Annotated in this window: 50 protein-coding genes and 1 tRNA gene (2 of these 51 running past the window's edge); 30 read left to right on the forward strand and 21 right to left on the reverse strand. The window is 72.1% G+C overall.

Going from position 1 to position 56758, the window contains the following annotated elements; genetic code table 11:
* From OHV05_RS20020 to OHV05_RS20115, 20 genes are all read left to right on the forward strand, one after another.
* On the forward strand, window positions 1–1002 hold the 3' portion of the coding sequence (locus OHV05_RS20020; protein ID WP_405018896.1) for a sensor histidine kinase. It extends 45 nt beyond the left edge of the window; 1002 of the gene's 1047 nt are visible here — the last part of the coding sequence; the start codon falls outside the window, past its left edge; the stop codon is at window positions 1000–1002.
* On the forward strand, window positions 999–1655 hold the full coding sequence (locus OHV05_RS20025) for a response regulator (RefSeq protein WP_405018897.1): 657 nt from the start codon (window positions 999–1001) through the stop codon (window positions 1653–1655). The genes OHV05_RS20020 and OHV05_RS20025 overlap by 4 nt, the downstream gene beginning before the upstream one ends.
* A 442-nt stretch (window positions 1656–2097) precedes the next feature.
* The gene (locus OHV05_RS20030) at window positions 2098–2457 is read left to right on the forward strand and encodes an NADH-quinone oxidoreductase subunit A (RefSeq protein ID WP_184915315.1); all 360 of its coding nucleotides are present in this window, start codon (window positions 2098–2100) and stop codon (window positions 2455–2457) included.
* A 60-nt stretch (window positions 2458–2517) separates the two neighbouring features.
* Window positions 2518–3072 carry a NuoB/complex I 20 kDa subunit family protein gene (locus tag OHV05_RS20035; RefSeq protein ID WP_403037329.1) on the forward strand — a complete coding sequence of 185 codons (555 nt, stop codon included), beginning with the start codon at window positions 2518–2520 and terminating at the stop codon, window positions 3070–3072.
* Complete coding sequence (locus tag OHV05_RS20040) at window positions 3069–3773, forward strand: NADH-quinone oxidoreductase subunit C (protein ID WP_405018898.1); 705 nt, start codon at window positions 3069–3071, stop codon at window positions 3771–3773. The genes OHV05_RS20035 and OHV05_RS20040 overlap by 4 nt, the downstream gene beginning before the upstream one ends.
* Window positions 3773–5101 (forward strand): NADH-quinone oxidoreductase subunit D, encoded by a 1329-nt coding sequence (locus OHV05_RS20045; RefSeq protein ID WP_405018899.1) that lies wholly within the window; start codon window positions 3773–3775, stop codon window positions 5099–5101. Before OHV05_RS20040 ends, OHV05_RS20045 begins: the two co-directional genes overlap by 1 nt.
* Complete coding sequence (gene nuoE / locus OHV05_RS20050) at window positions 5098–5838, forward strand: NADH-quinone oxidoreductase subunit NuoE (RefSeq protein WP_405018900.1); 741 nt, start codon at window positions 5098–5100, stop codon at window positions 5836–5838. The genes OHV05_RS20045 and nuoE overlap by 4 nt, the downstream gene beginning before the upstream one ends.
* Complete coding sequence (gene nuoF, locus OHV05_RS20055) at window positions 5838–7193, forward strand: NADH-quinone oxidoreductase subunit NuoF (protein ID WP_405018901.1); 1356 nt, start codon at window positions 5838–5840, stop codon at window positions 7191–7193. The genes nuoE and nuoF overlap by 1 nt, the downstream gene beginning before the upstream one ends.
* Window positions 7190–9628: an NADH-quinone oxidoreductase subunit G gene (locus OHV05_RS20060; protein ID WP_405018902.1), complete on the forward strand. Its 2439-nt coding sequence runs from the start codon at window positions 7190–7192 to the stop codon at window positions 9626–9628. Before nuoF ends, OHV05_RS20060 begins: the two co-directional genes overlap by 4 nt.
* The gene (nuoH, locus tag OHV05_RS20065) at window positions 9625–10953 is read left to right on the forward strand and encodes an NADH-quinone oxidoreductase subunit NuoH (RefSeq protein ID WP_403037344.1); all 1329 of its coding nucleotides are present in this window, start codon (window positions 9625–9627) and stop codon (window positions 10951–10953) included. Before OHV05_RS20060 ends, nuoH begins: the two co-directional genes overlap by 4 nt.
* A gap of 2 nt (window positions 10954–10955) precedes the next feature.
* Window positions 10956–11537 carry an NADH-quinone oxidoreductase subunit NuoI gene (gene nuoI, locus OHV05_RS20070; protein WP_405018903.1) on the forward strand — a complete coding sequence of 194 codons (582 nt, stop codon included), beginning with the start codon at window positions 10956–10958 and terminating at the stop codon, window positions 11535–11537.
* Complete coding sequence (locus tag OHV05_RS20075; protein WP_405018904.1) at window positions 11534–12391, forward strand: NADH-quinone oxidoreductase subunit J; 858 nt, start codon at window positions 11534–11536, stop codon at window positions 12389–12391. The genes nuoI and OHV05_RS20075 overlap by 4 nt, the downstream gene beginning before the upstream one ends.
* A complete protein-coding gene (nuoK, locus tag OHV05_RS20080) occupies window positions 12388–12687 on the forward strand; it encodes an NADH-quinone oxidoreductase subunit NuoK (RefSeq protein ID WP_403037353.1) in 300 nt (99 codons plus the stop codon). The genes OHV05_RS20075 and nuoK overlap by 4 nt, the downstream gene beginning before the upstream one ends.
* A 14-nt stretch (window positions 12688–12701) precedes the next feature.
* On the forward strand, window positions 12702–14597 hold the full coding sequence (nuoL, locus tag OHV05_RS20085) for an NADH-quinone oxidoreductase subunit L (protein WP_405018905.1): 1896 nt from the start codon (window positions 12702–12704) through the stop codon (window positions 14595–14597).
* Window positions 14598–14628: 31 nt separating this feature from the next.
* Entirely contained in the window at window positions 14629–16245 is a 1617-nt protein-coding gene (locus OHV05_RS20090) for an NADH-quinone oxidoreductase subunit M (protein ID WP_405018906.1), read from the forward strand.
* Window positions 16242–17873: an NADH-quinone oxidoreductase subunit NuoN gene (gene nuoN, locus OHV05_RS20095; RefSeq protein ID WP_405018907.1), complete on the forward strand. Its 1632-nt coding sequence runs from the start codon at window positions 16242–16244 to the stop codon at window positions 17871–17873. Before OHV05_RS20090 ends, nuoN begins: the two co-directional genes overlap by 4 nt.
* A gap of 172 nt (window positions 17874–18045) precedes the next feature.
* The gene (locus OHV05_RS20100; RefSeq protein ID WP_405018908.1) at window positions 18046–19059 is read left to right on the forward strand and encodes a polyprenyl synthetase family protein; all 1014 of its coding nucleotides are present in this window, start codon (window positions 18046–18048) and stop codon (window positions 19057–19059) included.
* Window positions 19060–19138: 79 nt separating this feature from the next.
* Window positions 19139–19801 carry a LuxR C-terminal-related transcriptional regulator gene (locus tag OHV05_RS20105; RefSeq protein ID WP_403037368.1) on the forward strand — a complete coding sequence of 221 codons (663 nt, stop codon included), beginning with the start codon at window positions 19139–19141 and terminating at the stop codon, window positions 19799–19801.
* Between the two features lie 188 nt (window positions 19802–19989).
* Window positions 19990–21936 (forward strand): 2-oxoacid:acceptor oxidoreductase subunit alpha, encoded by a 1947-nt coding sequence (locus OHV05_RS20110; RefSeq protein WP_405018909.1) that lies wholly within the window; start codon window positions 19990–19992, stop codon window positions 21934–21936.
* Entirely contained in the window at window positions 21936–22967 is a 1032-nt protein-coding gene (locus tag OHV05_RS20115; protein ID WP_405018910.1) for a 2-oxoacid:ferredoxin oxidoreductase subunit beta, read from the forward strand. Before OHV05_RS20110 ends, OHV05_RS20115 begins: the two co-directional genes overlap by 1 nt.
* A 35-nt stretch (window positions 22968–23002) precedes the next feature.
* Here the strand turns inward: OHV05_RS20115 and OHV05_RS20120 are convergent, their stop codons facing one another.
* Window positions 23003–23386, reverse strand: coding sequence for a winged helix-turn-helix transcriptional regulator (locus OHV05_RS20120; protein WP_403037377.1), 384 nt, complete (start codon window positions 23384–23386; stop codon window positions 23003–23005).
* Between the two features lie 96 nt (window positions 23387–23482).
* Here OHV05_RS20120 and OHV05_RS20125 point away from each other — a divergent pair, with 96 nt between their 5' ends.
* The 3 genes from OHV05_RS20125 to OHV05_RS20135 all read left to right on the forward strand — a co-directional run bounded on the left by OHV05_RS20125 (window position 23483) and on the right by OHV05_RS20135 (window position 25880).
* On the forward strand, window positions 23483–24331 hold the full coding sequence (locus tag OHV05_RS20125) for an SDR family oxidoreductase (RefSeq protein ID WP_405018911.1): 849 nt from the start codon (window positions 23483–23485) through the stop codon (window positions 24329–24331).
* A 96-nt stretch (window positions 24332–24427) separates the two neighbouring features.
* Window positions 24428–25387 (forward strand): EamA family transporter RarD, encoded by a 960-nt coding sequence (rarD, locus tag OHV05_RS20130; protein WP_403037383.1) that lies wholly within the window; start codon window positions 24428–24430, stop codon window positions 25385–25387.
* A gap of 103 nt (window positions 25388–25490) precedes the next feature.
* Window positions 25491–25880: a hypothetical protein gene (locus tag OHV05_RS20135; protein WP_405018912.1), complete on the forward strand. Its 390-nt coding sequence runs from the start codon at window positions 25491–25493 to the stop codon at window positions 25878–25880.
* A gap of 280 nt (window positions 25881–26160) precedes the next feature.
* Here the strand turns inward: OHV05_RS20135 and OHV05_RS20140 are convergent, their stop codons facing one another.
* The 3 genes from OHV05_RS20140 to OHV05_RS20150 all read right to left on the reverse strand — a co-directional run bounded on the left by OHV05_RS20140 (window position 26161) and on the right by OHV05_RS20150 (window position 29143).
* Entirely contained in the window at window positions 26161–27024 is an 864-nt protein-coding gene (locus OHV05_RS20140; RefSeq protein WP_405018913.1) for an ABC transporter permease, read from the reverse strand.
* Complete coding sequence (locus OHV05_RS20145) at window positions 27011–27937, reverse strand: ABC transporter ATP-binding protein (protein ID WP_403037423.1); 927 nt, start codon at window positions 27935–27937, stop codon at window positions 27011–27013. The genes OHV05_RS20140 and OHV05_RS20145 overlap by 14 nt, the downstream gene beginning before the upstream one ends.
* A 63-nt stretch (window positions 27938–28000) precedes the next feature.
* Window positions 28001–29143, reverse strand: a complete 1143-nt coding sequence (locus OHV05_RS20150) for a LolA family protein (RefSeq protein ID WP_405018914.1) — start codon at window positions 29141–29143, stop codon at window positions 28001–28003.
* 179 nt (window positions 29144–29322) lie between these two features.
* Between OHV05_RS20150 and OHV05_RS20155 the strand changes: the two genes are divergently transcribed.
* The gene (locus OHV05_RS20155; protein WP_405018915.1) at window positions 29323–31905 is read left to right on the forward strand and encodes a bifunctional FO biosynthesis protein CofGH; all 2583 of its coding nucleotides are present in this window, start codon (window positions 29323–29325) and stop codon (window positions 31903–31905) included.
* A gap of 154 nt (window positions 31906–32059) precedes the next feature.
* Here the strand turns inward: OHV05_RS20155 and OHV05_RS20160 are convergent, their stop codons facing one another.
* Entirely contained in the window at window positions 32060–33157 is a 1098-nt protein-coding gene (locus tag OHV05_RS20160) for a tyrosine-protein phosphatase (protein WP_405018916.1), read from the reverse strand.
* Between the two features lie 196 nt (window positions 33158–33353).
* Here OHV05_RS20160 and OHV05_RS20165 point away from each other — a divergent pair, with 196 nt between their 5' ends.
* Entirely contained in the window at window positions 33354–34448 is a 1095-nt protein-coding gene (locus OHV05_RS20165; protein ID WP_405018917.1) for an ADP-ribosylglycohydrolase family protein, read from the forward strand.
* 65 nt (window positions 34449–34513) lie between these two features.
* Here the strand turns inward: OHV05_RS20165 and OHV05_RS20170 are convergent, their stop codons facing one another.
* The 3 genes from OHV05_RS20170 to OHV05_RS20180 form a co-directional block, all read right to left on the reverse strand.
* Complete coding sequence (locus OHV05_RS20170) at window positions 34514–34723, reverse strand: DUF397 domain-containing protein (protein ID WP_405018918.1); 210 nt, start codon at window positions 34721–34723, stop codon at window positions 34514–34516.
* Complete coding sequence (locus tag OHV05_RS20175; protein WP_403037405.1) at window positions 34720–35577, reverse strand: helix-turn-helix domain-containing protein; 858 nt, start codon at window positions 35575–35577, stop codon at window positions 34720–34722. Before OHV05_RS20175 ends, OHV05_RS20170 begins: the two co-directional genes overlap by 4 nt.
* Window positions 35578–35905: 328 nt before the next feature.
* A complete protein-coding gene (locus tag OHV05_RS20180; RefSeq protein WP_405018919.1) occupies window positions 35906–36658 on the reverse strand; it encodes a GPP34 family phosphoprotein in 753 nt (250 codons plus the stop codon).
* Between the two features lie 278 nt (window positions 36659–36936).
* Here OHV05_RS20180 and OHV05_RS20185 point away from each other — a divergent pair, with 278 nt between their 5' ends.
* On the forward strand, window positions 36937–38712 hold the full coding sequence (locus tag OHV05_RS20185; protein WP_405018920.1) for a D-alanyl-D-alanine carboxypeptidase: 1776 nt from the start codon (window positions 36937–36939) through the stop codon (window positions 38710–38712).
* An 82-nt stretch (window positions 38713–38794) separates the two neighbouring features.
* Here the strand turns inward: OHV05_RS20185 and OHV05_RS20190 are convergent, their stop codons facing one another.
* The 4 genes from OHV05_RS20190 to OHV05_RS20205 form a co-directional block, all read right to left on the reverse strand.
* On the reverse strand, window positions 38795–39703 hold the full coding sequence (locus OHV05_RS20190; RefSeq protein ID WP_405018921.1) for a YhjD/YihY/BrkB family envelope integrity protein: 909 nt from the start codon (window positions 39701–39703) through the stop codon (window positions 38795–38797).
* Window positions 39704–39780: 77 nt separating this feature from the next.
* Window positions 39781–40542, reverse strand: a complete 762-nt coding sequence (locus tag OHV05_RS20195) for a polyprenol monophosphomannose synthase (protein ID WP_405018922.1) — start codon at window positions 40540–40542, stop codon at window positions 39781–39783.
* A 2-nt stretch (window positions 40543–40544) separates the two neighbouring features.
* Window positions 40545–42041: a glycosyltransferase family 39 protein gene (locus OHV05_RS20200; protein ID WP_405018923.1), complete on the reverse strand. Its 1497-nt coding sequence runs from the start codon at window positions 42039–42041 to the stop codon at window positions 40545–40547.
* Between the two features lie 103 nt (window positions 42042–42144).
* The gene (locus OHV05_RS20205) at window positions 42145–43623 is read right to left on the reverse strand and encodes a carboxyl transferase domain-containing protein (protein WP_405018924.1); all 1479 of its coding nucleotides are present in this window, start codon (window positions 43621–43623) and stop codon (window positions 42145–42147) included.
* Between the two features lie 31 nt (window positions 43624–43654).
* On the opposite strand from OHV05_RS20205, the gene OHV05_RS20210 reads away from it, so the two are divergent.
* Window positions 43655–44614, forward strand: a complete 960-nt coding sequence (locus tag OHV05_RS20210; RefSeq protein WP_405018925.1) for a phosphotransferase family protein — start codon at window positions 43655–43657, stop codon at window positions 44612–44614.
* On the opposite strand, the gene OHV05_RS20215 is transcribed toward OHV05_RS20210, so the two are convergent.
* From OHV05_RS20215 to OHV05_RS20240, 6 genes are all read right to left on the reverse strand, one after another.
* Complete coding sequence (locus tag OHV05_RS20215) at window positions 44601–45566, reverse strand: glycine betaine ABC transporter substrate-binding protein (RefSeq protein ID WP_405018926.1); 966 nt, start codon at window positions 45564–45566, stop codon at window positions 44601–44603. The two genes, OHV05_RS20210 and OHV05_RS20215, sit on opposite strands and share 14 nt — an antisense overlap.
* Window positions 45563–46297, reverse strand: a complete 735-nt coding sequence (locus tag OHV05_RS20220) for an ABC transporter permease (protein ID WP_405018927.1) — start codon at window positions 46295–46297, stop codon at window positions 45563–45565. Before OHV05_RS20220 ends, OHV05_RS20215 begins: the two co-directional genes overlap by 4 nt.
* Window positions 46294–47508: a betaine/proline/choline family ABC transporter ATP-binding protein gene (locus OHV05_RS20225; RefSeq protein ID WP_405018928.1), complete on the reverse strand. Its 1215-nt coding sequence runs from the start codon at window positions 47506–47508 to the stop codon at window positions 46294–46296. Before OHV05_RS20225 ends, OHV05_RS20220 begins: the two co-directional genes overlap by 4 nt.
* Window positions 47501–48148: an ABC transporter permease gene (locus OHV05_RS20230; RefSeq protein ID WP_405021501.1), complete on the reverse strand. Its 648-nt coding sequence runs from the start codon at window positions 48146–48148 to the stop codon at window positions 47501–47503. The genes OHV05_RS20225 and OHV05_RS20230 overlap by 8 nt, the downstream gene beginning before the upstream one ends.
* 243 nt (window positions 48149–48391) lie before the next feature.
* Window positions 48392–48940: a phosphatase PAP2 family protein gene (locus OHV05_RS20235; protein WP_405018929.1), complete on the reverse strand. Its 549-nt coding sequence runs from the start codon at window positions 48938–48940 to the stop codon at window positions 48392–48394.
* Window positions 48941–48997: 57 nt separating this feature from the next.
* Window positions 48998–50299, reverse strand: coding sequence for a diacylglycerol/lipid kinase family protein (locus tag OHV05_RS20240; RefSeq protein WP_405018930.1), 1302 nt, complete (start codon window positions 50297–50299; stop codon window positions 48998–49000).
* A gap of 220 nt (window positions 50300–50519) precedes the next feature.
* On the opposite strand from OHV05_RS20240, the gene OHV05_RS20245 reads away from it, so the two are divergent.
* The 3 genes from OHV05_RS20245 (at window position 50520) to OHV05_RS20255 (ending at window position 51691) form a co-directional block, all read left to right on the forward strand.
* Window positions 50520–51008, forward strand: coding sequence for a hypothetical protein (locus OHV05_RS20245; protein WP_405018931.1), 489 nt, complete (start codon window positions 50520–50522; stop codon window positions 51006–51008).
* Window positions 51009–51093: 85 nt separating this feature from the next.
* Window positions 51094–51166, forward strand: a tRNA-Arg gene (locus tag OHV05_RS20250).
* A gap of 123 nt (window positions 51167–51289) precedes the next feature.
* Complete coding sequence (locus OHV05_RS20255) at window positions 51290–51691, forward strand: YrdB family protein (protein ID WP_405018932.1); 402 nt, start codon at window positions 51290–51292, stop codon at window positions 51689–51691.
* Here OHV05_RS20255 and OHV05_RS20260 read toward each other — a convergent pair.
* From OHV05_RS20260 to OHV05_RS20270, 3 genes are all read right to left on the reverse strand, one after another.
* The gene (locus tag OHV05_RS20260) at window positions 51676–53571 is read right to left on the reverse strand and encodes an N-acetylmuramoyl-L-alanine amidase (RefSeq protein WP_405018933.1); all 1896 of its coding nucleotides are present in this window, start codon (window positions 53569–53571) and stop codon (window positions 51676–51678) included. The two genes, OHV05_RS20255 and OHV05_RS20260, sit on opposite strands and share 16 nt — an antisense overlap.
* Window positions 53572–53794: 223 nt before the next feature.
* A complete protein-coding gene (gene murJ, locus OHV05_RS20265; RefSeq protein WP_405018934.1) occupies window positions 53795–55747 on the reverse strand; it encodes a murein biosynthesis integral membrane protein MurJ in 1953 nt (650 codons plus the stop codon).
* A 304-nt stretch (window positions 55748–56051) separates the two neighbouring features.
* Window positions 56052–56758, reverse strand: the 3' portion of a protein-coding gene (locus OHV05_RS20270) for a phosphatase PAP2 family protein (protein ID WP_405018935.1). It continues 151 nt past the right edge of the window; only the last 707 of its 858 coding nucleotides appear in the window; its start codon lies off the right edge, out of view; it ends in the stop codon at window positions 56052–56054.

The following is a 56758-nucleotide window of genomic DNA, read 5'->3' on the forward strand; positions in this document are numbered from 1 at the left end:
GCCGCGCTGTGGAGCAGGCGGCCGGGGGCGACGGCGGTGGCCGGGGCGGGCTCGCTCGGGCTGACGGCCGCCGGGGCGGCGGTGGGCGGATTCGCCGAGGGCGGTCCGGCCGGGCTGCTCGGGGTGGTCGAACTGGGCGGGCTGCTGGCCCTGCTGACGGTGACCGTGCGGTCCGGCCGGGGATGGCCGGCCGCCGGCGTCCTGGCGGTGGCGCTGCTCGGCTGGCCGTTCCGGTACGCCGCCCCGGTCGAGGGCTGGCAGCGGGTCGGGTTGCTCGGGTTCGGTGCGGCCGGAACGCTGGGGGCGGTCCTGGTCGGCGGGTACCTCTGGTCGCTGGACGGGCTCCGGCGGCGCGAGGTGGCGGCCGCACGGCGGGCCGAGCAGCTCGAACTCGCCCACGACCTGCACGACTTCGTGGCCCACGACGTGAGCGGGATGCTGGCGCTGGCCCAGGCGGGCGGCTTCCTGGCGGCCGGGCACCCGGAGCAGGCCGAGGTGTTCCGCCGGATCGAGCAGTCCGGACAGCAGGCGCTCGCCTCGCTGGACCGGACGGTCGCCCTGCTGCGCACCGCGGACGCGGCCACCGGGGCGCGGCGGAGCCCGCAGCCCGGCATCGCCGAACTCCCGCTACTGGCCGACCGGTTCACCGCCTCCGGGGCGGCCGAGGTCCGGCTCGACCTGCCGGAGCGGCCGGTCGGCCGGGAGACCGGGGCCACCGCGTACCGGATCGTGGTCGAGGCGCTGACCAACGTCCGGCGGCACGCCCCCGAAGCGCGGACCGTCGCGGTGACGCTCCGTCACGGTCGCGCTGGTCGGCTGGAGTTGACGATCGCCGACGACGGGGGCGCGGCCGAGAGCCCGGCGCGTCGGCGGGGCGGTCACGGGCTGAGCGGGCTGGCGGCCAGGGTCGAGGCACTCGGCGGTACGCTCGACGCGGGGCGCGCCGGGCGGGGTTGGCTGGTCACCGCGACGTTTCCGCCATCGGCCGAGGGGGCCTCGTGACCATTCGCATCCTGCTGGCCGACGATCACGAGGCCATCCGCACCGCGTACCGGATCATCCTGGACGCCCAGCCCGATCTGACCGTGGTGGCGGAGGCGGCCGACGGGGCGTCGGCACTGGAGCAGGCCCGGCTGCTCCGGCCCGACGTGGTGCTGGCGGACATCCGGATGCCGAAGCTGGACGGCCTGGAGCTGACCCGGCGGCTGGCCGGTCCGGAGGTGGCCGACCCGGTGAAGGTGGTCGTGGTGACCACCTTCGACCTGGACGAGTACGTGCACGCGGCGCTCCGGAACGGGGCCACCGGCTTCCTGCTCAAGCGCTCCAGCCCGGCCCTGCTGGTGGAGGCGGTCCGGGCGGCGATGGCGGGGGACACCCTGATCAGCCCGCAGTTGACGGTCCGTCTGCTCCGGGCGCTGCCCGCCCCCGAGGCGGTGCCCGTCGACCAACCCGTCGACCCGCCCGCCGACCCGCTCACCGCGCGGGAGCGCGAGCTGGCCGGCCTGGTGGCGGACGGGTCGACCAACGCGGAGATCGCCGAGCAGCTCTTCATCTCGGCCGGCACGGTCAAGAACCACCTGGCCAACATCCAGCGCAAGCTCGGGGTGCGGAACCGGGTCGGCATCGCGTCCCGGGTCTGGGGCGAACGCCGGTAGTCGGACCGGGTGTTCGTGCGCTTGTGAACGAAAGGTCAAGCGCGCGTTCGGAGCCCGCCACCCGGTCGGGTGAGATCCACTATCACGTCGACCCGGGTCTTTGAAATTTGCCCGGCACGCGTTCCCATTGATATGGGCGAAGCGCTCTGACCAGTCACTTCACAGGCGAATGCGACGGTTTGTGAGCAGTTGCCTGCACTGTGTTGATTGAAGACGACTTCCGCGCCTTGGTGGCGCTTTGCGAGGTGGCGCAGATCACAAAGATCATCCAGAACTGCGTGTCGCAGATCACAAGCCGACGGGCATAGGATGCGCTCGTTCCAGCCCTTGTGAACTGCCTCACATGAGGTGATCTCACGGGTTGGATCACGGGTCAACCACAGCGTGACCCGTCAGTTCCGATCTGCAGTCAAGGACGACTGGACGGAGGGAGCGGGGGCTTATGAATGCCTACGCGCCGATCCTCGTACTCGGTGCCATCGCGGCGGCGTTCGCGGTCGGCTCCGTCGTGATGGCCTCGCTGACCGGCCCGAAGCGTTACAACCGGGCCAAGTTGGAGGCGTACGAGTGCGGCATCGAACCGACCCCGCAGCCCGTGGGCGGCGGCCGGTTCCCGATCAAGTACTACCTCACGGCGATGCTCTTCATCGTCTTCGACATCGAGATCGTCTTCCTCTACCCCTGGGCGGTCAGCTTCGACTCCCTGGGGATCTTCGGGTTGGTCGAGATGCTCCTGTTCATCGCCACCGTCTTCGTCGCGTACGCCTACGTCTGGCGTCGCGGCGGTCTGGAGTGGGACTGAGCAGCCCCTTGTGAACCCAAGGGCAAACCACCGGACTTGGAGAAGGCTGAGAGGGATCTGATGGGAATCGAGGAGAAGCTGCCGAGCGGCTTTCTGCTCACCAGCGTCGAGACGGCGGCGGGGTGGGTGCGCAAGGCGTCGCTCTTCCCCGCCACCTTCGGGCTGGCCTGCTGCGCGATCGAGATGATGACCACCGGGGCGGGCCGCTACGACCTGGCCCGGTTCGGCATGGAGGTCTTCCGGGGCTCGCCCCGGCAGGCCGACCTGATGATCGTGGCCGGCCGGGTGAGCCAGAAGATGGCGCCGGTGCTGCGCCAGGTGTACGACCAGATGGCGAACCCGAAGTGGGTCATCTCGATGGGCGTCTGCGCCTCCTCGGGCGGGATGTTCAACAACTACGCGATCGTGCAGGGCGTGGACCACATCGTCCCGGTCGACATCTACCTGCCCGGCTGTCCGCCGCGGCCGGAGATGCTGATGGACGCGATCCTCAAGCTGCACGAGAAGATCCAGCACGAGCCGCTGGGCGCGAACCGGCTCCGGGCCGAGGAGCTGGCCGAGGAGCTGGCGCTGGGGGCCACCCCGACCAGCGAGATGCGGGGGCTGCTGCGATGACCGAGCAGACACCCGTCCCCGGCACCCGCCGGGAGCTGGCGGTCGAGGTGGTCGGCAAGCGCCAGGGCATGTTCGGTGCCCAGGGCAGCGGCGACACCTCCGGCTTCGGCGGCCTGTCCGCCCCGATCGCGCTGCCGCCCGCCAGCAACCGCCCGTACGGCCACGGCTTCGACGAGGTCGCGGACGAGTTCGAGGGCGCGCTGGAGGAGCAGGGGCTCGACCCGGCCGAGGTGATCGAGAAGACCGTGGTGGACCGCGGCGAGCTCACCTTCCACATCGCCCGCGAGCACCTGCTCGGGGCGGCCCGGATCCTGCGGGACGACCCGGCGCTGCGCTACGAACTCTGCCTGGGGGTCAACGGGGTGCACTACCCGAGCGACACCGGGCGCGAGCTGCACGCGGTCTACCCGCTGCGCTCGATCACCCACACCCGGCTGCTCCGGGTGGAGGTCACCGCGCCGGACGCCGACCCGCGGATCCCGTCGCTGGTCAGCGTCTACCCGACCAACGACTGGCACGAGCGCGAGGCGTACGACTTCTTCGGCCTGGTCTTCGAGGGCCACCCGGCGCTCACCCGGATCATGATGCCGGACGACTGGACCGGCCACCCGCAGCGCAAGGACTACCCGCTCGGCGGCATCCCCGTCGAGTACAAGGGCGCCCAGATCCCGGCGCCCGACCAGCGGAGGTCGTACAGCTGATGACCACTGACTACGAGAAGAGCGAAGCCCGGGAGACCACCGAGGGACGGGTCTTCACCGTCACCGGCGGCGACTGGGGCGAGGTGGTGGAGGCCGTCGGCCGGGCCGACGACGAGCGGATCATCGTCAACATGGGTCCGCAACACCCGTCCACCCACGGTGTGTTGCGCCTGATCCTGGAGATCGACGGTGAGACCGTGACCGAGGCCAGGTGCGGGATCGGCTACCTGCACACCGGCATCGAGAAGAACATGGAGTTCCGCAACTGGGTCCAGGGCACCACCTTCGTGACCCGGATGGACTACCTGACCCCGATGTTCAACGAGACCGCGTACTGCCTCGCGGTCGAGAAGCTGCTCGGGATCACCGACCAGGTCCCGGACCGGGCCAGCGTGATCCGGGTGCTGATGATGGAGCTCAACCGGATCTCCTCGCACCTGGTCTGCCTGGCCACCGGCGGGATGGAGATCGGCTCCACGACGCTGATGATCTACGGCTTCCGGGACCGCGAACTGATCCTGGACGTCTTCGAGTTGGTCACCGGCCTGCGGATGAACCACGCCTACGTCCGCCCCGGCGGGCTGGCCCAGGACCTGCCGCCCGGCGCGGTCGACCAGATCCGCGAGGCGGTCAAGCTGCTCCGCTCCCGGATGCACGAGTACGACAAGCTGGCCACCGGCAACCCGATCTTCAAGGCCCGGCTGGTCGACGTCGGCTTCCTGGACCTGGCCGGCTGCCTGGCGCTCGGCGCCACCGGCCCGATCCTGCGGGCCACCGGCCTGCCGCACGACCTGCGCAAGACCGACCCGTACTGCGGCTACGAGAACTACGAGTTCGAGGTGGCGACCGCCGACAGCGCGGACTCCTACGGGCGGTTCCTGATCCGCCTGGAGGAGATGCACCAGTCGCTGCGGATCGTCGAGCAGTGCCTGGACCGGCTGAAGCCGGGACCGGTGATGGTCGCGGACAAGAAGATCGCCTGGCCCGCGCAGCTCTCCGTCGGTCCCGACGGGATGGGCAACTCGCTGGACCACATCCGGAAGATCATGGGCACCTCGATGGAGGCCCTGATCCACCACTTCAAGCTGGTCACCGAGGGCTTCCGGGTCCCGGTCGGCCAGGCGTACACGGCAGTCGAGTCGCCCAAGGGCGAGCTCGGGGTGCACGTGGTGAGCGACGGCGGTACCCGGCCCTACCGGGTGCACTTCCGCGATCCCTCGTTCACCAACCTGCAGTCGATGGCGGCGATGTGCGAGGGCGGCCAGATCGCCGACGTGATCGTCGCGGTGGCCGGGATCGACCCGGTGATGGGAGGGGTGGACCGGTGAGTGACGTCCAACTGGGGATGCCGGCACTGCCGGCCAAGCCGTACCCGGCCGAGGTGCACGCCCGACTGGCGGCGGACGCCAAGGAGTTGATCGACCGCTACCCGGTGGCCCGGTCCGCCCTGCTGCCGCTGCTGCACCTGGTGCAGGCCGAGGAGGGCTGTGTCACGCCGACCGGCATCCGGTTCTGCGCCGAGCAGTTGGAGCTCACCACGGCCGAGGTGACCGCGGTGGCGACCTTCTACACGATGTACCGCAGGAAGCCCGCCGGGAAGTACCACGTGGGCGTCTGCACCAACACGCTCTGCGCGGTGCTCGGCGGCGACCAGATCCTCGACGAGCTGAAGCAGCACCTGGGCATCGAGAACAACGAGACCACCGCCGACGGCGAGATCTCGATCGAGCACATCGAGTGCAACGCGGCCTGCGACTACGCCCCCGTGGTGATGGTCAACTGGGAGTTCTTCGACAACCAGACCCCGGACAGCGCGCGGCAGTTGGTGGACGACCTGCGGGCCGGGCACGACCCGCGGCCGACCCGGGGCGCCAAGCTCTGCTCGTTCAAGGAGACCTCCCGGATCCTGGCCGGCTTCCCGGACGAGCGCCCCGGCGCGGTGGACGCCTCCGGCGCCGGCGGCGCGCCCTCGCTGGCCGGGCTCCGGCTGGCCAAGGGCGAGGCACTGCCCGGCACCCCGGGCGCCAAGGTCGTGGCCCCCCGGCACGAAGGGACGGAAGCGTGATGACCTCCGTAGAGCCGGCCGAGAAGCTGCTCTCGCCCGTGCTGTCCGCCTCCTGGGACGACACCCGCCCCTGGACGCTCGACACCTACCTCCGCCACGACGGCTACCGGGGCCTGCGCAACGCGCTGGCGATGGCGCCGGACGACCTGATCGCGCTGGTCAAGGACTCCGGCCTGCGCGGCCGCGGCGGGGCCGGCTTCCCGACCGGCCTGAAGTGGCAGTTCATCCCGCAGAACGACGGCAAGCCGCACTACCTGGTGGTGAACGCCGACGAGTCCGAGCCGGGCACCTGCAAGGACATCCCGCTGCTGTTCGCCAACCCGCACTCGCTGATCGAGGGCATGATCATCGCCTCGTACGCGATCCGCTGCGACCACGCCTTCATCTACCTGCGCGGCGAGGTCGTGCCGGTGCTGCGGCGGTTGCACGCGGCGGTGGCCGAGGCGTACGAGGCCGGGTACCTCGGCAAGAACATCCTCGGCTCCGGGATCGACCTGGACATCACCGTGCACGCGGGCGCCGGGGCGTACATCTGCGGCGAGGAGACCGCGCTGCTGGATTCGCTGGAGGGCCGCCGCGGCCAGCCGCGACTGCGGCCGCCGTTCCCCGCCATCGCCGGTCTGTACGCCTGCCCGACGGTGGTCAACAACGTCGAGTCGATCGCCTCGGTGCCGCCGATCCTGGCCCGGGGCAACGAGTGGTTCAAGTCGCTGGGCACCGAGAAGTCGCCCGGCTTCACGCTCTACTCGCTCTCCGGCCACGTCACCAATCCCGGCCAGTACGAGGCCCCGCTCGGCATCACGCTCCGTCAGCTGCTGGACGTCAGCGGTGGCGTCCGGGCCGGGCACCGGATCAAGTTCTGGACCCCGGGCGGCAGTTCGACCCCGATGTTCACCGACCAGCACCTCGACGTCCCGCTGGACTACGAGGGCGTCGGCGCGGCCGGCTCGATGCTCGGCACCAAGGCGCTGCAGATCTTCGACGAGACCACCTGCGTGGTCCGCGCGGTCACCCGGTGGACCGAGTTCTACGCCCACGAGTCCTGCGGCAAGTGCACCCCGTGCCGTGAAGGCACCTACTGGCTGGTGCAGTTGCTCAAGCGGATCGAGGCCGGCCAGGGCGTGCCGGGCGATCTGGAGAAGCTGCTCGACATCGCCGACAACATCAACGGCAAGTCGTTCTGCGCGCTCGGCGACGGTGCGGCCAGCCCGATCGTCTCCTCGCTCCAGTACTTCCGGGCCGAGTACGAGCAGCACCTGAGCGAGCGGCGCTGCCCGTTCGACCCGGCGGCCTCCACCGTCTGGGCCGACCGCAGCGCCCACGAGTCCACCACCGAGAGGGAGGTGCACGCATGACCGTGACCGAGCCGCAGACCAGCACCGACCTGGTCACGCTCACCATCGACGGGGTCGAGGTCAGTGTGCCCAAGGGCACCCTGGTGATCCGCGCCGCCGAGCAGATCGGCACCCAGATCCCCCGGTTCTGCGACCACCCGCTGCTCGCCCCGGCCGGGGCCTGCCGGCAGTGCATCGTGGAGGTGGAGGGCCAGCGCAAGCCGGTCGCCTCCTGCACCATCCCGGTCACCGAGGGCATGGTGGTCCGCACCCAGGTCAGCTCGCCGGTGGCCGAGAAGGCCCAGCGCGGCGTGATGGAGCTGCTGCTGATCAACCACCCGCTGGACTGCCCGGTCTGCGACAAGGGCGGCGAGTGCCCGCTGCAGAACCAGGCGATGTCCACCGGCGAGACCGACTCCCGCTTCGAGGGCATGAAGCGGACCTACGCCAAGCCCGTCCCGGTCAGCAGTCAGGTACTGCTGGACCGGGAGCGCTGCGTGCTCTGCGCCCGCTGCACCCGCTTCTCCCAGGAGATCGCCGGCGACCCGTTCATCGAGCTGCTGGAGCGCGGGGCGCTGCAGCAGGTCGGCACCGGCGAGGGCGACGACTTCGCGTCGTACTTCTCCGGCAACACCATCCAGATCTGCCCGGTCGGCGCGCTCACCTCGGCCGCCTACCGGTTCCGCTCCCGCCCGTTCGACCTGGTCTCCTCGCCGAGCGTGTGCGAGCACTGCTCGGCGGGCTGCGCCCAGCGCACCGACCACCGCCGGGGCAAGGTGCTCCGTCGGCTGGCCGGCGAGGACCCGGCGGTGAACGAGGAGTGGAACTGCGACAAGGGCCGGTTCGCCTTCCGCTACGGCCAGCAGCGCGACCGGCTGTCGACCCCCTTGGTCCGCAAGGACGGTGAGCTGGTCGCCGCCTCCTGGCCGGAGGCGCTGGCCGCCGCCGCCGCGGGCCTGCGCGGCGCCCGCGCGGCCGTCCTGGCCGGTGGCCGGGTCACGGTCGAGGACGCGTACGGCTACGGCAAGTTCGCCCGGGTCGCGCTCGGCACCAACGACGTGGACTTCCGGGCCCGCCCGCTGAGCGGCGAGGAGGCCGACTTCCTGGCCGCCGCGGTCGCCGGCCGCGGGGTCGACCTGGACGGCACGGGCGTCTCCTACCAGTCGCTCGAGGCCGCGCCCGCCGCGCTGCTGGTCGGCTTCGAGCCCGAGGAGGAGTCGCCGGTCGTCTTCCTGCGGCTGCGCAAGGCCAACCGGGCCACCGGGCTCCAGGTCTTCGCGGTGGCGAGCCACCGCAGCCGGGGCCTGACCAAGCTGCACGGTGCGCTGCTGCCCGCCGCGCCCGGCACCGAGGCCGAGTGGCTGACCGCGCTGGCCGACGACACCGCGCTCGGTGACGAGGCCGGCCGGGCCGGTCAACTGCTGCGGCAGGACGGCGCGGTGATCCTGGTCGGCGAGCGGCTGGCCACCGTGCCCGGCGGGCTGACCGCCGCGCTGAAGTTGGCCGCCGCGACCGGGGCCGAGCTGGCCTGGGTGCCGCGCCGGGCCGGTGAGCGCGGCGCCGTCGAGGCGGGGGCGCTGCCCGGCCTGCTGCCCGGCGGCCGCCCGGTCTCCGCCGCCGAGGCGCGGACCGAGGCTGCGGCGATCTGGGGCGGGGCCGAACTCCCGTCCAGGAGCGGCCGGGACACCGACCAGATCCTGGCCGCCGCCGCCCACGGCGACCTGGACGCGCTGGTGATCGGCGGCCTGGGCCTGGACGACCTGGCCGACCCGGCGCTGGCCGACGAGGCGCTGGCCCGGGTCCGGTTCGTGGTCTCGCTGGAGATCCGGCCGTCCGCGGTGACCGAACGCGCCGACGTGGTGCTGCCGGTGGCCGCCGTGGCGGAGAAGACCGGCACCTTCCTGGACTGGGAGGGCCGGGTCCGGATGTTCGAGACCGCGATCAAGCCCGACCAGCTGATGGGCCGTCACCTGCACTCGGACGTCAGGGTGTTGAGCATGTTGAGCGACGCGTTGGACCGGCCGATCGGCTTGCCCGACGTCCGGGCCGCCCGGCTGGAGCTGGACCGGTTCGCCCCCTGGGCGGGTGACCGTCCGGCCGCGCCGAGCACGGCCACCGTCCCGCTGCCCCGCCCGGCCGTCGGCCAGGCGGTGCTCGGCGGGCACCGGCTGCTGCTCGACCAGGGCACGCTGCAGATCGGCGACGAGCACCTGGCCGGCACCCGGCACCCGGCGGTGGCCCGGATCTCGCCCGCCACCGCCGCCGAGATCGGGGCCGGCAACGCGCTCCGGGTCACCGGCCCGGCCGGCTCGCTCACCCTGCCGCTGGAGCTGAACCCCGAGCAGCCCGACCGCACGGTCTGGCTGCCGCTCAACTCCACGCCGGGCGGCGCGTACCGCACCCTCGGCACCACCACCGGCCACCTGGTGACCATCGCCCCGGCGGAGGAGTCATGACACTCGCTGCTTCCGACACCCTGCGCTTCTTCGGGCACGACCCGTGGTGGCTGGTGCTGATCAAGGCGGTCTTCGTCTTCGCCTTCCTGGTCGGCACGGTGCTGATCGCGATCGTCTGGGAGCGCAAGGTCGTCGCCTGGATGCAGCTGCGGATCGGCCCGAACCGGCACGGTCCCTGGGGCATGCTGCAGTCGCTGGCCGACGGCATCAAGCTGGCGTTGAAGGAAGACCTGGTGGTCACCAACGCCGACAAGGTGGTCTACGTCCTGGCCCCGATCGTCGCCGCGATCCCGGCCTTCATGGCCTTCGCGGTGATCCCGCTCGGCCCGGCCGGGAACGAGATCTCGATCTTCGGCACCCGTACCCCGATGCAGCTCACCGACCTGCCGATCGCCCTGCTCTACATCCTGGCGGTGGCCTCGGTCGGCATCTACGGGATCGTGCTGGCCGGCTGGTCCTCCGGCTCGACCTACCCGCTGCTCGGCGGGCTGCGGTCCTCGGCGCAGATGATCAGCTACGAGATCGCGATGGGCCTGTCGTTCGCGGCGGTCTTCATCTACTCGGGCTCGATGTCCACCTCGGAGATCGTCGCCTCCCAGCAGCCGACCTGGTTCGCGGTGCTGCTGCCGGTCTCCTTCATCATCTACGTCATCGCGATGGTGGGTGAGACCAACCGGGCGCCGTTCGACCTCCCGGAGGCCGAGGGCGAGCTGGTCGGCGGCTTCAACACCGAGTACTCCTCGCTGAAGTTCGCGATGTTCATGCTGGCCGAGTACGTCAACATGGTCACCGTCTCGGCGGTGGCGGCCACCCTGTTCCTGGGCGGCTGGCGGGCCCCGTACCCGATCTCCACCTTCTGGGAGGGCGCCAACCACGGCTGGTGGCCGCTGCTCTGGATCACCATCAAGATCCAGCTGCTGCTGTTCTTCTTCATCTGGCTGCGCGGCACGCTGCCCCGGCTCAGGTACGACCAGTTCATGAAGCTGGGCTGGAAGGTGCTGCTGCCGGTCTCGCTGGTCTGGCTGGTGATGGTGGCCAGCGTCCGCGCGCTGCGGAACGAGGGTTACCAGTTCGGCCAGGTGGTGCTGTACGTCGGGGCACCGATCGTGGTGATCCTGCTGGCCTTCCTGATCCGGGACCTGGTCAAGCCGAAGGAGAGCGAAGCCGCCGCCGAGCAGGCCGAGTTCGACCCGATGGCGGATGGCTACCCGGTGCCGCCGCTGCCCGGCCAGACCCTGCCGCCGGTACCGCGTCGGCCCAGCCGGGCCCCGAAACTCCAGGACGCCCTCAACGGCGCCAACCACTCCTCGCCGGAAGGGAGCTGACCATGTCCGACGAGACCGACAAGGGGTCGATCCTCGGCCCGGCCGCAGGCTTCGGCGTGACCTTCAAGGCCATGTTCAAGAAGCGGCTGACCGAGCAGTACCCGGAGCAGAAGAAGCCCACCGCTCCGCGCTTCCACGGCCGCCACCAGCTGAACCGGCACCCGGACGGCCTGGAGAAGTGCGTCGGCTGCGAGCTCTGCGCCTGGGCCTGTCCGGCCGACGCGATCTACGTCGAGGGCGCGGACAACACCGACGAGGAGCGCTACTCGCCCGGTGAGCGGTACGGCGCGGTGTACCAGATCAACTACGCCCGCTGCATCCTGTGCGGGCTGTGCATCGAGGCCTGCCCGACCAGGGCGCTCACCATGACCAACGAGTACGAGCTGGCCGACTCCTCCCGGGCCGACCTGATCTTCACCAAGGAGCAGCTGCTGGTGGGGCTCACCGAGGGCATGGTGGACGCCCCGCACGCCTACTACCCGGGGGCCGGCGAGAGCGCCTACTACCTGGGGGAGATCACCCAGGCGGCGCCCGGCACCGTCCAGCAGGAGAAGACCGACCGGGAGCGGGAGGTGCAGGGATGACCTCCACCGGAGAAGCGGTCCAGTTCTGGATCCTCGCCGTGCTCGCGGTCGGCGGCGCGCTCGGCATGCTGCTGATGAAGAAGGCGGTGCACAGCGCGCTCTGCCTGGCCGCCACCATGATGGCGCTGGCGGTCTGTTACTTCGCCCAGGGCGCGGTCTTCCTGGGCGTGGTGCAGATCGTGGTCTACACCGGCGCGATCATGATGCTGTTCCTGTTCGTGCTGATGCTGGTCGGCGTCACCTCGGACGACTCGCTCAAGGAGCAGCTGAAGGGTCAGCGGGTCGCGGCCGTGCTCTGCGGCCTCGGCTTCGGCGTGCTGCTGATCGCCGGGATCTCCAACGCCAAGCTCTCCACCTTCGCCGGCCTGACCGAGGCGAACGCCGAGGGCAACGTGCAGGGCCTGGCCCGGCTGCTGTTCACCGACTACGTCTGGGCCTTCGAGCTGACCGGCGCGCTGCTGATCACCGCGGCGATCGGCGCGATGGTGCTGACCCACCGCGAGCACGTCAGGGCCCCGCTGACCCAGCGTCAGCTGGCCGCCCAGCGGGTCAAGGACAACATCCAGCTGCCGCCGCTGCCCGCCCCCGGCGTGTACGCCCGGCACAACGCGGTGGACATCCCGGCGCTGCTGCCGGACGGCACCATCAGCGAGGACTCGGTGATGAACACGCTGCGCGAGCGCGGCCAGATCCGCGACGTCAGCCGGGACATGCTGGACCGGATGGCCGAGCTGGAGGCGACCACCGCCGACTGGCTGGGCCGCGGGCCGTCGGCCCGGCCGCCGGTGGCGGGCCCGCGCAAGGCGCTGGAGACCACGCCGAAGTCCCGGCCGGAGCAGGAGGAGCAGGCGTGAACCCCGTCAACTACCTCTACCTGGCCGCCCTGTTGTTCACCATCGGGGCCTCCGGCGTGCTGATCCGGCGGAACGCGATCGTGCTCTTCATGTGCGTCGAGCTGATGCTCAACGCCTCGAACCTGGCACTGGTCACCTTCTCCCGGCTGCACGGCAACCTGGACGGCCAGATCATCGCGTTCTTCACCATGGTGGTCGCCGCGGCCGAGGTCGTGGTCGGCCTCGCCATCATCGTGTCCATCTTCCGGTCCAGGCACTCGGCTTCGGTCGATGACAGCAACCTGATGAAGCTGTAGGCGGAGGGCCCACGGTGAACTCACTCATTCCGCTGCTCGTGGCGGCCCCGTTGCTCGGTGCTGCCCTGCTGCTGCTGGGCGGTCGGCTGTTCGACCGCTACGGGCACTGGCTCGGCACCGCGCTGGCCGCCACCTCGTTCGGGCTCGGCCTGGCACTGTTCTCGGACATGCTGGGCCGGGAGGCCGAGCACCGCTCGATCTCCCAGCGCCTCTTCAGCTGGATCGAGGTCGGCGGCTTCAAGGCCGACATCGCCTTCCAGCTGGACCAACTCTCGGTCACCTTCGTGCTGTTGATCACGGGTGTCGGGACACTGATCCACATCTACTCGATGGGCTACATGGCGCACGACCCGCGCCGCCGTCGCTTCTTCGCCTACCTGAACCTCTTCCTGGCCGCCATGCTGCTGCTCGTGCTGGCGGACAACTACCTTCTGCTGTACGCAGGTTGGGAGGGCGTCGGGCTCGCCTCGTACCTGCTGATCGGGTTCTGGCAGCACAAGCCCAGCGCCGCGGTGGCCGCGAAGAAGGCGTTCCTGGTCAATCGGGTCGGCGACCTCGGGCTGTCGATCGGCATCATGCTGATGTTCACCGAGTTCGGCGACGTCACGTTCGCCGGGGTGTTCGGCACCGCCGAGCAGGCGAGCGAGGGCAAGCTCACCGCGATCGCGCTGATGCTGCTGCTGGCCGCCTGCGGCAAGTCCGCCCAGGTGCCGCTGCAGTCCTGGCTCGGGGACGCGATGGAGGGCCCGACCCCGGTCTCGGCCCTGATCCACGCGGCCACCATGGTGACCGCCGGCGTCTACCTGATCACCCGGTCCAGCGTGATCTTCAACCTGGCCCCCGACGCCCAGACCGTGGTCGTGGTGGTCGGTGCGGTGACGCTGCTGTTCGGTGCGATCGTCGGTTGTGCCAAGGACGACATCAAGAAGGCGCTGGCCGGCTCGACCATGTCGCAGATCGGCTACATGGTGCTGGCGGCGGGTCTCGGCCCGATCGGCTACGCGTTCGCCATCATGCACCTGGTGACGCACGGCTTCTTCAAGGCCGGGCTGTTCCTCGGCGCCGGGTCGGTCATGCACGGCATGAACGACGAGGTGAACATGCGGCACTACGGCGGCCTGCGGAAGTTCATGCCGGTCACCTTCGTCACCTTCGGCCTCGGCTACCTGGCGATCATCGGCTTCCCCGGGCTGTCCGGCTTCTTCTCCAAGGACCAGATCATCGAGGCGGCGTTCGCCAAGGGCGGCACCGAGGGCTGGATCCTCGGCCTCTGCACCCTGGTCGGCGCGGCCGTCACCGCGTTCTACATGACCCGGGTGATGATCCTGACCTTCTTCGGCGAGAAGCGCTGGCAGCCCGACGCGGAGGGCCACGAGCCGCACCCGCACGAGTCCCCGGCCAGCATGACGCTGCCGATGGTCGTGCTGGCCTTCGGCTCGGTCTTCGCCGGTGGGCTGTTCGCCTTCAACGAGTCCTTCGTCGGCTGGCTGGAGCCGGTCACCGGACTGGCCCACGGCGACTCGCCGTTGAACGCCACCACGGTCACCGTGCTCACCTCGGTCTGCGTGGCCGGCGGCGTGCTGCTGTCCTGGCTGATGTACGGTCGCGCCCCGGTGCCGGTCACCCCGCCGGTGGGCTCGCTGCTCACCCGGGCGGCCCGTCGCGACCTGCTCCAGGACGACTTCAACCACGCCGTGCTGGTCCGCCCCGGCTCCGCCCTGGCCGCCTCGCTGGTCTACCTGGACAGCAAGGCGGTGGACGGCTTCGTGAACGGCCTGGCCGCCACGATCGGCGGGATCTCCGGCCGGCTGCGCCGGATCCAGACCGGCTACGTCCGCACCTACGCGCTCTCGATGTTCGGCGGCACCCTGGTGCTGGTCGCCACCACTCTCCTGATGAGGTCGGTCTGATGTCCTCTCACTCCGTAAGGGAGGTACGGCGATGAGCTACCTGCTGACCGCCACCTGTGCCGTCCCCGCCGCCGGGGCGGTGCTCACCGCGGCGCTGCCGGGCGGCACCACCGAGGCCCGCCGGCGGACGGCGAAGCTCACCGCGATGGCCGTCTCGACGGCCGCCCTGGTGCTGGCCGTGCTGGTCGCCGTCCGGTACGAACCCGGCGGTGACCGGTACCAGTTGACCGAGTCGTACAGCTGGATCAGGTCGTTCGGGATCAGCTTCTCGCTCGGCGTGGACGGGATCGGCGCGGTCCTGGTGCTGCTCACCGCGGTGCTGGTGCCGATCGTGCTGCTGGCCTCCTGGCACGACGCGGAGCCGATCCAGAACCCGGACGGCACCTTCGAGAACCTCCGCCGCACCCAGGGCTTCTTCGCCCTGGTGCTGGCGGTCGAGGCGATGGTGATCGTCTCCTTCCTGGCCACCGACGTCTTCGTGTTCTACGTCTTCTTCGAAGCCATGCTGATCCCGATGTACTTCCTGATCGGCGGCTTCGGCGACCGGGCCGGCGGGCCGGACGCGAGCGCCCAGCGCTCGTACGCCGCCGTCAAGTTCCTGCTCTACAACCTGCTCGGCGGTCTGGTCATGCTGGCCGCCGTGATCGGGCTGTACGTGATCGCCTCCGGGCAGGGCCTGGCCACCTTCGACCTGCCGACGCTGACCGACGCGATCGCGAGCGGCAAGCTGGTGATCGACCCGACCGCCGAGAAGGCGCTCTTCCTGGGCTTCTTCTTCGCCTTCGCGGTGAAGGCCCCGCTCTGGCCGCTGCACACCTGGCTGCCGAACGCGATGGGCGAGGCCACCGCCGGGACGGCCGTGCTGATCACCGCCGTGGTGGACAAGGTCGGCACCTTCGCGATGCTCCGGTTCTGCCTGGGCCTGTTCCCGGACGCGTCCACCACCTTCGGGCCGGTGATCCTGGTGCTGGCCGTGATCGGGATCGTCTACGGCGCGCTGCTGGCGGTCGGTCAGAAGGACATCAAGCGCCTGGTCGCGTACGCCTCGATCTCGCACTTCGGCTTCATCATCATGGGCATCTTCGCCTTCACCACCCAGGCGCAGAGCGGTGCCACCCTCTACATGGTGAACCACGGCATCTCCACCGCCGCCTGGATGCTGGTTGCGGGCTTCCTGATCTCCCGTCGGGGCTCGCGCCTGATCAGCGACTTCGGCGGGGTGCAGAAGGTCGCCCCGGTGCTCGCCGGGACCTTCCTGATCGGTGGCCTGGCCACCCTCTCGCTGCCCGGGCTCGCCCCGTTCGTCAGCGAGTTCCTGGTCCTGGTCGGCACCTTCGCCAAGTACCCGGTGATCGGGATCATCGCCACCCTGGGCATCGTGCTGGCCGCGCTGTACGCGCTGCTGCTCTACCAACGCACCATGACGGGCCCGGTCAAGGAGGGCGTGGCGGGCATGGCGGACCTGAAGGTCCGTGAGCTGGCCGTGGTGGCCCCGCTGGTGGCCCTGACCATCCTGCTGGGCGTCTACCCCAAGCCGCTCACCGACCTGGTCAACCCGACCGTGGACGCCACCATGTCCCAGGTGCAGCAGACCGACCCGGCACCGGCCCACCCGGTCGCCGCCACCACCGGAGGTGAGCACAAGTGAGCGGTTGGCTCGCCGCCGCGGGCGGCAACAGCCCCAGCATCCCGGCGCCGCACATCGAGTACGGCCAGCTCTCGCCGATGCTGATCGTCTTCGGGGCCGCCCTGCTGGGCATCCTGGCCGAGGCGTTCCTGCCGCGCCGGGCCCGGTACGGCGCCCAGGTCACCATCGCGCTGCTCGGCCTGGCGGCCTCGTTCGGCGCCGTGGTGGTGCTGGCCGCCCAGGGGCACGCCTCCACCGAGGCCGGGCTGCTGGCGATGGGCGCGGTGGCCATCGACGGCCCCGCGCTGTTCCTGCAGGGCCTGATCCTGCTCTCCGCCGCGGTGGCCGTGCTCACCTACGCCGAGCGCCGGCTGGAGCCGAAGCTGAACGGCAACGCCGTGGACGCCTTCGTCCCGCAGGGCGCGTCCGTCCCCGGCAGCGAGCAGGAGCGGCAGGCCACCCGGGCCGGGTTCGCCTCCACCGAGGTCTACCCGCTCACCCTGTTCGCGGTCGGCGGCATGCTGCTCTTCCCGGCCGCCAACGACCTGCTGACCATGTTCGTCGCGCTGGAGGTCTTCTCCCTCCCGCTCTACCTGCTCTGCGCGCTGGCCCGGCGCCGCCGGCTGCTCTCCCAGGAGGCGGCGGTCAAGTACTTCCTGCTCGGCGCCTTCGCCTCGGCCTTCTTCCTGTTCGGCATCGCGCTGCTGTACGGCTACGCGGGCACCGTCCGGCTGGGCGAGATCGCCGACGTGGTCTCCGGGGTCGCCCAGGTCACCCCGGCGCTCGCGGGCTCCACCCAGAACGACGCGCTGCTGCTGATCGGCCTGGCGATGCTCTCGGTCGGCCTGCTCTTCAAGGTCGGCGCGGTGCCGTTCCACTCCTGGACCCCGGACGTCTACCAGGGCGCGCCGACCCCGGTCACCGGCTTCATGGCCGCGGCCACCAAGACGGCCGCGTTCGGGGCCTTCCTCCGGCTGTTCTACGTGGCCTTCCCGGGCCTGCGCTGGGACTGGCGGCCCGTCATGTGGGGCGTGGCGATCCTGACCATGGTGGTCGGCGCGGTGCTGGCGGTCACCCAGCAGGACGTCAAGCGACTGCTGGCGTACTCCTCGATCGCGCACGCCGGCTTCATCCTGACCGGCGTGATCGCCTCCAACAAGCAGGGCGTCGGGGCGGTCCTCTTCTACCTGGCCGCGTACTCCTTCGTCACCCTCGGCGCGTTCGCGGTGGTGACCCTGGTGCGCGACTCCAAGGGGGAGGCGACCCACCTGTCCAGCTGGGCCGGGCTGGGGCGGCGCTCGCCGCTGCTGGCGGCGGTCTTCGCGCTCTTCCTGCTGGCCTTCGCCGGCATCCCGCTGACCTCGGGCTTCACCGGTAAGTTCGCGGTGTTCCAGGCGGCGGCGGCCGGCGGCGCCACGCCGCTGGTGATCGTCGGTGTGCTCAGCTCGGCCGTCGCGGCCTTCTTCTACATCCGCGTGATCGTGCTGATGTTCTTCTCCGACCCGCGTCCGGGCGGGCCCGCCGTGGCCGTGCCCAGCGTGCTCACCAGCACCGCCATCGCGGTCGGCGTCCTGGTCACCCTGGTGCTCGGGCTGGCCCCGCAGTACTTCCTCGACCTGGCCTCCTCGGCCTCGGTCTTCACGCGTTGAGCGACCGCGACAGGGCCCGTAGCCGCAGGCTGCGGGCCCTGTTCCGTGACAGGGCCCGGGGAGGTCCGCACGCCCGTGCAGTGATCCACTCGCGACCGGATACCCTCCTAGTAGGCCAGCGGCGGCACTCAGGGACCAGGCCGCGAATCGACCAGGGACAGGAGTGGTCTGCGTGACCGTCGTGGGGCCCTTCGGGCTGAGCGTGCAGGACCGCGATCTCACCAGCGACGTCCAGGCCGGCATGGACGCCGTCGAGGCGTCCCTGACCGAGACGGTCAAGAGCGAAGTCCCGTTCATCACCGTCACCGCGAGCCACCTGATCGAGGCCGGCGGCAAGCGCTTCCGCCCGCTGCTGGTCATGCTGGCCGCCCAGTTCGGCGACCCGTACGCGCCCGGTGTGGTCCCCGCCGCCGTGGTGGTCGAGCTGACCCACCTGGCCACCCTGTACCACGACGACGTGATGGACGAGGCCCCCGTCCGGCGGGGCGCGCCGAGCGCCAACTCCCGTTGGGACAACTCGGTCGCCATCCTGACCGGCGACTTCCTGTTCTCCCGCGCCTCCCAGGTGCTGGCCGACCTCGGCCCGGCGGCGGTCCGGCTGCAGGCCGACGCCTTCGAGCGGCTGGTCACCGGTCAGATCCTGGAGACCGCGGGCCCGCGCCCCGAGGACGACCCGCTCCAGCACTACCTGGACGTGATCGCGGGCAAGACCGGCTCGCTGGTCGCGGTGGCCTGCCACCTCGGCGCGCTGATGGCCGGCGCCACCCCCGAGGCGGTCGAGATCCTCCGCCTGTACGGCGAGCGGATGGGCACCGCGTTCCAGCTCGCCGACGACGTGCTGGACATCGCCAGCGACGGCCACGAGTCCGGCAAGACCCCCGGCACCGACCTGCGCGAGGGCGTGCCGACGCTGCCGATCCTGCTGCTCCAGCAGATGCCGGTGGACCAGGCCGACCCCGAGGACCTCAGGCTGCGCGAGCTGCTCACCCTCGACCTGGCGGCCGACGACGAGCTGCACGCCGAGGCGCTCAAGCTGCTGCGCCGGCACCCGGCGCTGGAGCGCGCCCGCCGGGACACCCTGCGCTACGCCGAGGAGGCCCGCGCGCTGCTCGCCCCGCTGCCGGACTGCCCGGCCAAGGCGGCCCTGCAGGGCCTGTGCGACGCGGTGGCCATCCGCACCATGTGACGGGGAGCCCGCCCGACATGACGGATCGTCGGATGCGGGAGACTGGACGCCGTCCGGTCTCCCTGCCCGAAAGGCCGTCATGCTCCGTGTCGTCATCGCCGAGGACTCCGTACTGCTGCGCGAGGGCCTGACCAGGCTGCTCACCGACCGGGGCCTGGAGGTGGTCGCGGGCGTCGGGGACGGCGAGTCGCTGGTCCGCACCGTCCAGGAGCTGGCCGCCGGCGACGCGCTGCCGGACGTGGTGGTGGCCGACGTCCGGATGCCGCCGACCCACACCGACGAGGGGGTCAGGGCCTGCGTCACGCTGCGCGGGCTGTACCCGGGGCTGGGCGTGCTGGTGCTGTCCCAGTACGTCGAGGAGAAGTACGCGAGCGAGCTGCTGGCCGGCTCCACCCGGGGCGTCGGCTACCTGCTCAAGGACCGGGTGGCCGAGGTGCGGGAGTTCGTCGACGCGGTGGTCCGGGTGGCCGACGGCGGCACCGCGCTGGACCCGGAGGTGGTCCAGCAGCTGCTCAGCCGCAGCCGCAAGGGCGACGTGCTGGCCGGGCTGACCCCGCGCGAGCGCGAGGTGCTCGGGCTGATGGCCGAGGGCCGGACCAACGCCGCGGTGGCCCGGCAGCTGGTGGTCTCGGACGGCGCGGTGGAGAAGCACGTCAGCAACATCTTCCTCAAGCTGGGCCTCGGCCAGAGCCCCGAGGACCACCGTCGGGTGCTGGCGGTGCTCACCTACCTACAGTCCTGATCGAGCCACCCCTGCGCGGGGCATGAAGACCCCTAGCGTCAACGTTGTGTACCGGTGGAGGGCCCCGCCGTTGACCCGAAGTTACGGCCCGCGCGGGTTCCGGCCGCCTAGGATGCGAAGCAGTGCACCACGCGGACGGGGCACACGGCTCACGCCCGCGCCTGGCGCCCACGAGGAGGTCCGCGGCAGTGACCAGTCAGGTGGATCAGGCAGAGGCAGTGGACGGCTCTGACGGCGGCGACGGCCGTTCGGGGCCGGTCCCGCCCCCGGGCGTGCGGCAGCGCCCCGCGAAGCCGATCCGGCGGGTGGACCGGGTGATCATCCGGTTCGCCGGGGACTCCGGTGACGGTATGCAGCTCACCGGTGACCGCTTCACCTCGGAGACGGCGTCGTTCGGCAACGACCTCTCGACGCTGCCGAACTTCCCGGCCGAGATCAGGGCCCCCGCCGGGACCCTGCCCGGCGTGTCGTCGTTCCAGCTGCACTTCGCGGACCACGACATCCTCACCCCGGGTGACGCGCCGAACGTGCTGGTCGCGATGAACCCGGCGGCGCTCAAGGCCAACCTGGGCGACCTGCCGCGCGGCGCCGAGATCATCGCCAACACCGACGAGTTCACCAAGCGCGCGCTGGCGAAGGTCGGTTACGCCGCCGACCCGCTGGCCGACGGCTCGATGGAGGCGTACCACGTGCACCGGGTGCCGCTGACGGCGCTCACCCTGGAGGCGCTCAAGGACTCCGGCCTGGCCCGGAAGGACGCCGAGCGGGCGAAGAACATGTTCGCGCTCGGGCTGCTGTCCTGGATGTACCACCGGCCCACCCACGGGACGGAGGCGTTCCTGCGGCAGAAGTTCGCCAAGAAGCCGGACATCGCCGAGGCCAACATCACGGCGTTCCGGGCGGGTTGGAACTTCGGCGAGACCACCGAGGACTTCGCGGTCTCCTACGAGGTGGCCCCGGCCAGGCTGCCGCTCGGCACCTACCGGAACATCTCCGGCAACCTCGCGCTGTCCTACGGCCTGATCGCGGCCGGGCAGCGCTCCGGCCTGCCGGTCTTCCTGGGCTCCTACCCGATCACCCCGGCCTCGGACATCCTGCACGAGCTGTCCCGGCACAAGAACTTCGGCGTCCGGACCTTCCAGGCCGAGGACGAGATCGCCGGGATCGGTGCCGCGCTCGGCGCCGCGTTCGGCGGGGCGCTCGGCGTCACCACCACCTCGGGCCCCGGGGTGGCGCTCAAGTCGGAGACCATCGGCCTGGCGGTCTCGCTCGAACTCCCGCTGCTGGTGGTGGACATCCAGCGCGGTGGCCCGTCCACCGGCCTGCCCACCAAGACCGAGCAGGCCGACCTGCTGCAGGCGATGTTCGGCCGCAACGGCGAGGCGCCGGTGCCGATCGTGGCCCCGGCCACCCCGGCCGACTGTTTCGACGCCGCACTGGAGGCGGCCCGGATCGCGGTGGTCTACCGCACCCCGGTCTTCCTGCTCTCGGACGGCTACCTGGCCAACGGCTCGGAGCCCTGGCGGATCCCGACGGTGGACGAACTCCCGTCCATCGACCCGGACTTCGCCACCGGACCGAACCACGACGGCGAGTTCTGGCCGTACCAGCGCGACCCGGCCACGCTGGCCCGCCCGTGGGCGGTGCCCGGCACGGCCGGCCTGGAGCACCGGATCGGCGGGATCGAGAAGCAGGACGGCACCGGGAACATCTCCTACGACCCGGCCAACCACGACTTCATGGTCCGCACCCGGCAGGCCAAGATCGACGGGATCGACGTCCCCGACCTGGAGGTCGACGACCCTTCCGGCAAGGCCCGGGTGCTGGTGCTCGGCTGGGGCTCCACCTACGGCCCGATCACCGCGGCCGTCCGCCGGCTCCGGGCCGACGGCGGCGAGGTGGCGCAGACCCACCTGCGGCACCTCAACCCCTTCCCGGCGAACCTGGGTTCGATCCTGAAGGCGTACGACAAGGTGATCGTGCCGGAGATGAACCTCGGCCAGCTCGCCCTGCTGCTGCGGGCCAAGTACCTGGTGGACGCGGAGTCCTACAACCAGGTGCGCGGGCTGCCGTTCAAGGCGGCCCAGCTGGCCGACGTGCTGTCCGCCGCCATCGGCACTCTGGAGGAGAAGTGATGGAGAGCCTTCGACTGGTCCCCAAGGCCGAGGCGCTGCAGACCGCCAAGGAGTTCAAGACCGACCAAGAGGTGCGCTGGTGCCCCGGCTGCGGGGACTACGCGATCCTGGCCGCCGTCCAGGCGTTCATGCCCGAGCTGGGCATCAGGCGGGAGAACACCGTCTTCGTCTCCGGCATCGGCTGCTCCTCGCGCTTCCCGTACTACATGAACACCTACGGGATGCACTCGATCCACGGCCGTGCCCCGGCGATCGCCACCGGCCTGGCCGCCTCCCGGCGGGACCTGTCGGTCTGGGTGGTGACGGGTGACGGCGACGCGCTGTCGATCGGTGGCAACCACCTGATCCACGCGCTGCGCCGGAACGTCAACCTGAAGATCCTGCTGTTCAACAACCGGATCTACGGGCTGACCAAGGGTCAGTACTCGCCCACCAGTGAGGTCGGGAAGATCACCAAGTCCACCCCGATGGGCTCGCTGGACCACCCCTTCAACCCGCTCTCGCTGGCGATCGGCGCCGAGGCCACCTTCGTCGCCCGCACCATCGACTCGGACCGCCAGCACCTGCAGTCGGTGCTCCGGGCGGCCGCCGAGCACCAGGGCACCGCGCTGGTGGAGATCTACCAGAACTGCAACATCTTCAACGACAACGCCTTCGAGGTGCTCAAGGACCCGGGTACCCGGGACGAGGCGCTGATCCGGCTGGAGCACGGGCAGCCGGTCACCTTCGCCGGCCGGGGCGTCTTCCGGGACGCGGTCGGCGAGCTGTACGTGGCGCCGCTCAGCGAGGAGAACCGGGCGGACGTGCTGGTGCACGACGCCCACCACCCCAACCCGGCACTGGCGTTCGCGCTGTCCCGGATCGCCGACGCCGACACCCTGCACCACACCCCGATCGGGGTGCTGCGGGCGGTCCGACGGCCGGTCTACGACGACCTGATGGGCGATCAGCTCGACCTGGCCGTCGAGCAGCACGGCCGGGGCGACCTGGGTGCCCTGCTGACCGGGAAGGACACCTGGACGGTGGCCTGACCCGGCCCCGCCGCCCGCCGGCCCCCGCCGTGGGGTCAGCGGGCGGCGTCGTACACCAGCCGGGTGGCCAGCACGGTGGGGGTGTGCCGCTCCACCCAGTGCGCGAGGCCGCCGACCAGCTCGGCCGCCTCGACGCCGAGCGGGGTGAGCCGGTAGTCGACCCGGGGCGGGATCACCGGGTGCGCCTCGCGGTGCACGAAGCCGTCCCGCTCGAGGTTCTGCAGGGTCTGGGCGAGCATCTTCTCGCTCACCCCGGCGACCCGGCGGCGCAGCTCGCTGAACCGGTACTCCCGCTCGGCCAGCGCGATCAGCACCAGCACGCCCCAGCGGCTGGTGACGTGCTCCAGCACGCCCCGGGACGGGCACATCCGGTCGTTGACGTCCGGCGGGTGCTGCAGCTCCTCGACACTTACCTTCATGTCAGTACCCTACTTCGAAGTGCGTACTTCCGATTGGTAAGTCCAGTACATACGGTGAGTGCTGTCAGCACAAGAGCCCACCGCAGGGAGAACGTCATGATCGTCGTCACCGGAGCCACCGGACAGCTCGGCCGCCTGGTCGTCGAGGGCCTGCTGGCCAAGGTCCCCGCCACCGAGCTCGCGGTGGCCGTCCGCTCGGCCGACAAGGCCGCCGACTGGGCGGCCCGGGGCGTCGACGTCCGGGTGGTCGACTACGACCGGCCCGAGACGCTGGCGGCCGCCTTCGGGGCCGGCGACAAGGTGCTGCTGATCTCGGGCAACGCGGTCGGCACCCGCATCCCGCAGCACACCGCCGTGGTCGAGGCGGCCAAGGCGGCCGGGGTCGCGCTGCTCGCCTACACCGGCATCCTGGGCGGCGACGACGCCAACTTCGCGCTGGCCGACGACCACAAGGGCACCGAGGCGGCCGTGCTGGCCTCCGGCCTGCCCTACGTCTTCCTGCGCAACGGCTGGTACACCGAGAACTACACCGCCAACGCCGCCGTCGCCCTGGAGCACGGCGCCGTGGTCGGCAGCAACGGCGACGCCCGGATCGCCACCGCCAGCCGCCGTGACTACGCCGACGCGGCCGTCGAGGTGCTGACCGGCGAGGGCCACGCGAACCGGGTGTACGAGCTCAGCGGGGACAGCGCCTGGAGCTTCTCGGAGTACGCGGCCGCGCTGGCCGCCGCCTCGGGCCGGCCGGTCGAGTACCGCGACCTGCCCGCCGAGCAGCACCGGGCCGTCCTGGTCGGGGCCGGTCTGCCCGAGGGCTTCGCCACGATCCTGGTCGAGGTCGACGCGGCCATCGCCCGGGGCGAGCTGGCCCGGCACCAGGGCGAGCTGAGCAAGCTGATCGGCCGTCCGACCACCCCGCTGGCGGAGACGGTCGCCGCGGCCGTCTGACCTGTCATGAGTCAAACCCTGATACGGAGATGACAGCCCGCCCTCCCTGCCGCTACCTTCGACCGGAGAGCAGTGCGCGCGGAGGGCGGCCGGTCAATGGCGGGGAAGCAAGAGGCCGGCAGCGGCAACGGGATCGGCTACGGCGTGGCCGCGTACGGAATCTGGGGGCTCTTCCCGCTGTTCTGGCCGCTGCTGGAGCCCAGCAGCGCGGTCGACATCCTGGCCAACCGGATGACCTGGTCGCTGGTGGCCGTGGCCCTGCTGCTGCTGGTCCAGCGCCGGTGGGCGTGGATCAGGCCGCTGCTCGCCCAGCCCCGCAGGCTGGCCCTCTCGGTGCTGGCCGCGATGACCATCACGGTCAACTGGGGCGTGTACATCTGGGCGGTGAACGCCGGCCACGTGGTCGAGGCCAGCCTCGGGTACTTCATCAACCCGCTGGTCACCATCGCCTTCGGCGTCCTGCTGCTGCGCGAACGGCTGCGCACCGCCCAGTGGGTGGCGGTCGGCGTCGGAACGGCCGCGGTCGTGGTGCTCACCGTCGGCTACGGGCGACTGCCCTGGATCGCGCTCACCCTGGCGTTCTCCTTCGGCACCTACGGCCTGCTCAAGAAGAAGGTCGCGCTCGGCGGCCAGGAGAGCTTCGCGCTGGAGAGCGCGGTGATGTTCCCCTTCGCGGTGGCCTTCCTGATCTGGCTGGCGGTCCGCGGCGAGGGCAGCTTCGGGGTCGCCGGCTGGGGACACTCGGGCCTGCTGATGCTCAGTGGGGTGATCACCGCGATCCCGCTGCTCTGCTTCGGCGCGGCCGCCCTGCGGGTGCCGCTGAGCACCCTCGGGCTGCTCCAGTACCTGGCGCCGGTGCTCCAGTTCCTGCTCGGGATCACCGTCTTCCACGAGCAGATGCCGCCCGCCCGCTGGGCCGGGTTCGCCCTGGTCTGGGTCGCGCTGGTGATGCTGAGCTGGGACGCGCTGCGGCGGCTCCGGCAGAACCGGGCGGCGGCCGCGCTCGCGCGGCCGGTCGCGGTGGCCGACGCACCGGAGCGGGCGCTCTCGGCCTGACGTCCCGTGGTGTGAAGAACTCGTTTCCGGATCTCCTCAACCGGGCCGCACTCCTGCTAACGTCCGGGGTGCCACAGCTCGGTGAGGCCCGGGAGGAGTCGCGATGGTCCAGCTCAGCGCTCGGGTGGCCCGGCCGTTCCGACGTGCCGGGGCGGTGGACGGGGCCCTGGTCCTGGCCTCCGGAGGGGCATTGCGGGTGCCCGCCGTCCGCCGCGAGATGGATGCCGCCGAAACCGGTGAGCTCCTGCTCAGTGCCGCCCACCCCGGCGGCCCCGTGACCTTCCGCTGGCAGCGCCCCGGCCACCCGGCGATCACCCTGGAGTCCCCCTACCGGCTGGACCGGGTCGAGCTCAAGGGGTCGCACCGGGCCCGCCTGCACGGCCTGACGGCCGGTGTCCGCCTGGTCTGCCCCGGCTGGTCCCCGCTCTTCCTGGTCTCCCCGACCCAACTCCCGGTCCTCGCCTGCGCAGCCGCGACCTCGCGTACTGCCTGACGATGCAGGTGGCTCGGAAGAGTCAGGGGCTCGGGACTCTGCTGATGTGCGGCTCCGCCGCGTGGGCGACGCCGGCCTCGGAAAAGGTGATCGTCGCGTAGGTGGTCAGGCACTTTCGCAGTGACCCCGGCGCCAGATCTCCTCGCCCACGCGGCGGAGCCGCAAGTCAGCAGAGCCCCGAGCCCCTGGGTAGTAGACGGCTGAACGCCTGCCTACAGCACCGCCCCCGAGCCCCTGGGTAGTCGACCGCTGAGCGCCTGCCTGCAGCGCTGCGCCGAGCTCACGCAGTGATGTCGCGGGAGGTGAAGCGGGCCCAGGCGGCGGAGCCGAAGACGGCTACGTAGACGGCCTGGAGGCCGAGGTTCTGCAGGACGTTGTCCCAGTAGATCGGCTGCCGGAGCAGGTCGCCGAAGCTGAGCCAGTGGTGGGTGAAGAGGTAGGGCTGGATGGCGTGCAGCTGGGGGAAGGTGTCCAGGATCTGCACGGTGATCACCAGCACCACCGTGGTGGCCATGGCGGCGATCCCACTGCCCGTCAGGGTGGAGACGAACAGGCCGATGGCGACCAGCCCGGCCAGTGAGGCGGCGACCACCAGGGCGACCAGGACCGCCCGGAACAGGGCCGCCCCGGGGCCGACGGTGTCGCCGGAGAGCAGGGTGACCTCGCCGAGCGGGAACAGGGCCGCGCCGGTGGCCAGGGCGGACAGCGCGACAGCCAGGGTGGCGGCCAGGCAGAAGGTCATCCCCGCCGCGAACTTGACGGCCAGCAGCCTGGTCCGCCCGGCCGGGGCGACCAGCAGGTAGCGCAGGGTGCCGGAGGCGGCTTCACCGGCGATCGAGTCACCGGCCACCACGCCCACCGTCATCGGCAGGAAGATCGGCAGGGTGACGGCCAGTGAGGTGAAGACCAGGAACAGGCCGTTCTGGGTCACCTGGGCGATGAAGGCCGGACCGCCGCCGCCCCCCGACTCGTCGGTCTGCCACTTGATCACCAGGCCGATCAGCACCGGCAGTGCGGCCAGGATGCCGAGCAGGGTGATCGTCCTGGCCCGACGGAAGGTCAGCCCCAGCTCGCTGCGGAACAGCGAGAGCGAACCCCGCACCGCCACGGCGGCGGCCATCGGCCGCGTCTCAACCAGCGACATCGAAACCCTCCCCGGTCAGTGCCACGAAGGCGTCCTCGAGTGTGCCGCGCTCCACGCCGAAGCCGTGCACCCGGACCCCGGCCTCGACCAGGGCGGCGCAGAGCTTGGGCAGTTCCTGGTCGCCCAGCGGGGTGCCGGAGACCCGGTCCTCGTCGTTCGTCAGGTCGGTGACCTGACGGCCGGCCAGCACCTCGGCGGCCAGCGCGACGTCGGGCGTACGGACCACCAGGCGGCCCGAGGCACGGGCGGCCAGCTCGGCCACCGTGCCCTGCACCAGCAGGCGGCCCTTGGCCATCACGGCCGCGTGGGTGCAGACGTGCTCGATCTCGTCGAGCAGGTGGGAGGAGAGGAAGACGGTGGTGCCGTCGGCCGCGACCTCCCGGATCAGCGCGCGGATCTCCCGCATGCCCTGCGGGTCCAGGCCGTTGGTGGGCTCGTCCAGCACCAGCAGCTCGCGCGGCCGGAGCAGGGCCGAGGCCAGCCCGAGCCGCTGTTTCATGCCGAGCGAGTAGGCCCGGGCCTTCTTGCCCGCCGCGGCGGTCAGCCCGACCCGGTCCAGCGCCTCGTCGACCCGGCGGGACCGGGTGCGCGGGTCGGTGGTCGGGTCGGCGGCGTCGATCCGGGCCAGGTTGTCCCGGCCGGACAGGAAGCCGTACAGGGCCGGGCCCTCGATCAGGGCGCCGACCCGGGGCAGCACCGAGGAGACCGCGCCGGGCATCGGCTCGCCGAGCACGGTGGCCACCCCGGCGGTCGGGGCGATCAGGCCCATCAGCATCCGGATGGTGGTGGTCTTGCCGGAGCCGTTCGGGCCGAGGAAGCCGAAGACCGACCCCCTGGGGACCGTCAGGTCCAGGTTGTCCACCGCCAGCTGCCCGCCCCGGAACCGCTTGGTCAGGCCGCTGGTGCGGATCACGTCCGCCGAGGCGGCCGGGCGGTTGGTGGCCGCCCGGCCGTCCGACTGCTCGAGAAGAGCCACCTACTTCACCCCGGCCGCGCTCTGCAGCACCTGCGGGGTGACCGCACCGGCGAACACCCGGCCGTCGTCGGTGATCAGCACGTTCAGCACCTTGGTGCCGATCAGGGTGCCGCCGCCGACCGGCTTGCCGAGCGCCTTGGCGAACGAACTCCCTTCGCCCGCAGGCAGCTTGCCGGTGAGCACGGTGGCCCAGCCCTGGCCGACCAGGTCGAAACCGCCGGCCCCGGCCGCGCTCGGGAGGTGCTCCGCGGCGCCGTCCCGGGCGGGCGGGGCCTCGGCGGCGTCGGCCCGACGCTCCGTCACCTTGGCGCCCTTGGGGGCGGTGAAGGCGAAGGTCGAGGCGCTCGGCCTGGCGAACGAGACCTGGCTGAAGTGCACGTCCAGCACCTTGGCGCCGTCGGCCGAGCGGACCACCACGGCCAGCGGCACACCGTTGTCGGCGGCCACCGCGATCCGGACCTCGGCGATGGTCGAGCCGCTCTGCTTCGGCTTCACGCTCAGCTGGTACGCCTTCTGCCCGGCCACCTCGGCGGTGCCGTCCACCACCACGGAGGTGGACTCGGCGCCCAGCGTGAGGAACTTCCGGGCCGCGTCCTGCGGGGTGACCGGCAGCGGGGTCTTCGGCCGCTGGGCGGCGGCCGCCGCCGGGCCGGTCAGGTGGATCGCGTCGTTGCTCTTGCTGTCCCAGGCCCACAGCTCGCCGCCGTTGTGCACCAGCTCGTAGCCGGTCAGACCGCCGATCAGCCCGATCCGCTGGCGGTCCGGACCGTCCACCGCGACCTGCAGGGTGTGCTCCCCGCCGAGCAGTTCGAGCAGCTTGCCCTCGGGGGCGGCCGCCGAGCCGCCCTGGTCGCCGCCGCCTCGGTAGCCGCCGCCGGCGCCGGGCAGCCCGCCGAGCAGCTGGGCCGGCACGCCGATGTCGGCCTTGACCTTCACGGTGCCGGACAGCGCCTCGGTGTCGGAGCCGAGCGCCTTGGCCACCACCTGCTCCGCCGTCAGAGCGGGCAGCGAGGGCCCCGAGTCACCGGCCATCGCGGGCACCAGACCGATCCCGGCCGCGGTCAGGGCCACCACACCGACCGGGACCAGCACCCGGGCGGTGGCACGCCGTCCGGATCGGTACGGCTGCACTTGGTCCACCATGACTTCTACCCCTGTCGTCGTCAGATGTCCTGCTCTGCACAACCATTAGAGCCCCTGCCGGGTTCCCGGGCATCGCCCCAGAGGGCGGGACGCCCGTACGACCAGGGGTGCAGCCGACCCTGAGTCCACATCAGGGTCGTGTCATCCCGGTGGACGAACCGCTGGGTATCGTCGCCCTCATGAATCCTTCGGAGGACCAGCCGACCGCCCCGACGGCCAACTCGATGCGGCGCGCACTCCGCCGGGCCAGGGACGGGGTGGCGCTCGACGTGGCCGAAGCGGCGGTGCTGCTCCGGGCCCGCGGCGCCGATCTGACGGACCTCTGCGCCACGGCGGCCCGGATCAGGGACGCCGGATTGGCCGAGGCCGGGCGGCCCGGGGTCATCACGTACTCGAAGAAGGTCTTCATCCCGCTCACCCGGCTCTGCCGGGACCGCTGCCACTACTGCACCTTCGTCACCGTGCCCGGCAAGCTCCGCAAGGACGGCCACGGTCTCTACCTCTCGCCGGACGAGGTGCTGGAGATCGCCCGGCAGGGCGCGGCGATGGGCTGCAAGGAGGCGCTGTTCACGCTCGGCGACCGCCCCGAGGACCGCTGGCCGGAGGCCCGCGAGTGGCTGGACGCGCACGGGTACGACGACACCCTCTCGTACGTCCGGGCGATGTCGATCCGGGTGCTGGAGGAGACCGGGCTGCTGCCGCACCTCAATCCCGGGGTGCTGAGCTGGACCGACTTCCAGCGGCTCAAGCCGGTCGCCCCCTCGATGGGGATGATGCTGGAGACCACCGCGACCCGGCTCTGGTCCGAGCCCGGCGGCCCGCACTTCGGCTCGCCGGACAAGGAGCCGGCCGTCCGGCTGCGGGTGCTGGAGGACGCCGGCCGCAGCGCGGTGCCGTTCACCACCGGGGTGCTGATCGGCATCGGGGAGACCTACGAGGAGCGCGCCGACGCGCTGTTCGCGATCCGCCGCACCGCCCGCCGCTACCACGGCGTGCAGGAGGTGATCGTGCAGAACTTCCGGGCCAAGCCGGACACCGCGATGCGGGCCATGCCGGACGCCGAACTGGAGGAGCTGGCCGCCGCGATCGCGGTCACCCGGCTGGTGCTCGGCCCGTCGGCGCGGATCCAGGCCCCGCCGAACCTGGTGGACGAGGAGTACCCGTTGATCATCGGCGCGGGCATCGACGACTGGGGCGGCGTCTCCCCGCTCACCCCCGACCACGTCAACCCCGAGCGCCCCTGGCCGCAGATCGAGGAGCTGGCCGCCCGGACGGCGGCCCAGGGCTTCGCGCTGCGCGAGCGGCTGACGGTGTATCCGGAGTACCTGCTGCGCGGCGAACCGTGGCTGGACCCGCGCATCCTGCCGCACGTCCGGGCGCTGGCCGATCCGGAGACCGGGCTGGCCCGGGAGGACGCGATGCCGGTGGGCCTGCCCTGGCAGGAGCCGGAGGACCTGCCGGTCTCGTTCGGCCGGACCGAGCTGCACCTGGAGATCGACACCGAGGGGCGGACCGGCGACCGGCGGGCCGACTTCGAGGAGGTCTACGGCGACTGGGACGAACTCCGCGCCCAGGTCGGCAGTTCGGCGCCGGAGCGGCTCGGCGGCGACCTGCGGGAGGCCCTGGCGGTCGCGGCGGACGACCCGACCCGGCTCACCGACAGCCAGGCGCTGGCCCTGTTCCGGGCCGACGGCGCCGGGCTGGACGCGCTCTGCGGGATCGCCGACGCGGTCCGCCGGGACGCGGTCGGTGAGGAGGTCACGTACTGCGTCACCCGGAACATCAACTTCACCAACGTCTGCTACACCGGCTGCCGGTTCTGCGCCTTCGCCCAGCGGCGCACCGACGCCGACGCCTACACCCTCTCGCTGGACCAGGTCGCCGACCGGGCCGAGCAGGCCTGGGAGGTCGGGGCCACCGAGGTCTGCATGCAGGGCGGCATCCACCCCGACCTGCCGGGCACCGCGTACTTCGACATCGCCCGGGCGGTGAAGGCCCGGGTGCCCGGCATGCACGTGCACGCCTTCTCCCCGATGGAGGTGGTCAACGGCGCGACCAGGACCGGCCTCTCGATCCGGGACTGGCTGGCCGAGGCGAAGGCCGCCGGCCTCGACACCATCCCCGGCACGGCGGCGGAGATCCTCGACGACGAGGTCCGCTGGGTGCTCACCAAGGGCAAGCTGCCCGCCGCCACCTGGGTGGAAGTGGTCAGCACCGCCCACGAGTTGGGCATCCGCTCGTCCTCCACCATGATGTACGGCCACGTGGACAACCCGACCCACTGGCTGGGGCACCTGCGGCTGCTGGCCGAGATCCAGCAACGGACCGGTGGTTTCACCGAGTTCGTCACGCTGCCGTTCATCCACACCAACGCCCCGGTCTACCTGGCCGGGATCGCCCGGCCGGGGCCCACCATGCGGGACAACCGTGCGGTGATGGCGATGGCCCGGCTGCTGCTGCACCCGCACATCCCCAACATCCAGACCAGCTGGGTGAAGCTGGGGGCGGCGGGGGCGGCCGAGATGCTCCGCTCCGGTGCGAACGACCTGGGCGGCACCCTGATGGAGGAGACCATCTCCCGGATGGCCGGCTCCGCCTACGGCAGCTACATGTCCGTCCGCGACCTCGAAGCCATCGCCGAAGCCGCCGGCCGCCCCCACCGCCAACGCACCACCACCTACGGCGAGGTCACCCCCGAACGCAGGGCGGCCGCCCTGGCCTCGGACGGCCACCTGCCGCAACTGCTCCCCGTCCTCGACTGAGGGGAACCACCAGGGGCTCGGGGAACTGCGACGCCCACCTAAGGAGCGTTCAACGTGCGTACAGGGTCAGGTGCTTTCGCAGTGACCCGCACGGCAGATCTCCTCGCAGTTCCCCGAGCCCCTGGACCGTGGATGCCCGATCGCCTGCCTGAAGTCAGCCCGCGAGGAGGTGGTCGCGGAGCTGGTGGGCGTCGATGCCGAGGCCGTACTTGAGGTAGCGGTCGAAGGAGCCGTACTTGGCCTGGACCTCGTCGAAGCCGGCGTTCAGGTACTCCGGACGGACGTCCAGCAGCGGCTTGTAGACGGCCTGGTAGGGAGCCGGCAGCTGCGCCAGGATCGCCGCGTTGGCCGCCGCCCGGTAGTCGTTGCTGGCCAGGTAGTCGGCCTCGACCGTGCTGCGCGGCACGCCGAGCGCGGTGAGCAGCGCGGCGTTCGCCCACCCGGTGCGGTCCTTGCCGGCGGTGCAGTGGAACAGGATCGCGTGCCGGTCGTCGGCGGCCCGGAGCACGTTCCGGTAGGCGGACCTGGCGCTGTCGGCGGCGACCATCACGCGCTCGGCGTCGACCATCGCCTGGACGGCGGCTGCGGGCGAGGTGACGTTGAAGGCGCCGGTGTCGGCGACGCCGAGCACGTTGGCGTTCACCACGGTGGCGCCGGCCGGGATGCGGTCGGGGGCGGTCTTCTGCTCGCCGGGGGTGCGCAGGTCGAAGACCTGCCGGAGGCCGAGCCGCTGGAGCTTGGCCAGGTCGGCGTCGGTCAGCCTGCTCAGGTCGTCCGAGCGGTAGACCTCGCCCATCTTCACCCAGTGGCCGTCGGCGGTGCGGTAGCCGCCCGCGTCGCGGAAGTTGGGGGCGGAGGCCAGGTGCAGCGAACGGTCGGCGACGGTCAGCGACTCGCCCCGGTCCGGGACCAGCTCGAAGAACCAGCGGTCGGCGGTGGCCAGCCCGGTGACCGTGACGGTGGCCGAGCCGTTGCCCCGGGCGACGGGGGTGCGGTGCCGGATGCCGTCCCGGTCGGTGCCCGCGTACACGGTGACCCGGCGGGTGCCGGGGGCGGTCCAGTCGAGCTTGAAGGAGCCGTCCGCCTGCTGGGTCACGGTGGCGGCGGTGAACGGGATGCGGTGGGCGGACTGCTGGGCGGACCGGGTGGGGGAGTCGGCCAGCGCGGTCCCGGTGGCGAGCGCGCCGGAGCCGAGGGTGAGCGCGCTGGTGAGGGCCACGGCGAGGGCGAGACGCGAGGGGGAGGTGGTCATGCTGCGGACGTTAGGAACCTCCGGGCGTTGCCGGATGGCCGCCGGGTGGCGCTGTGGCAACAATGTGTTGACGAGCTGGTGTTCGCGGGCGGAGGTCCAAATCGGAGCGGTATTCGAATACAGTGCGGATGCGCTCCAGCCCGGCCGCCGCCGGGGGCGGGCAGCTCCCGTACCCGAGGAAAGGTGCCGTCCGTTGATGCCACTGTGGTCGCGCGCGCAGCAGCAGGACTTCCGCAGCAGGGTGCGCGGCTGTCTGCTCGGCGGGGCGATCGGTGACGCGCTCGGCGCCGGGATCGAGTTCGAGTCGCTGGAGAGCATCCGCGCCGCGCACGGGTCGGCCGGGGTGTCGGGCTACGTCCCCGCGTACGGCCGGGCGGGCCGGGTCACCGACGACACCCAGATGACGCTGTTCACCGTGGACGGGCTGATCCGGGCCCATGCCCAACGGGACGGCGGGAGTTGGCATCCGCCGACCGACGTGCACCAGGCGTACCTGCGCTGGGCGGCGACCCAGTACGACTGGGGCCCGGACGAGCGCAGGAGCGACCTGGGCTGGCTCGGGCGGCAGGAGTGGCTGTACGCGCAGCGCGCCCCCGGGCAGGCCTGCCTGTCGGGGCTGACCGGCCCGGACGCGGAGCGGCCCGGCACGCTCGATGCGCCGCGCAACCCGGAGTCGAAGGGGTGCGGCACGGTGATGCGGGCCGCGCCGTTCGGGCTGTTGACCGCCTGGGAGCCCGGCCTGGTGTTCCAACTGGCGGTCGAGTGCTCGGTGTTGACGCACGGCCATCCGACCGGCTACCTGGCGGCCGGGGCCTTCGCGGTGATCGTGCACACGGTGGCCAGGGGCGGCACCCTGGAGGAGGGCGTCCACCTGGCGCTGGCCACGCTGTCCGACCACCCGGGCCACGAGGAGACCACGGCGGCGCTGCGCAAGGCGCTGGACGCGGTCCGGGCGGGGGAGCCGTCGGCCGACCGGGTCGAGGAGCTGGGCCAGGGCTGGGTCGCCGAGGAGGCGTTGGCGATCGGGGTCTACTGCGCCCTGGTCGCGCACGACCTGAAGTCCGGCCTGCTGCTGGCGGTCAACCACTCCGGAGACAGTGACTCGACCGGCGTGGTCTGCGGGAGCCTGCTCGGCGCCCTGCACGGCGAGACGGCGCTGCCGCCCGAGCTGCTGGCCGAACTGGAGGGCCGGGGCACGATCCTGGAGCTGGCCGACGACTTCGTGCTGGAACTGCTGCACGGGCCCGAACTGCGCGGCGCCGCCTGGTCGGAGCGCTACCCGCTGAAGTAGCCCGGGAACAGCGGAGCGGGCCGCCGGCTGGTCGCCTGCGGCCCGCTCCCCGGGGCGACGGGGTCTCAGATCTCGCCGAAGGCACCGGTGGCGGTGGCGGTGGCGAACGTGGCCCACGCCTCCTGGCTGAAGTGCAGCTGGGGGCCCTCGGGGTCCTTGGAGTCACGGACGGCGATGGTGGCGCTGCTCGGGACGGCGATCTCGACACAGGCGCCGTTGCCACCGCTGTGGCTGCTCTTGCGCCAGGTCAGGTTGCTGGTCGACTTCGTGCTCATCTCTTGAACCCCTCTGCATAGGTGTGAATCAATGACCGGCTCTCCGCGACGCTGAGCGCTGCGGCCCGCAGGTGGTCGTACAGATTGGTATAGCGGCGGACGTCGGCCTCCTTCTCGAGGTAGAGGTCGCTCGTCACTCCTTCGAAGTAGACGACGGTCGAATCCGCCGACTCCGGGAACTCCATCAGGGAAAATGTCCCGGTCATGCCGGGATGCGCACCGTGCCGGAACGGGATCACCTGCAGGTTGATGTTCGGCCGCTCGCTCAACTCCAGCAGCTGGAGCAGCTGATCGGCCATCACCCGCGGGCCGCCCACCACCCGGATCAGCACGGCCTCGTCTATCACCACCCAGAGACTGCCGAGCTGGTCCTCGCCGTATATCCGGCTCTGCCGCTTCAGCCGGACGTCCACCCGCCGCTTGATGGCGCCCACTTCGGTGTCCGGCTGGGTGCCCTCGACCACCGCCTCGGCGTACTCCCTGGTCTGCAGCAGACCGGGGACGAAGGAGGACTCGTAGGCCCGGATCGAGCTGGCCTCGGCCTCCAGGCCGATGTAGACGCTGTACGGGATGTCGCCGAACTCGTGCCACCAGCCGCGCTGCCGGGACTCCCGGGCCATCTCCATCAGCCCGGCCCTGACCCGCTCGTCGCCGACCTCGTAGACGTCGCAGAGGTCCCGGACGTCCCGCTGGCTGATCGAGCGGCGCCCGTTCTCCAGGCGGCTGATCTTGGACTGGGAGACCATCAGACGGCCGGCCACCTCCTCGGCGGTCAGCCCCTTCAGTTCGCGCAGACGCCGCAGTTCGGCGCCGAGCCTGCGTCGCCGAACTGTCGGATTGATGTTGGCGGACACATCGACCTCCGGCCGGGCCTCTGGCGCACCGGAGAGTGGCGCGCCTCGGAAGACTGTGGAAATTGGTACCAACCCCCCTGACTTGGAGCAGCATGCCATCTTGACTCGGTCCGGCGCGGGGGAATCACAGGAGGGCACTAGAACAGATCATCGGAAAACCACTCAATCGGGATCATGGCCCTTGCGCCCCGGCCCTGGAACCGGTATAGCGGCCCGCGCCGCCGTGAAATGCCAACGGGGCGGTCGGGACCGGCAGTTGACTGCCTGGTCCGACCGCCCCGAAGGGTCCGTCCGTTCATCGGCGCGCACGGTCCGCCGTACGCTCCGGTCAGCGGGCTACCGCCCGGCTGACCATCCCGTGGCCGTTGCCGCCCGAGGTCGGCCGGCTCGGGGCCGGTCGACCGGTCGGCGCCGGCCTGGTCGGTCCGGCGGCCGTCGCCGGACCACGGGCCTGGTTGGGCAGCCCGTTCTGAACGTCCATCACCGCGTGCGCCACCATGCCGCCCAGCGGGTCGTACCTGATCAGGTCGCGCAGTCGTGACCGCGAGGACCTGCCCTCGTTGCCCGGGTAGAGGTGCTTGCCCAGGCCGACGGCATGCGCCAGTGCGGCCAGTGCGGCCGTCCTGGGGTCCGGCGGGACGCCCGTGCGGATCGCGGTGTCCAGCCGCTGCTTGATCGCGGCGTTGGTGCAGTCGTCCGACGCCTGGTAACGCGTCGTCGGCAGCACACCGCACACCTGGCCCGGCACGGCAGTCACCATGCCGCACCTCTCCAGGTGCGCCAGGTAGGTCTGCCGGAGCCCCAGTCGGGGCCCGCCGATCCAGTGCGCGGCCCGCACCGGGCTGCCACGACGGCGCAGCAGTTCCAGTGCGTGGTCCAGGGTCGGGTCACCGGTCGGTCGTGGCAGCACCACGGCGATCCGGTCCCCGTCCGGGACGATCCTTCCGGCCAAGGACAGCTCGACGAGCTGTGCCCCGGCGAGTCCGAGGTCGAGGGTCTGCGGCTGCGCCGTGGTGCCCGTGGTCGGGTCCAAGGCGAGCAACAGGAGTTCCTCGGGAATAGTTCTGCGGCTCTTGCCCATCCAAGCCTCCCCGCGTGGATGAATGACAGAGTGACGCCTCTCACAGCGGCTTGTCGAGTACGCCTCCGAATCGTGACCTAGCGGTGGGGGCTGGAACCGCCCCGTACGGGCCTCGCGTCCCTGGCTGGGAGAGCCCGGTCCGAGGTCGGTTCGGCCGAATAGTGGCCGGTCGGGCGGGGTGTGACGGCCGTTACGGCCCTCGGTGCCGGAGACTGGACAGCTAACCGGCGAATGGAAATCGGGTTCGGCCGGTACGGCGGACGAGGAGGATGGGTTACGTGGGCGAGTCCCCCGACAAGGTGCGGCGCGACGGGGAAGGCGAGGAGGAGGTGTCGGTCGATGCGACCGGGACCGGAACGAACGGCTCCACCGTCCAGCTGAGGGTCCGGGATGTGGACAGCCGGACCACCATGCTGAGGCTGCCGGTGGACAACGCGACCACCATGCTCCGGCTGCCGGAGGAGACCGAACCCGAGGCTGTGACCAGCCCGGACAAGTCTGAGGCGGTGGCGGCCGAGGCCGCCGAGGAGCCCCGGGGGGTCGATCCCCGTCTCGCGGTTCGGGACGCCGAGGACGAGGCGGACGAGGTCGAGGAGGACCGGATCGAGGCCGAGGTGACGGAGCCCGAGGTGGTCGAGCCCGAGCCCGAGGCCGAGCCCGAGGTCGCGGAGGTCGAGGCCGAGCCGGTGGTCGCGTTCGCCAAGCCGCCGGTGCAGGTCTGGACCGTCCCCGAGCCCGCCGGTCTGCCGGTCGAGGAGCCGCCCGCCCCGCTGCCGGTGCCCGAGACCACCGACGAGGCGATGGAGGTGCTGGCCGCGCTCTCCGCCCGTCCGGTCTCGCCGCTCCGCCGGGGCGTCAAGCGGGTCACCGTCTGGAGCCTGTTCCTCGTCGTGGTGATCGGTGCGGTGGTGGTCGCCCAGCTGCTCCGCCCGCTGCCGGACCCCAAGGTCAAGCTCTCGCTGGCCAACTCGTACACCTTCACCGGCAGCCCGCTCGCCCTGCCCTGGCCGGCCAAGGGCCAGGCTGCGGCCGAGGTGGTCGGGGTCGGCAGCCTGGGCAGCTCGGGGCCCGAGACCCCGGTGCCGATCGCCAGTGTCACCAAGGTGATGAACGCCCACCTGATCCTCCGGGACCACCCCCTGAAGAAGGGTGAGCCCGGCTCGGTGATCACGGTGGACAAGCAGGCCGCCGACGAGTCCGCCAACACGGACGAGTCCCGGGCCCAGCTCACCGAGGGCCAGAAGCTCTCCCAGTTCGAGGCGCTCGAACTGCTGATGCTGCCCTCGGCCAACAACGTCGCCCGGCTGCTGGCCCGCTGGGACGCCGGCTCCGAGGCGGAGTTCGTCAAGAAGATGAACGACGAGGCCAAGGCGTTCGGCATGACCAACACCACGTACGCGGACCCGGCCGGGTACAACAACGACACCAAGAGCACCGCCAAGGACCAGCTCAAGCTGGCCGGACAGGTGATGAAGGACGACGTGTTCCGCCAGGTGGTCGCCACCCCGGACATGACCTTCAACAACCAGCGGATCTACAACACCAACGGCCTGCTCTCCGCCAAGAACGGCGTGATCGGCGGCAAGACGGGTTCCAGCACCCCCGCCGGTTCCTGCCTGATGTGGGCGGCGGTCAAGGACGTCGGCGGCACCAAGCGGATGATCATCGGCGTCACACTGGGACAGCCGGCGACCACCGTGGACAATCTGCTGAAGGCGGCCCAGACGGTCAGTCAGAAGATCATCACCGGTGCCCAGGACGGGCTGACCGGCCAGACCCTGGCCAAGCAGGGCCAGGTCGTCGGGTACGTGGACGACGGGCTCGGCGGTCAGGTGCCGGTGGTCGCCACCAAGGACCTGACGGTCGCGGGCTGGTCCGGGATCACCGCCCAGCTCACCATGAACACCCAGCAGCTCGGCCACTCCGTCAAGGCCGGTACCCAGGTCGGGACCATCGCGGCGGGCGAAGGCGACGGCAAGGTCGAGGTACCGGTGACCCTGCAGTCGGATCTCGCCCCGCCGTCGATCGTGTCGCGGCTGCTTCGCCTCACGTAGGCAGGCGCTCAGCTTTTTGGCAGGTGCTCCAGTGCTACGGCCCCGAGCCCCTGGTGGCCGAGCCCGGAGCGCAGTTCACCGGTCAGGCCCGGCGGCCCCAGGTGCCCGCTTGGGTGGGGCTGCCGAGGTGGCGGGCGAGCAGGGGCTCCTCGGCCACGACGCGGCCGAGGGCGATGGCCAGGGTGACGGCGGTGAAGAGCACGATCAGCCAGGACAGCGAGGTGAACACCACGCCGTACGGGCCGAATTTGGTGATGCTGCGGGAGACCGCGCCGGGCAGGTAGACCTGGGCGGCGATGCCGAGGCCGGTGATGGCGGCGCCGGCCAGCAGGGCGCCGGGGAGCAGCGGGTACCAGCGGACCCGGCTGCCGAGCAGCAGGTGCTGGGTCCACCACCAGAGGGCGGTGGCGAGGAGCATGAAGAGCGGCAGTCCCAGCCAGGCCCCGGCGCCGAAGCCCTTGCGGACCGGGGCCTGGAAGACCAGCACGACCAGCCACACCGCGAGCCAGGCGAGCCAGCGCCAGGCGGCCACCCGGGTGCCGGACCTGGGCATCTCCCAGCAGCGTTCGCAGACCCGTTGCATGGCCCGGCTGAGGGCGGTCGCGGAGAGCAGGGTGACCAGGGCGCCGATCAGGCCGAAGCTCTGGGCGACGTCGTCGTGGCCGGCCGACATCAGCTGCCGGACCTGCTGCTGGGCCTCGCCCTGCAGGCCGAGCTGGTCCCGGAGCGAGCCGACCACGCCGTCCCGGACGCTGCTGGGGGCGAACACGGCGACCACGAAGAGGGCGGGCAGGGCGCTGAGGAAGGCCTGGGCGGCCAGCCGGGTCGCGCTGTCCAGCAGGTTGACCCGGACGAGTTGCCCGACCGCGCGGCCGACGATCGGGATCCGGTCGGGCAGGCCCTTCGCGGTCGCGGTCAGGGCGGCGAGCCTGCTCCTGACCCGGGCCCACCGGCCGGGCTCCCGCGGAGCCCGGGTCGGCGACTCTGTCACGCGAAACCTCCGGGGCGGCCTGGGGCCTCCATCCTCACCCGGAAGTACCGGCCCCGCACGCGGGGCCTGAGCTGCCGTCAGCTGCGGCGGAGCTTGTCGAGGCGGGCGGTGAGTCCCCAGGCGGTGACCCGCCACAGGGCCTCCAGCACGATGCCCCGGCTCATCTTGGACGCACCCAGCTCACGCTCCACGAACGTGATCGGCACCTCCGCCACCTTGTAACCCGCCTTCACCGTCCGCCACGCCAGATCCACCTGGAAGCAGTACCCCGCCGAAGCGACGTGCTCCATCCCCAGACCCTCCAGCGTCTCCCGCCGAAACGCCCGGTACCCACCCGTCACATCCTTGATCGGCACATCCAGCATCAACCGCGAATACAGCGAACCACCACGCGACAACAACAGCCGCGAACGCGGCCAGTTCACCACCTCACCACCGGGCACCCACCGCGAACCCAGCACCAGATCCGCACCCCGCAACGCCGTCAACAACCGCGGCAGCTCCTCCGGCCGGTGCGAACCATCCGCATCCATCTCCACCAGCACCTGGTACCCACGGTCGATCCCCCACCGGAACCCCGCCAGATACGCCGCCCCCAGCCCCTCCTTGCCCCGACGGTGCAGCACATGCACCTGCCCGTCCGCAGCGGCCAGCTTGTCCGCGATGTCACCCGTACCGTCCGGACTGTTGTCGTCCGCCACCAGAACATGCGCCTCCGGCACCGCCGCCCGCACCCGGGCAGTGATCCGCTCGACGTTCTCCGCCTCGTTGTACGTCGGAATGATCACCAGCACCTCACCAAGATCGGCGAAGGAGCTCTCCAGGTCAGCCGTGGTCACGCTTATGCCTTTCTCACCAGCAGAGACACCCGCAGACCCGGCACGATCTGGATCTGGGTGGGGACGAACGCGTTCTGCAGAGCTGCGGTCTGGTCGCTCGGCAGTCCCTGGTAGGGGCTGTCGCCCGCGTCGATGGTAACGACCCAGATCCGGGGCGTGTCACCGACGCAGCGCTCGGCCACCGGGCAGGGGACGTCGTAGAGGTCCTCGGCCTGGGTGGCGTCCCGTTCGATCATCAGCGGGACCGGGCGGACCGAGTCCGGCAGGTAGAAGGAGAGGCCGGGGCCGACCATCGCCCAGGCCTGGGCGCCGCCGGTCACGACGATCCCGTCGCCCGGCCGGTAGCCCGCCGCGATCACGTCGGCCCCGCCCGCGAAGTCCCGGTCGCCGTGGGCGAGCACGGTGCGTTGCTGCTCCTGGAGGGGTTCGCCGGCCAGCAGCGGGATCGCGACCAGGGCCAGCGCCGTGCCGACGGCCAGTGGACGGGGTGCCGCTGCCGGCCGGCCCAGCAGGTCCGCCAGGGCGCCCAGGCCGCCACCCGCCAGCATGGCCAGCGCGGGCACCGTGAAGAGCAGGTAGCGGTCCAGAAAGTAGGAGGAGGTGCCCTGCGAGGCCTGCCAGACCGCCAGCACCGGCAGCACGGCCAGCAGCAGCGCCTGCGCCGCGCCCCGGGTGAACCGGGGGTGCAGCAGGGCGACCACGGCGCAGGCGCCGAAGAAGTACAGCAGGTCCAGCGGGGACAGCAGGCTCCGCCAGAAGTAGTGCAGCGCCGGCTCCGAGGGCTTGGGCAGCCAGCCGAGCTGCCGGCCCGCCTGCCGGTCGCCGTAGACGGCCACCGGGACGGCCGGGGCCAGTGCGACCAGCACGGCCAGCGGGAAGTGCCAGAGCACCCGGGCCGCGCGCGGCTCCCGGTGGCGGGCCCACCACTGGGCGAGCACCAGGAACACCTGACCGACCAGGCTGCTCAGCGAGACCAGGTGGCAGCAGCCGGCCACCGCCATCGCCAGTGCGTACAGCGACCAGCGGCCCACTCCGGGCCGGTCCAGTGCCCGGAGCAGCAGCCAGCAGGCCGCCGCCACGGCGCAGGTCACCACGGCGTAGGAGCGGACCTCCTGGGCGTAGCGGGAGATCAGCGGGACGGTGGCCAGCAGCAGCCCGGCGGCCAGGCCGGCCGTCCGGCTGCCGAACAGTCGCCGGGCGGCGAGCGCGGTGAAGGCGGCCGCTCCGGCCATCGCCAGCGCGGAGGGCAGCCGGAGGCTCAGTACCGAGTCGCCGAACACCGCCGACCAGAAGTGCAGCAGGACGTAGTAGGCGCCGTTGCTGGCGTCGACGTTGGCCAGCATCCCGAAGAGCTGGTCGAGGTCGCGGGTGGCGGCGCTCCAACTGGAGATCTCGTCGCGCCACAGTTCGGGGCGGGTGGTGTGGCGCAGACCGACCAGCAGCATGGCCAGGGCAGGCCACAGCCAGACGCTACGGAGGAGGTTTCTGAGGTGACTCAAGATCTGATCTGATCATCCGTCTGAATGGTGACTAATCGAATTCAGCCTAGCGCCCGGATGATCAGTGCAAAAATCCCCTCCGCCGGCTCCGCGTTCGCCCTGTTCAGCCGCCCCCCAGCCGACGGTTGCGGGTCCGGCGGTCCGCCGTCCGCTGTTCGATCGGACGGTCCGTCAGCTCGCCCAGGGCGGCGGCGATCGCCCCGGCCACCCGGTCGGCGAAGGCGTCCGGCTCCTCGGCGGCGTCCGGCCGTTCCGGGAGGATCCGGTCCACCAGGCCGGCCGCCAGCAGGTCGGTGGCGCCGATCCCCTGGGAGCGGGCCAGCTCGGCCGCGTGCGCGCCGTCCCGGTGCATGATCGCCGAGGCGCCCTCGGGCGGCAGCGGGGCCAGCCAGCCGTGTTCGGCCGCGAGCACCAGGTCGGCAGGCAGCAGCGCCAGCGCGCCACCGCCCGAGCCCTGGCCGAGCAGCACCGAGAGCACCGGGGTGCGGAGCGCCACCAGGGCGCTCAGGCAGCGGGCGATCTCCACCGCCAGGCCGTCCAGCTCGGCCTGGGCCGAGAGTTCGGCCCCGGTGGTGTCCACCAGGGTGACCAGCGGCAGTCCGAGCTGTTCGGCGATCCCGGCCGTCCGCCGGACGGCGCGCAGGTCGGCGGCGGTGAACGGGTGTGCCGAGCCCGGGCGTTGGCCGACCAGGACGGCGGGCTGTCCGCCGAATCTGACCAGCGCCCGGACCAACGCCCGGTCCGGGGCCGCCAGTTCCACCACGCCCGGGTCGGCGGCCGCCAGCACCGCGTCCGTCCCGGGCCGTCCGGGCAGCCGACTGAGGCCGACCGACTCCCAGGCGTCGGCCGGTGCCGGGGTGTGCGCGGGGCCCGCTGCGGGGGCCGGTTCGGCCGGGTCGGCCAGCACCGCGAGGGCCCGCCCGACCACCTCGGCCAGCTGCCCGGGCGGCACCACCGCGTCGATCAGGCCGCGCCCGGCCAGCGTCTCGGCGAGCTGGACCTCGGCGGGCAGCTCCACCCCGCGCAGCTCCTGGTGGGCCCGGGGACCGAGGAAGCCGAGCCGGGCCCCCGGCTCGGCCAGCACCAGGTGGCCGAGCGTGCCCCAGGATGCGAACACCCCGCCCATGGTGGGGTTCCGCAGGTACGTCAGATAGGGCAGTCCGGCCTCCTGGTGGGCCAGCACGGCGGCGGAGATCCGCACCATGCAGAGGAAGGCCGCGGTGCCCTCCTGCATCCGGGTGCCGCCGGAGACCGGCAGGGCCAGCAGCGGCAGCCGCTCGGCGGTGGCCCGCTCCACCGCCCTGGTGATCCGCTCGGCGGTGGCCACCCCGATCGAGCCGCCCAGGAAGCCGAACTCCGAGACCACCACCGCCACCGGCCGGCCGGCCAGCAGGCCCCGACCGGTGGTCACCGCCTCGTCCAGGCCGGTCCTGGCCCTCGCCCTGGCCAGCGTCGCCCCGTACGAGGGTTCGTCCCCGTCGTACTCGACCGGCTGGTCCCAGCAGCTGAAACTCCCCTGGTCCAGCAGGAGTTCGATCATCCGATCCGCCGTCAACTCACCCTCCCCGGAAAGACCCGTCATCGGCCTAACCCTGCCCGATAGGGTCGCCGCCATGGCCGAGGAAGAGCGTGTTGACGATCACTATTGGGCCACCACCCGGGCCTGGGTCACCTCGACCCTGGGGGCGGGGGAGCGGATCGGGGCGGTGGAACGGCTGCGCGGGGGCTGGACCTCCGAGATGCGGCGGCTGCGGATCGACCGGCCGGCCGGCGGGCCCACCCATCTGGTGCTGCGCTCGTTCGTCCAGCCGTTCTTCCTGGAGCACGCCGAGGCGCTGCTCGGGCGGGAGGCCGAGGTGCTGACCCTGCTCGGCCCCACCGAGGTGCCCGCCGCCGGGCTGCACGCCGTGGACCCGGCGGGTCTGCACTGCGACCACCCCTCGCTGTTGATGACGCTGCTGCCCGGCACGGTGCGGCTGGACGACGGGGAGGCCGGCGCCCGGGCGGAGCTGCTGGCCCGTCAGCTGGTGACCATCCACCGCACCGCCGTCGCCGCCCGCCCCCGGGAGTACCAGCCCTGGACCGGGCCGGAGCGGGTCCGGATACCCGAGGACACCGCCCGCCCCGAGCTCTGGGAGCGCGCGGTGCAGGTGATCCGCCGGGACCCGCCGCCGTACCGGGGGACCTTCCTGCACCGGGACTTCCACCCCGGCAACGTCCTGTTCAGCGGCACCGGCGCGGAGCTGCGGATCAGCGGGGTGGTGGACTGGGTGGAGACCTCCTGGGGCCCGGCCGACCTCGACGTGGCGCACTGCTCCACCGCGCTGGCACTGCTGCACGGCCCGGCCGAGGGCCTGCGGTTCGCCGCCCGCTACACGGCCGCCGGGGGTGTCCTCGACCCGGACCCGGCGGCCCACCTGTACTGGCGGCTGTTGGACGCCCTCGCCTACGCCCCCGACGCGGAGAAGGTCGCCACCCCCTGGCGCGAGCTGGGCCGCACCGACCTCACCCCGGCCCTGCTGACCGACCGTCTGGAGGAGTACCTGGCCGCCCTGCTGGTCAGCCCGCGGTGATGAAGCCCTGCTCGATCAGCCAGTCGCGGGCCACCTGGCGAGGGTCCTCGCCGTCCACGTCCACCTTGGAGTTCAGCCGCTGGGCGACGGTGTTGTCGAGCCGGGCCGAGATTGGGTCGAGCAGCTCCGCCAGCACGGGGTACCTGGCCAGCGTGGCGCTGTGCAGCTCGGGGGCGGCGTTGTAGTTGGGGAAGTAGTGCCGGTCGTCCGCCAGCACGCTCAGGCCGAGCGCGGCGATCCGGCCGTCGGTGCTGTACACGTCGCCGAGGATGCAGGCCGAGCCGTCGGCCACGGTGGTGTAGACGATCCCGGCGTCCATGGTCCGGATGTTGGAACGCGGCACCGTCATCCCGTACGCCGCCGTCACTCCCGGCAGGCCGTCGTCCCGGACGCTGAACTCGTTGTCCACGCAGAGCGACACGGCGGACGGGTCGCGGTGCGACAGCTCCGCCAGGTCGGACAGCGTGTGCAGCCCGTGCTTCGCCACGTTGGCGGCGTTGCCCGCGAAGGCGTAGGTGTCGTTCAGCGCGGACTGCGGCAGCCAGGTGACGCCGTTGGCCAGGTCGGCGTCGTGCACCGCCTGCCACTGCTGCTGCGGATCGGTGATCGGGTCGGTGTGGCCGAGGTAGGTGATCCAGCCGGTGCCGGTGTACTCGTACATCGCGTCGGCGGTGCCCGAGACGATCGCCTGCCGGGCGCCGATCGAGCCGGAGATGTTGGTGCGGTCGGTGACCGTGGCCCCGGCGGCCGTCCAGACCAGGCCGATCATCTCGGCCAGGATCACGTTCTCGGTGAAGTTCTTGGAGGCGATGGTGAGGTCGGCCCCGGCCAGCGGCCGGCCCTGGCCGAGCGAGCCGGGCGCCACGTCGGCCGGGATCACGCTGCCGCTGTGCAGGCCGCAGCCGGCCAGCAGCAGGGCGCCCACCACCGCCAGGGCCGCCGACCGCCTCACCGCCCGACCTCCAACCCCTTCGGGCTGAGCCGGAGTTCGGCCAGCGAGGCGAGCCAGTCCACCAGCAGGGCCAGGCAGACGGTGAGCACCGCGCCGACCACCAGCACCCTGGTCCGCTGGGTGGTGATGCCCGCCGTGATCAGGTTGCCGAGACCACCGCCGCCCGCGAACGAGGCGAGCGTGCCGGTGCCGACGTTCAGCACCAGCGCGGTCCGCACGCCCGCCAGGATCAGCGGGACCGCCAGCGGGAGTTCGACCCTGGTCAGCACCCCGGGCGAGGACATCCCGATGCCCCGGGCGGCGTCCAGCAGCGCCGGGTCGATCGCCCGCAACCCGGCCATGGTGTTGCTGAGCACCGGCAGCACCGCGTACGCGACCATCGCCACCAGCGCGGTCCTGGCCCCGATGCCGAGCCAGAAGGTGAGCAGCGCCAGCAGCCCGATCGCCGGGGTGGCCTGGCCCAGGTTGGCCAGCACCACCGCCGCCGGTGCGGCGGGCCGGGCGAACCCGCGGGTCAGCAGCACCCCGGCGGGCAGCGCCAGCAGCAGCACGAAGAAGGTGGAGACGGCGGTCAGTTCGACCTGTTGCCAGAGGTAGAGCCGGACCTGGCCGCCGTCCAGCGCGTTCCGCTCGATCGAGTCCAGCGGGGCGTTGACGATCCACAGGTAGGTCGCCAGCAGCACCCCGGCCAGCACGGCCGGGGTGGTGAGCAGTCTGCCGCGGGTGATCACCGGCCCTCCAACTCCTCTCGGGTGTGCGGCTGCTGGTGCTCGACCAGCTCCTCGTGGCCCTCCAGTGCGGCCAGCCGGTCCGCCTCCAGCAGCTCGTGCACCGAGTTGAGCAGCGTCTCCATGTCCACCACGCCGAGGTACTCGCCGCGCCGCCCGGTGATCGGCACCCGTCCCGAACTGTCCGTCAGCACCGCCTCCAGCGCGTCCCGCAGGGTGGCGTCCCGGCTCACCGTGTGGGTCACCGGCGTGCCCGCCCTGGCCAGCGACCCCCGGGCCCGGGCCAGGTCGCCCCGGCGCAGCCACTTGTACGGGCGGCTGTGCCGGTCCAGCACCAGCAGCTCGCTGACCCCGCCGATCCGCAGCCGATTGAAGATCACCTGGAGCGGTTCGTCCGCCGAGACGGCGGGCCAGTCGGCCACCCCGACGTCCCGGACCCGGGTCAGGTTGAGCCGCTTGAGCGCCGCGCCCGCCCCGACGAAACCGGAGACGAACTCGTCCGCCGGATTGGTCAGGATCGCCTCGGGGGTGTCGAACTGGGCGATCCTGGACTGCTCGCGCAGCACGGCGATCCGGTCACCCAGCTTGATCGCCTCGTCGAAGTCGTGGGTGACGAAGACGATGGTCTTGTGCAGCTCGTGCTGCAGCCGGATCAGCTCGTCCTGCAGGTGGTCCCTGGTGATCGGGTCCACCGCGCCGAACGGCTCGTCCATCAGCAGCACCGGCGGGTCCGCCGCCAGCGCCCTGGCCACCCCGACCCGCTGCTGCTGCCCACCGGAGAGGCGGCGCGGATAGCGGTCGTGGAACTCGCGCGGATCGAGCCCGACCAGGTCGAGCATCTCCTCCACCCGTTCCTTGACCCGCTTCTTGTCCCAGCCGAGCATCCTCGGCACCTGGGCGATGTTCTCCGCCACCGTCAGGTGCGGGAACAGGCCGGAGGACTGGATCGCGTAGCCGATCCGGCGGCGCAGCTTCACCGGGTCGATGTCGGTGACGTCCTCGCCGCCGATCCTGATCCGGCCGGAGGTCGGCTCGATCAGCCGGTTGATCATCCGCAGCGTGGTGGACTTCCCGCAGCCCGACGGGCCGACCAGGATCACCGTCTCGCCCGCCGCGATCTCCATGCTGACCGAGTCCACCGCCGGGTTCGCACTGCCCGGGTAGCGCTTGGTCAGCTGCTCCAGCTCGATGGTCGCGCCGGTGACGTCAGCCATGCAGTCCTCGCGATACCGTCAGGCGCCCCAGCAGCACGAGCGCGGCGTCGAAGAGCAGCGCGAGCAGCACGATGCCCAGGGTCCCGGCCAGCACCTCGTTCAGCGCGTTGGCGCTGCCGAGGCTGGCCAGCCCGGAGAAGATCTCGTTGCCCAGCCCCGGCCCCGAGGCGAACGCCGCGATCGCCAGGATGCCCATGCTCATCTGGGTGGAGACCCGGATGCCCGCCAGGATCACCGGCCACGCGATCGGCAGTTCCACCCTCAGCAGCCGGGCCGCACCGGTCATCCCGATCCCGCGCGCCGCGTCCACCAGCGCCGGGTCCACCCCGCGCAGCCCGACGATCGCGTTCCGGACGATCGGCAGCAGCGCGTACAGCACCAGCGCCGTGACGGTCGGCGGGACACCGAGGCCGAGCACCGGGATCAGCAGGCCCAGCAACGCGTACGAGGGCAGGGTCAGGATGGTGCCGGTGGTCAGCACCGCGATCCGGCCGCCCCGCTCGCTGCGGTAGGTCAGCGCCCCGATCGCCACCCCGGCGAGGGCGGCCACCAGCATGCACTGGAACACCGCGCTGGCGTGCTGGAACGCATCCGAAAGCAGCTGCTCCCGACGGCTGCTGACGTACTCCCAGAAATCCACACTCCCCATCACACCCCGTCAGCTGCGGGCCCACCTCTTCTGGTGACCCATCAGGGGCCGGGGCTGCGCTCCGGGCAGGGCGTCCGGTTGCACGGTCCAGGGGCTCGGGGAACTGCGACGCCGGCCCTTGCAGGGTGATCGTCGCGCAGCTGGCCAGGCACTCTCGTCCGTGACCCCGGCGCCAGACCTCCTCGCAGTTCCCCGAGCCCCTGGACCGTAGGTGCCCGGCCGTGTGCCGAGGGATCAGGCGAGCGAAATCCGGACCGCGGTGGCGGAGGCGACGCCGAGGAGGGAGCCGGCGATGACGTCGCCCGGGTAGTGGACGCCGGTGTGGACCCGGGAGTAGGCGACGGTGGCGGCCAGCAGGCACAACGGGACGGCGGTCCTGGGGAGTTCGGCCCCCACCGCGACGGCGAAGGCGAAGGCCGAGGCGGAGTGCCCGGACGGGAAGGACGCCGAGGTGGGCATCCGCACGTGCCGGGCCTCGGGCACCAGCGCGCCCAGCCGGTCCGGCCGCTCCCGTCGGACCAGGTTCTTGCCCAGCAGGTTGGCGGCCGCCGAGGCGACCCCGATCGCGGCCACCCCGAGCAGGGCGGCCCGCCGGGCGCGCCCGCCGCGCAGGGCCAGCAGCCCGGCCAGCGCGAAGGAGATCTTCGAGTGGTTCGCGGTGTGCGAGAGCCGCCGCATCGCGCCGTCCAGGGACGGGGTCGGGGTGATCGCGATCGCGCCGTACACCGCCCGGTCCAGGGCTGCCAGGTCCAGCACGATCGGTCCGGCCGTCGGACTACGCATCTCTCGCCACTTCCTCTTCCGTTCCGGTTCGGTCATCCTCGCGCACCCGCGCCGCGATCAGTGCCCCAGGGCCAGCCTGCCGACCTGCCGCCAGTTCCGCAGCGGGGCGACCGCCGTCGCCCCGGGGCGGTCGCGCGGCACCAGCACCCGCAGCGCCCCCGGCCGGATCTCGCACCGCACCGGGGTCGGCAGGGTGAGCGCCTCGCCGTCCACGGCCACCGGGATCTCCTCGGTGTCGGCGGTCACGGTCACCTGCCGGGCCGTCAGCACGGTCAATCCCTGGGCCTGTTCCCCGCGCAGGGCCAGCTCGGCGGCCTGGGCGGCGCCGTCCACCCGCAGGCTCAGCACCCCGAGGCTGCCGCCGTCCAGCCGGGGGCGGCTGCCCGCGCCGAGCAGGTCGCCGGTCTCGTACGGGTTGTTGCTGATCAGCAGCGCCTGCGGGTCCGCCAGCCGGGTGTCGTCCGCCTGCGCGGTGAGCCGGGCGCCGAGCTTGTTGGCGAGCAGGTCGGGCAGCGCGCCGAGTGCGGTGGCGGCCTTGGCGTCCCGGTACTCCGGGCTCTGCACGATCTCCGCGTACGCGCCGAAGGAGACCGTGTTGACGAACGGCCGGTCGGCCACCGACCCGAGGTCGATGCGCAGTTCGGTGCCGTCGGTGAGGGCGTCCAGGCAGCGGGCCGGGTCGTTCCGGTCCAGGCCGAGGTCCATCGCGAAGTGGTTCCTGGTGCCGGCCGAGATCACCAGGAAGGGCAGCCGGTGCTCGGCGGCGACCGCCGCCACCAGGGCCTGGGTGCCGTCGCCGCCCGCCACGCCGAGCAGGTCGGCGCCGTCCCGGACGGCCTGCCGGGCCAGCTCGCTGACGTCCTGTCCGTCCAGCAGCAGCACCCGGGCGCCGAGCGTCTCGGCCTTCGCCACCAGGTCGAACTTCTCGACCTTGCCGCCGCCGGACTTCGGGTTCATGATCAGCACCGGCCGGGCGGGCCGGGCGGCCGGGGTCTCCCGGACGGTCCGCTCCTTGCGGTCCTGCCGCAGGGCCTCCGCCGCGGCGGTCATCGCCCCGGTCCAGAGCGCCACGGCCAGCAGGGAGGCCACGCCCATCCCGCTGTCCACCAGGAAGCCCAGCACCCAGACCGGTGCCGCCACCGCGAGCACCATGCCGAACAGCCGGGCGGGGCCCCGGTGGGCCAGTGCCCACCAGACGCCGGCGGCCGCCACCCCGAGCCCGAGCAGTCCGGCCACCATCACCCCGATCCCGCGCAGCCCGACCAGGGTCACCAGGACCAGGACCGCCGCCCCGGCACAGCCCACCGCCACCTGCGCCCATCGCTGTGCCCGCACCGCGTCCTCCACCGACCTACCCATTTCCCGGCTCCCTCCCGATCCTGCCCCAACCCCATCAGCACCACCCGCCCGCCACGACGCCGGGGTGACATCTCGTCGGTTCCCGGCGCGCCCTGAATGGGCGTGGCCTGTGGCACCGTCAGGACCGCCGGGTCCAGGATGGCCTGACAGCGGCACCGAACGGCTGCCCGTCATTTCGGGCGCCAGTCCTCCCGGTGCCCACCCGACCGATCGGAACGCGATGACCGACCAGCACAACGTCGTCCTGCTCGCCTTCGCCGACCCCGACACCTGCCGGGCCGCGCTGGAGCCCGCCAAGCACCTGCCGGGCCTGCGGCAGGCGGCGGTGCTGGAGCGTTCGACGGACGGCCTGCTGGAGATGGGCGACAGCTTCGCCCGGGGCGCGGGTGTGCCCACGGTGGGCTCCAGCGTGGTCGGCGGACTGATCGGGATGCTCGGCGGCCCGGTCGGCGCCTTCCTCGGCTTCGCGGCCGGGGCCGCCCTCGGCAACGCCGCCGAGCAGGAGCGCGGCGCCACCGGCGGCGCCGGGCTGATCGTGCTCGGTCCCAGGGTGGCGGACGGCACCGGGCTGCTGGTCCTGGACATCAAGGAGGAGTCCCCGGCGCCCGTCGCGGAGTTCGCGACCGAGCACGGCGCGACCGTGGAACGTCTCCCGGCGGAGGACTTCGCGGAGCAGGTCAGGGCCGCCGAGGAAGCCGCCGAATCCTGACCCTCCGACGGGGCGTGGGCCGGGAGGCGGCGGCGGAAAGGGCGCGAGAGCCGGGCGCACGATCCGCTAGTCTGTTACCGGTTACGCCTCATTAGCTCAGGGGATAGAGCACAGCTCTCCTAAAGCTGGTGTCGCAGGTTCGAATCCTGCATGGGGCACACCTGGCCGAGGGCCCCGGACCACCGCGTTCGGGGCCCTCGGTCGTACCCGGGGCGGACGCTGCGGTCGGTCCGGGCCCAGCCCGTGCCCAGCCCGTGCCCGCGACGAAGGATGGCAGCCGGATGAAGCTCCCGACCCCCCTGCACGTGGCCAACGAGGGCCTGGCCTTCGTCCTGGAGCTGGCGGCGCTCGCCGCGCTCGCCTGGTGGGGGTGGCAGCTGCCCGACCCCGTGCTGCTCCGGCTGCTCCTGGCGGTGGCCGCGCCCACGGCGGCGGCCGTGCTGTGGGGGTTGTACGCCGCACCGAAGGCCCGGATACGGGTGCCGTTGGCGGGGGTGCTGGTCGTGAAGGCGGTGGTCTTCGGAGCGGCGTCGGCCGCCCTGTACGGCGTGGGCCGGCCCGGGTGGGCCGTGGTGTTCGCGGGGGTGGCGGTGGCCAACACCGCCCTGGCGACGCTGGACCGGCGGGCCTGGATGCACCGGGGCGGTGACCCGGCGACCGGGGCCGGTCAGCCCGTCGGCTGAGGGTCGGCGGCGGCGGTCAACTCGACGTCGGTGGACTTCAGGAAGCCCAGGCGGTGGCCGTAGCGGACCGGGTAGTAGGTGTCCTCGCCGGTCACCACGGCCCGTACGCCGTCGACGTCGTAGAAGTTGTCGCCCCGGACCGGGGTCTCGCTGAGCAGGGTGTACCGCTGCCCGGCCGGGACGGTCAGGTTCAGCGGGACGGGGGCGTGGGTGGCGGCGTCGTACCGGACCCCCGGGTGCCCGGCGTAGGCCGCCTGCTCCGGGAAGGCCCGACCGTACAGCGGGATGCTCGCGACGCCCGGGCGCGGTGCGGCCACGAGGCCGGGCCGGGGGTCGGCGGCGGCGTTCCGGCCGTCCGGGTCGTGGAACCAGCCCTGCACGCCGTCGTACCAGATCGCGATCCAGTCGCCCCGCAGGTCGGCCACCACGTAGCTGCTGCCGGCCACCGCCTTGGCGCGGACGTCCGAGGCGGCGTTGGTGCCGCCGTTGATCAGCGGGGCCGCCTCGTCGGGGGAGGTGCGCAGCAGGACGAAGTTCTCCGGACGCGGGCCCACTTCGGCCACCGGCGGCTGGTTGCGGGCGTCGAACGGCGGGGCGACGACCACCTTGCCGCCGACCGAGGGCGAGCCGCCGGTGCCGGCGCGGATCGGTGCGCCGAGCAGGTCCAGGTAGTGCGACCAGTCCCAGAACGTGCCCGGGTCCCAGTGCATCGGGGGCGCCGAGTCGACCGGTTTGGGGATCTCGTCGTGCCCGATGACGTGCTGACGGTCCAGCGGGATGCCGTACTTCGCGGCCAGGAACCTGGTCAGCTCGGCCGAGGAGCGGTAGAGCTGCTCGGAGTACCAGGTCGGCCGTTCGCCGTCCCGGCCGAGTGCCCAACCCTCGTGCTCCACGCCGATGCTGTGCATGTTGAAGGTCCGGTTGCCGGTGTGCCAGGCGGTGTTCCCGGTGCCGACCAGCTGGGCGACCCTGCCGTTGTGGGCGCCGACCAGGTAGTGCGCGCTGGCCCCGGTGGCCGGGTCCCGGAAGGCCTCGACGGTGTCGTCGTACGACGCCTCGGTGTCGTGGACGACGATGTACTCGATCCGCTGGCCGTCGGCCGGCCGGTCGGTGGCCGCGTAGTTGGCGCCGTCGGCCCAGGCTCCCCGGCAGTTCAGGGTCGCGGGGCAGGCCAGGTCCTCGGAGGTGCCGGGACGGGAGGTCGCCGGGTGGTCGGCGGCGGGCCCGGCGTCGGCGGCCAGCCGGACGGTCTGGCCGTCCGCCGTGGTCCTGGCCGCGCCCCTGCGGACGGTCTCGAAGACCCGGTCGGCGAAGACGTTGCCGCCGGCGGCGGGTGCGGCCTGGCTGAACCGGACCACCGCGTTGTACCAGGCCGTCGGGCCGCTGCCGAGCGAACCGCCGCTCTCCCGCTGGTACTTGGCGAGCAGTGCGGCGCCGCCCCGGATGCTCTGCAGCGGGTCGGTGCGCAGCTGCGCGGCCGGGCGCCCGAGCAGCGTGGCCGCCTCCGCCAAGGTCCCCGGGGCCGAACTGCCGCCGGGCGGTTCGGCGTTCGAGCCCGACGGGTCGGCCTGGGTCAGACCCATCACGTTGTAGTCGCCGGTGGTACTCGGCTCGCCGTCGTGCGACTCCCAGCGGGTCTGCTGGTAGGCGACCGCCAGCAGCACGCCCGGCGGTACGTCGAACTCGGCGGCAGCGGAGGCGAACTGGCGCTGCCGGGCGGGCGAGCCGGGCGGCTCCGGGGCGGCCGAGGCGGCGATCGAGCACAGCGCCAGCCCGGTGCTCACCGCGACCACGGCGGCGACGAAGCGGGACGGGCGGGACCGGCCGGGACCGCTCGGGTGGCCGGCCGGCGTCCGGTCGTGCCGAGGTGCAGGGGTCAACGGAGTCAGCGGACCTTCCCGGGGCCGATCCGGGGCCGATTCGGCGACCGGTCCGGCACGTGTCGGACCTTCCGGGATTCCGGCCGTCGCTGCCCGCGCACGGAAGGCTGGGCCGACGCTAACACCCGACCGGCCGTCCACGACCGGCCGCCGGGGCGGAACGTGTCACGGGTCTGTCACAAGCCGCTCCACCGCCGGGAGCTGACGGGGCGCCGGCTCCCGGTCAGCGCCGGTGCTTGCCGCCGCCGACGGCCGGCTCCGGGTAGGGGATGCGCAGCTTGCGGGCCAGCGGGGCGACCGCCGCACCCGCACCGAGCGGACGGGCCAGCAGCAGCACCGAGACCAGCACCGCGAGCGGACCGGCCACCATCGCCGCCAGCGAGGCCGGCACGCCGCCGCCCAGCGCGGTGCCGAGCCGGCCGGTCAGCCAGTACGCGGCCAGCGCCCCCGGGGCGCAGGCCAGTGCCAGCGCCAGGTGCAGGGTGATCAGCCGCCCGCCGTCCAGGCCGCTGCGGATCCGGGCCCGGCGCCCGGCGCCGAGCTCAAGGGTGGCGTCGGCGGGCAGCGGGGCGGCCACGGCGGCCGCCTCCCGGCGCAGCCGGCGGCCGAGCGCCCGCCCGGTGATGGCCGCGCTGATCAGGACCGCGACGGTGTGGGCGCCCGCCATCCCGACGATGATCCAGCGGCTCGGCAGCACCAGGTAGGCGACCCAGGAGAGCAGCACGTTGCTGCCGGAGGTGATCGTGGTGAGCCAGAACGGGGTCCTGGCGTCGCTCATCGCGTAGAAGCCGCGGGCCAGCGCGTACTGGGCGCAGAACGCGGGCAGGCCGAGCGAGAAGGCCATCAGGATCTGGGTGACCACGTCGATGTCCGCGAACGACACGTTCCCGTGCCCGTACGCCAGCGAGGCGATCGGGCCGGCCAGCGAGAGGAAGATCGCCGAGGCGGGGACGATCATCCCGGCCGAACTCCGCAGGGTCTGCGCCAGCTCCCGGCCGACGTCCTCGAACCGGCCGGCCGTGACCGAGCGGGACATGCTCGGCAGGATCGCGGTGACCAGTGAGACCGTGATGATGCCCTGCGGGACGATGAAGAGCAGGTAGGCGTTGTTGTAGGGAACGTAGCCCAGACCCTGCTCCAGACCCTCCTGCTTCGCCAGGGTGCCCGCGCCGGTGGCCAGGTTGGTGATCAGCAGGAAGGCCACCTGGGTGACCACCACGAGCAGCAGGGCCCAGCCCGCCGCCCGCAGCGGGGTGGTCAGGCCGGAGCCGCGCCAGTCGAAGCGCGGGCGGTACCGGAAGCCGGAGGCCCGCAGCGAGGGCACCAGGGCCAGCGCCTGGACCAGGATGCCGAAGGCGCTGCCGAGCCCGAGCAGCATGGTCGCGCCGGCCGAGACGTCCTTGGCGTCGGTGGCGTGCACGCAGATCGCCAGGTAGAGGCTGAAGACCGCGATCACCACGACGTTGTTGAGCACCGGGGCCCACATCATCGCGCCGAACCTGTCCCGCGAGTTGAGCACCTGGCCGAGCAGGCCGAAGAAGCCGTAGAACAGGATGGCCGGCAGGCAGTACCTGGCCAGCGCGATGGTCAGGTCGCGCTGGACGGCGTCGCCGGGGCCGTAGGAGATGTAGCTGTCCACGATCAGCGGGGCGCAGAAGAACGCCACTGCGGTGATCGAGACCAGGGCGACGCCACAGACCGTCAGCAGCCGGTTGGTGTAGGCGACGCCACGGTCCGCGTGCTGCTGCGCGGCGCGCACCAGCTCGGGGACGAAGACGGAGTTGAGCACGCCGCCGATCAGCATGATGAAGATCGTGTTCGGCAGCATGGTGGCCACCGCGTAGCCGTCGGCGATGGCGCGGGTGCCGAGCGCGGCGGTGATCACGCCGGCCCGGACGAAGCCGAGCGCTCGCGAGGTCAGCGAGCCGAGCGCCATGATCATGCCGTTGCGGGCGGTGGAGGCCGGCTTGGCGGCCTCCGCGGGCGCGGTGGCGGGGGGTGCGGCCGGGGGCGGCGGGACCGGGGGGTACGGCAGCCGGGGGGTGGGCACCTGGTGGCCGAGCTGGACGGTGGGCTGCCCGCCGGGGGCCGGCTGGTCGTCGACTATCGGCCGCAGCGACATGGTGGGCGGGTCGCCGTACGGGCCGGCGGGCCCGTCGGTCGCGTGCGTGTTCATTCGCCCCCCATCGCTCGGTGCCTGGGCAGTGGACGTGCGGTTGCGGTGCTGCGACTGCCCGGCCCGGTCGGGTGCAGGCACACCCGGCGGCAGCAGTCTGCCTCACCACGGCACTCGGTGGGGAGATCCGTGCCGTGTGCCGGACGTCTCCCGAGCTGGCGGGAGGTGTGTGGCCGCCCGTCCCGGTCTGCCGTGAACCGGGCGGTTGATCCCGATTTTTCCGGTGTGGCGGGGGACTGAATCGGTTGAGGGGCCCCTGTCCCTTCCCTTCCGGAGTGTCGGCCGAACCGGGGTGTGACGCTTCTCACTGACCGTCAGCTCGGCGGGCGGGCGCCGTGAGCGGCTCGTCGGCGAGGTCGGGACCGGTGGTCTGTTCGAGGTCCGGCGCCGTGATCGGGCCGACGGCCAGGACGCGCTGGATCCGTGGCCTGGTCCGCCAGTCCACCCGGCGGACGTCCTGCGACAGGGCGCCCGGGCGCCAGAGTTCGACGGCCAGCGTGACGGCGCCGACCACCAGGGCGGCGGTCAGCCAGCCGGCCGGCACGTCGCTCGGCCAGTTCGCGCCGAGCGCGACCCTGGTCCAGCCGACCGCGAGCACGGCGAGCCCGGCGACGGTGCAGGCCACCGCCCGGCCGGCCCGGTTGGCCCGGGGCCAGACCAGGATCACCAGCGCGGCGCAGCTGACGGCGGAGGCGAGGGCGTGGCCGGACGGGAACGAGTACCCGTCGGCCTGGGTGGCCTGGGTGGCGAAGTGCGGACGGTCCCGGCCCATGCCCTCCTTGCCGAGCAGACCCGCCAGCCAGCCGGTGAGTATCAGGGCGCCGGCCCAGCCGCCGAGGGTGCGGGCGCCGATCGCCCAGAGCCAGACCGCGGCCAGCCCCAGCAGCGCCCGCATGATGACGGTGCTGCCGATGTCGCCGAGGGTCTGCATGGCCGCCGTCCAGATGGTGTGCCGGACCGCGTAGCCGTGCAGCAGGTTCACCGCCCCCCGGTCGAACCGGACCAGCGGGC

It is taken from the genome of Kitasatospora sp. NBC_00070 (assembly GCF_045041205.1).
In the GTDB taxonomy this organism is placed as follows: domain Bacteria; phylum Actinomycetota; class Actinomycetes; order Streptomycetales; family Streptomycetaceae; genus Kitasatospora.

Bases quoted from the DNA above. Each gene is read 5' to 3' on its own strand.
- OHV05_RS20030 (WP_184915315.1), top strand. From the start codon at position 2,098: ATGAATGCCTACGCGCCGATCCTCGTACTCGGTGCCATCGCGGCGGCG.
- OHV05_RS20035 (WP_403037329.1), top strand. From the start codon at position 2,518: ATGGGAATCGAGGAGAAGCTGCCGAGCGGCTTTCTGCTCACCAGCGTC.
- OHV05_RS20040 (WP_405018898.1), top strand. From the start codon at position 3,069: ATGACCGAGCAGACACCCGTCCCCGGCACCCGCCGGGAGCTGGCGGTC.
- OHV05_RS20045 (WP_405018899.1), top strand. From the start codon at position 3,773: ATGACCACTGACTACGAGAAGAGCGAAGCCCGGGAGACCACCGAGGGA.
- nuoF (WP_405018901.1), top strand. From the start codon at position 5,838: ATGACCTCCGTAGAGCCGGCCGAGAAGCTGCTCTCGCCCGTGCTGTCC.
- OHV05_RS20060 (WP_405018902.1), top strand. From the start codon at position 7,190: ATGACCGTGACCGAGCCGCAGACCAGCACCGACCTGGTCACGCTCACC.
- nuoH (WP_403037344.1), top strand. From the start codon at position 9,625: ATGACACTCGCTGCTTCCGACACCCTGCGCTTCTTCGGGCACGACCCG.
- nuoI (WP_405018903.1), top strand. From the start codon at position 10,956: ATGTCCGACGAGACCGACAAGGGGTCGATCCTCGGCCCGGCCGCAGGC.
- OHV05_RS20075 (WP_405018904.1), top strand. From the start codon at position 11,534: ATGACCTCCACCGGAGAAGCGGTCCAGTTCTGGATCCTCGCCGTGCTC.
- OHV05_RS20090 (WP_405018906.1), top strand. From the start codon at position 14,629: ATGAGCTACCTGCTGACCGCCACCTGTGCCGTCCCCGCCGCCGGGGCG.
- OHV05_RS20105 (WP_403037368.1), top strand. From the start codon at position 19,139: ATGCTCCGTGTCGTCATCGCCGAGGACTCCGTACTGCTGCGCGAGGGC.
- OHV05_RS20115 (WP_405018910.1), top strand. From the start codon at position 21,936: ATGGAGAGCCTTCGACTGGTCCCCAAGGCCGAGGCGCTGCAGACCGCC.
- OHV05_RS20120 (WP_403037377.1), bottom strand. From the start codon at position 23,386: ATGAAGGTAAGTGTCGAGGAGCTGCAGCACCCGCCGGACGTCAACGAC.
- OHV05_RS20125 (WP_405018911.1), top strand. From the start codon at position 23,483: ATGATCGTCGTCACCGGAGCCACCGGACAGCTCGGCCGCCTGGTCGTC.
- rarD (WP_403037383.1), top strand. From the start codon at position 24,428: ATGGCGGGGAAGCAAGAGGCCGGCAGCGGCAACGGGATCGGCTACGGC.
- OHV05_RS20135 (WP_405018912.1), top strand. From the start codon at position 25,491: ATGGTCCAGCTCAGCGCTCGGGTGGCCCGGCCGTTCCGACGTGCCGGG.
- OHV05_RS20140 (WP_405018913.1), bottom strand. From the start codon at position 27,024: ATGTCGCTGGTTGAGACGCGGCCGATGGCCGCCGCCGTGGCGGTGCGG.
- OHV05_RS20150 (WP_405018914.1), bottom strand. From the start codon at position 29,143: ATGGTGGACCAAGTGCAGCCGTACCGATCCGGACGGCGTGCCACCGCC.
- OHV05_RS20155 (WP_405018915.1), top strand. From the start codon at position 29,323: ATGAATCCTTCGGAGGACCAGCCGACCGCCCCGACGGCCAACTCGATG.
- OHV05_RS20160 (WP_405018916.1), bottom strand. From the start codon at position 33,157: ATGACCACCTCCCCCTCGCGTCTCGCCCTCGCCGTGGCCCTCACCAGC.
- OHV05_RS20165 (WP_405018917.1), top strand. From the start codon at position 33,354: ATGCCACTGTGGTCGCGCGCGCAGCAGCAGGACTTCCGCAGCAGGGTG.
- OHV05_RS20170 (WP_405018918.1), bottom strand. From the start codon at position 34,723: ATGAGCACGAAGTCGACCAGCAACCTGACCTGGCGCAAGAGCAGCCAC.
- OHV05_RS20180 (WP_405018919.1), bottom strand. From the start codon at position 36,658: ATGGGCAAGAGCCGCAGAACTATTCCCGAGGAACTCCTGTTGCTCGCC.
- OHV05_RS20205 (WP_405018924.1), bottom strand. From the start codon at position 43,623: ATGACGGGTCTTTCCGGGGAGGGTGAGTTGACGGCGGATCGGATGATC.
- OHV05_RS20210 (WP_405018925.1), top strand. From the start codon at position 43,655: ATGGCCGAGGAAGAGCGTGTTGACGATCACTATTGGGCCACCACCCGG.
- OHV05_RS20225 (WP_405018928.1), bottom strand. From the start codon at position 47,508: ATGGCTGACGTCACCGGCGCGACCATCGAGCTGGAGCAGCTGACCAAG.
- OHV05_RS20235 (WP_405018929.1), bottom strand. From the start codon at position 48,940: ATGCGTAGTCCGACGGCCGGACCGATCGTGCTGGACCTGGCAGCCCTG.
- OHV05_RS20240 (WP_405018930.1), bottom strand. From the start codon at position 50,299: ATGGGTAGGTCGGTGGAGGACGCGGTGCGGGCACAGCGATGGGCGCAG.
- OHV05_RS20245 (WP_405018931.1), top strand. From the start codon at position 50,520: ATGACCGACCAGCACAACGTCGTCCTGCTCGCCTTCGCCGACCCCGAC.
- OHV05_RS20255 (WP_405018932.1), top strand. From the start codon at position 51,290: ATGAAGCTCCCGACCCCCCTGCACGTGGCCAACGAGGGCCTGGCCTTC.
- murJ (WP_405018934.1), bottom strand. From the start codon at position 55,747: ATGAACACGCACGCGACCGACGGGCCCGCCGGCCCGTACGGCGACCCG.